The sequence below is a fragment of the Streptomyces acidicola genome, assembly GCF_009377235.1.
GTDB classification, from domain to species: domain Bacteria; phylum Actinomycetota; class Actinomycetes; order Streptomycetales; family Streptomycetaceae; genus Streptomyces; species Streptomyces acidicola.
Genome location: NZ_VMNX01000043.1, coordinates 1 through 48,335 on the forward strand (window position 1 = coordinate 1; position 48,335 = coordinate 48,335).

Annotated in this window: 41 protein-coding genes and 2 pseudogenes; 21 read left to right on the forward strand and 22 right to left on the reverse strand. The window is 68.7% G+C overall.

The window, feature by feature from the left end; genetic code table 11:
• Positions 1-56 precede the first annotated feature (56 nt).
• From FPZ41_RS14410 to FPZ41_RS14425, 4 genes are read right to left on the reverse strand one after another with little or no spacing between them, the layout of a single operon-like run.
• Positions 57-1,034, reverse strand: coding sequence for an aldo/keto reductase (locus FPZ41_RS14410; RefSeq protein ID WP_152862656.1), 978 nt, complete (start codon positions 1,032-1,034; stop codon positions 57-59).
• 1 nt (position 1,035) lies between these two features.
• Entirely contained in the window at positions 1,036-1,908 is an 873-nt protein-coding gene (locus tag FPZ41_RS49880; RefSeq protein ID WP_322620223.1) for an NAD(P)-dependent oxidoreductase, read from the reverse strand.
• Positions 1,905-2,723 carry a sugar phosphate isomerase/epimerase family protein gene (locus tag FPZ41_RS14420; RefSeq protein WP_194236087.1) on the reverse strand — a complete coding sequence of 273 codons (819 nt, stop codon included), beginning with the start codon at positions 2,721-2,723 and terminating at the stop codon, positions 1,905-1,907. The genes FPZ41_RS49880 and FPZ41_RS14420 overlap by 4 nt, the downstream gene beginning before the upstream one ends.
• Before the next feature lie 33 nt (positions 2,724-2,756).
• Entirely contained in the window at positions 2,757-3,458 is a 702-nt protein-coding gene (locus FPZ41_RS14425; protein ID WP_152862661.1) for a GntR family transcriptional regulator, read from the reverse strand.
• Between the two features lie 88 nt (positions 3,459-3,546).
• On the opposite strand from FPZ41_RS14425, the gene FPZ41_RS14430 reads away from it, so the two are divergent.
• Positions 3,547-5,283 carry a dihydroxyacetone kinase family protein gene (locus tag FPZ41_RS14430; RefSeq protein ID WP_322620224.1) on the forward strand — a complete coding sequence of 579 codons (1,737 nt, stop codon included), beginning with the start codon at positions 3,547-3,549 and terminating at the stop codon, positions 5,281-5,283.
• A 41-nt stretch (positions 5,284-5,324) separates the two neighbouring features.
• Complete coding sequence (locus tag FPZ41_RS14435; protein WP_152862665.1) at positions 5,325-5,783, forward strand: ribose-5-phosphate isomerase; 459 nt, start codon at positions 5,325-5,327, stop codon at positions 5,781-5,783.
• A gap of 117 nt (positions 5,784-5,900) precedes the next feature.
• Here the strand turns inward: FPZ41_RS14435 and FPZ41_RS14440 are convergent, their stop codons facing one another.
• Both FPZ41_RS14440 and FPZ41_RS14445 read right to left on the reverse strand, forming a co-directional pair.
• On the reverse strand, positions 5,901-7,277 hold the full coding sequence (locus FPZ41_RS14440) for a lysozyme family protein (RefSeq protein WP_407698783.1): 1,377 nt from the start codon (positions 7,275-7,277) through the stop codon (positions 5,901-5,903).
• Positions 7,274-7,609, reverse strand: a complete 336-nt coding sequence (locus FPZ41_RS14445; protein ID WP_152862667.1) for a hypothetical protein — start codon at positions 7,607-7,609, stop codon at positions 7,274-7,276. The genes FPZ41_RS14440 and FPZ41_RS14445 overlap by 4 nt, the downstream gene beginning before the upstream one ends.
• Positions 7,610-8,027: 418 nt before the next feature.
• On the opposite strand from FPZ41_RS14445, the pseudogene FPZ41_RS14450 reads away from it, so the two are divergent.
• Positions 8,028-9,114: pseudogene (locus FPZ41_RS14450) on the forward strand (STM4014 family protein).
• A gap of 60 nt (positions 9,115-9,174) precedes the next feature.
• Here FPZ41_RS14450 and FPZ41_RS14455 read toward each other — a convergent pair.
• The gene (locus FPZ41_RS14455) at positions 9,175-10,155 is read right to left on the reverse strand and encodes an alpha/beta fold hydrolase (RefSeq protein WP_152862669.1); all 981 of its coding nucleotides are present in this window, start codon (positions 10,153-10,155) and stop codon (positions 9,175-9,177) included.
• Positions 10,156-10,292: 137 nt separating this feature from the next.
• Positions 10,293-10,682 (reverse strand): RidA family protein, encoded by a 390-nt coding sequence (locus FPZ41_RS14460; RefSeq protein ID WP_152862721.1) that lies wholly within the window; start codon positions 10,680-10,682, stop codon positions 10,293-10,295.
• A gap of 245 nt (positions 10,683-10,927) precedes the next feature.
• On the opposite strand from FPZ41_RS14460, the gene FPZ41_RS14465 reads away from it, so the two are divergent.
• The 3 genes from FPZ41_RS14465 (at position 10,928) to FPZ41_RS14475 (ending at position 15,983) form a co-directional block, all read left to right on the forward strand.
• Positions 10,928-11,857, forward strand: coding sequence for an NmrA family NAD(P)-binding protein (locus tag FPZ41_RS14465; protein ID WP_152862671.1), 930 nt, complete (start codon positions 10,928-10,930; stop codon positions 11,855-11,857).
• Between the two features lie 137 nt (positions 11,858-11,994).
• Complete coding sequence (locus FPZ41_RS14470) at positions 11,995-12,999, forward strand: zinc-binding dehydrogenase (protein ID WP_152862673.1); 1,005 nt, start codon at positions 11,995-11,997, stop codon at positions 12,997-12,999.
• 554 nt (positions 13,000-13,553) lie between these two features.
• The gene (locus FPZ41_RS14475; RefSeq protein ID WP_322620225.1) at positions 13,554-15,983 is read left to right on the forward strand and encodes a lamin tail domain-containing protein; all 2,430 of its coding nucleotides are present in this window, start codon (positions 13,554-13,556) and stop codon (positions 15,981-15,983) included.
• A 216-nt stretch (positions 15,984-16,199) separates the two neighbouring features.
• Here the strand turns inward: FPZ41_RS14475 and FPZ41_RS14480 are convergent, their stop codons facing one another.
• Positions 16,200-17,333 carry a winged helix DNA-binding domain-containing protein gene (locus tag FPZ41_RS14480; protein ID WP_322620226.1) on the reverse strand — a complete coding sequence of 378 codons (1,134 nt, stop codon included), beginning with the start codon at positions 17,331-17,333 and terminating at the stop codon, positions 16,200-16,202.
• Positions 17,334-17,519: 186 nt separating this feature from the next.
• Here FPZ41_RS14480 and FPZ41_RS14485 point away from each other — a divergent pair, with 186 nt between their 5' ends.
• Positions 17,520-17,993: a carboxymuconolactone decarboxylase family protein gene (locus tag FPZ41_RS14485; protein WP_152862675.1), complete on the forward strand. Its 474-nt coding sequence runs from the start codon at positions 17,520-17,522 to the stop codon at positions 17,991-17,993.
• 122 nt (positions 17,994-18,115) lie between these two features.
• Positions 18,116-19,039: an RNA polymerase sigma-70 factor gene (locus FPZ41_RS14490; protein ID WP_322620227.1), complete on the forward strand. Its 924-nt coding sequence runs from the start codon at positions 18,116-18,118 to the stop codon at positions 19,037-19,039.
• Between the two features lie 40 nt (positions 19,040-19,079).
• Here the strand turns inward: FPZ41_RS14490 and FPZ41_RS14495 are convergent, their stop codons facing one another.
• Both FPZ41_RS14495 and FPZ41_RS14500 read right to left on the reverse strand, forming a co-directional pair.
• Positions 19,080-19,505: a VOC family protein gene (locus FPZ41_RS14495; protein ID WP_152862677.1), complete on the reverse strand. Its 426-nt coding sequence runs from the start codon at positions 19,503-19,505 to the stop codon at positions 19,080-19,082.
• Positions 19,502-19,867: an ArsR/SmtB family transcription factor gene (locus FPZ41_RS14500; RefSeq protein ID WP_194236088.1), complete on the reverse strand. Its 366-nt coding sequence runs from the start codon at positions 19,865-19,867 to the stop codon at positions 19,502-19,504. Before FPZ41_RS14500 ends, FPZ41_RS14495 begins: the two co-directional genes overlap by 4 nt.
• Before the next feature lie 181 nt (positions 19,868-20,048).
• On the opposite strand from FPZ41_RS14500, the gene FPZ41_RS14505 reads away from it, so the two are divergent.
• The 7 genes from FPZ41_RS14505 (at position 20,049) to FPZ41_RS14540 (ending at position 27,224) form a co-directional block, all read left to right on the forward strand.
• Positions 20,049-20,807 carry a PIG-L family deacetylase gene (locus tag FPZ41_RS14505; protein ID WP_152862681.1) on the forward strand — a complete coding sequence of 253 codons (759 nt, stop codon included), beginning with the start codon at positions 20,049-20,051 and terminating at the stop codon, positions 20,805-20,807.
• Positions 20,808-21,359: 552 nt separating this feature from the next.
• A complete protein-coding gene (locus FPZ41_RS14510) occupies positions 21,360-21,998 on the forward strand; it encodes a helix-turn-helix transcriptional regulator (RefSeq protein WP_322620228.1) in 639 nt (212 codons plus the stop codon).
• Between the two features lie 32 nt (positions 21,999-22,030).
• Positions 22,031-22,501: a DUF3291 domain-containing protein gene (locus tag FPZ41_RS14515; protein ID WP_152862683.1), complete on the forward strand. Its 471-nt coding sequence runs from the start codon at positions 22,031-22,033 to the stop codon at positions 22,499-22,501.
• Between the two features lie 387 nt (positions 22,502-22,888).
• On the forward strand, positions 22,889-23,854 hold the full coding sequence (locus FPZ41_RS14525) for an alpha/beta hydrolase (protein ID WP_152862685.1): 966 nt from the start codon (positions 22,889-22,891) through the stop codon (positions 23,852-23,854).
• A 110-nt stretch (positions 23,855-23,964) separates the two neighbouring features.
• Positions 23,965-24,936: a DUF5996 family protein gene (locus tag FPZ41_RS14530; protein ID WP_152862731.1), complete on the forward strand. Its 972-nt coding sequence runs from the start codon at positions 23,965-23,967 to the stop codon at positions 24,934-24,936.
• Positions 24,937-25,101: 165 nt separating this feature from the next.
• Positions 25,102-25,938 (forward strand): NmrA/HSCARG family protein, encoded by an 837-nt coding sequence (locus tag FPZ41_RS14535; protein ID WP_152862687.1) that lies wholly within the window; start codon positions 25,102-25,104, stop codon positions 25,936-25,938.
• A gap of 404 nt (positions 25,939-26,342) precedes the next feature.
• Entirely contained in the window at positions 26,343-27,224 is an 882-nt protein-coding gene (locus FPZ41_RS14540; protein ID WP_407698784.1) for an alpha/beta fold hydrolase, read from the forward strand.
• 54 nt (positions 27,225-27,278) lie between these two features.
• Here FPZ41_RS14540 and FPZ41_RS14545 read toward each other — a convergent pair whose 3' ends face one another.
• The gene (locus FPZ41_RS14545; protein WP_152862691.1) at positions 27,279-28,406 is read right to left on the reverse strand and encodes a lipid II:glycine glycyltransferase FemX; all 1,128 of its coding nucleotides are present in this window, start codon (positions 28,404-28,406) and stop codon (positions 27,279-27,281) included.
• An 859-nt stretch (positions 28,407-29,265) separates the two neighbouring features.
• Between FPZ41_RS14545 and FPZ41_RS14550 the strand changes: the two genes are divergently transcribed.
• Together FPZ41_RS14550 and fumC are read left to right on the forward strand one after the other, a co-directional pair.
• Entirely contained in the window at positions 29,266-30,939 is a 1,674-nt protein-coding gene (locus tag FPZ41_RS14550) for an NAD-dependent malic enzyme (RefSeq protein WP_152862693.1), read from the forward strand.
• Complete coding sequence (gene fumC, locus FPZ41_RS14555) at positions 30,936-32,417, forward strand: class II fumarate hydratase (protein ID WP_152862695.1); 1,482 nt, start codon at positions 30,936-30,938, stop codon at positions 32,415-32,417. The genes FPZ41_RS14550 and fumC overlap by 4 nt, the downstream gene beginning before the upstream one ends.
• 87 nt (positions 32,418-32,504) lie before the next feature.
• On the opposite strand, the gene FPZ41_RS14560 is transcribed toward fumC, so the two are convergent.
• From FPZ41_RS14560 to FPZ41_RS14585, 6 genes and pseudogenes are all read right to left on the reverse strand, one after another.
• The gene (locus FPZ41_RS14560) at positions 32,505-34,151 is read right to left on the reverse strand and encodes an APC family permease (protein WP_152862697.1); all 1,647 of its coding nucleotides are present in this window, start codon (positions 34,149-34,151) and stop codon (positions 32,505-32,507) included.
• A 28-nt stretch (positions 34,152-34,179) separates the two neighbouring features.
• Complete coding sequence (locus FPZ41_RS14565) at positions 34,180-34,458, reverse strand: FadR/GntR family transcriptional regulator (RefSeq protein ID WP_322620229.1); 279 nt, start codon at positions 34,456-34,458, stop codon at positions 34,180-34,182.
• A 95-nt stretch (positions 34,459-34,553) separates the two neighbouring features.
• Positions 34,554-35,048, reverse strand: a complete 495-nt coding sequence (locus FPZ41_RS14570; protein ID WP_152862699.1) for a GyrI-like domain-containing protein — start codon at positions 35,046-35,048, stop codon at positions 34,554-34,556.
• An 84-nt stretch (positions 35,049-35,132) separates the two neighbouring features.
• A pseudogene (locus FPZ41_RS14575) lies at positions 35,133-35,400 on the reverse strand (NAD-dependent malic enzyme); the annotation flags it as partial.
• A gap of 119 nt (positions 35,401-35,519) precedes the next feature.
• Positions 35,520-36,863: a cation:dicarboxylate symporter family transporter gene (locus FPZ41_RS14580; protein ID WP_152862701.1), complete on the reverse strand. Its 1,344-nt coding sequence runs from the start codon at positions 36,861-36,863 to the stop codon at positions 35,520-35,522.
• A gap of 179 nt (positions 36,864-37,042) precedes the next feature.
• Positions 37,043-38,209: a mandelate racemase/muconate lactonizing enzyme family protein gene (locus tag FPZ41_RS14585; protein WP_322620230.1), complete on the reverse strand. Its 1,167-nt coding sequence runs from the start codon at positions 38,207-38,209 to the stop codon at positions 37,043-37,045.
• A 110-nt stretch (positions 38,210-38,319) separates the two neighbouring features.
• On the opposite strand from FPZ41_RS14585, the gene FPZ41_RS14590 reads away from it, so the two are divergent.
• On the forward strand, positions 38,320-39,000 hold the full coding sequence (locus FPZ41_RS14590) for a GntR family transcriptional regulator (RefSeq protein WP_152862703.1): 681 nt from the start codon (positions 38,320-38,322) through the stop codon (positions 38,998-39,000).
• Positions 39,001-39,223: 223 nt separating this feature from the next.
• Here the strand turns inward: FPZ41_RS14590 and FPZ41_RS14595 are convergent, their stop codons facing one another.
• The 3 genes from FPZ41_RS14595 to FPZ41_RS14605 all read right to left on the reverse strand — a co-directional run bounded on the left by FPZ41_RS14595 (position 39,224) and on the right by FPZ41_RS14605 (position 44,612).
• Positions 39,224-42,232 (reverse strand): family 16 glycoside hydrolase, encoded by a 3,009-nt coding sequence (locus FPZ41_RS14595; protein ID WP_152862705.1) that lies wholly within the window; start codon positions 42,230-42,232, stop codon positions 39,224-39,226.
• A gap of 724 nt (positions 42,233-42,956) precedes the next feature.
• Positions 42,957-43,472, reverse strand: a complete 516-nt coding sequence (locus FPZ41_RS14600) for a DUF4232 domain-containing protein (protein ID WP_152862707.1) — start codon at positions 43,470-43,472, stop codon at positions 42,957-42,959.
• A 258-nt stretch (positions 43,473-43,730) separates the two neighbouring features.
• Positions 43,731-44,612 (reverse strand): diacylglycerol/lipid kinase family protein, encoded by an 882-nt coding sequence (locus FPZ41_RS14605; RefSeq protein WP_152862709.1) that lies wholly within the window; start codon positions 44,610-44,612, stop codon positions 43,731-43,733.
• A 609-nt stretch (positions 44,613-45,221) separates the two neighbouring features.
• Here FPZ41_RS14605 and FPZ41_RS14610 point away from each other — a divergent pair.
• The 3 genes from FPZ41_RS14610 to FPZ41_RS14620 all read left to right on the forward strand — a co-directional run bounded on the left by FPZ41_RS14610 (position 45,222) and on the right by FPZ41_RS14620 (position 47,076).
• Positions 45,222-45,707 carry a VOC family protein gene (locus FPZ41_RS14610; RefSeq protein ID WP_152862711.1) on the forward strand — a complete coding sequence of 162 codons (486 nt, stop codon included), beginning with the start codon at positions 45,222-45,224 and terminating at the stop codon, positions 45,705-45,707.
• A 219-nt stretch (positions 45,708-45,926) separates the two neighbouring features.
• Complete coding sequence (locus tag FPZ41_RS14615; RefSeq protein WP_152862713.1) at positions 45,927-46,508, forward strand: sugar O-acetyltransferase; 582 nt, start codon at positions 45,927-45,929, stop codon at positions 46,506-46,508.
• Between the two features lie 10 nt (positions 46,509-46,518).
• Positions 46,519-47,076, forward strand: coding sequence for a TetR/AcrR family transcriptional regulator (locus tag FPZ41_RS14620; RefSeq protein WP_152862715.1), 558 nt, complete (start codon positions 46,519-46,521; stop codon positions 47,074-47,076).
• 391 nt (positions 47,077-47,467) lie between these two features.
• Here FPZ41_RS14620 and FPZ41_RS47070 read toward each other — a convergent pair.
• On the reverse strand, positions 47,468-48,335 hold an 868-nt coding region (locus FPZ41_RS47070; RefSeq protein WP_194236090.1), incomplete at its 5' end, for a hypothetical protein.

A 48,335-nucleotide genomic window follows, 5' to 3' on the forward strand; every position in this document is an offset into this window, starting at 1 on the left:
GAAGGGCGAGGGGTGGTGGGAGATGAAGGGCGAGGGGTGGCGAGGTCAGGCGAGGCTCAGAAGCCTTCCATTCGGTGCGGGACGTAGTGCGCTTCGAGCGAGCTCATCTCTTCGGCGTCGAGGGTGAGGTCGACGGCCGCCACGGCGTCGTCGAGGTGGTGGGGCTTGGTGGCGCCGACGATCGGTGAGGTGACGACCGGGCGGTGCATCACCCAGGCCAGGGCGATCTGGGCCCGGGTGACGCCTCGGGCCTCGGCGAGTGCCGCGACCTGGTCGCTGATCTTCCGGTCCTCGGCCTCGGCCTGCTGGTACAACGTCTTGCCGAGGGGGTCGGTCTTGATCCTTTCGGCGGCCTCGTCCCAGGCCCGGGTGAGCTTTCCTCGGGCCAGCGGGCTCCACGGAAGCAGCCCGACGCCCTGGTCCAGGCAGAACGGGTGCAGTTCGCGCTCGTCCTCCCGGGTCAGCAGGTTGTACTGGGTCTGCATGGAGACGAAGGTCGTCCAGCCGCCGAGCCGGGCGGTGTACTGGGCCTTGGCGAACTGCCAGGCGTACATCGACGAAGCGCCGATGTAGCGGGCCTTGCCCGCCTTGACGACATCGTGCAGGGCCTCCATCGTCTCCTCGATCGGGACGGTGTCGTCCCACCGGTGGATCTGGTAGAGGTCGACATGGTCGGTCCGCAGACGGCGAAGGCTGGCGTCGATCTGTTCCATGATGTGCCGGCGGGAGAGCCCGCCACCGTTCGGGCCGGGACGCATCACACCGTGGACCTTGGTGGCGATGACGACCTCCTCACGGCGTGCGAAGTCGCGTATGCAGCGGCCGAGGATCTCCTCGCTGTGGCCGAGGGAGTAGATGTTGGCCGTGTCGAAGGTGTTGATCCCGAGGTCGAGGGCGCGCTTGATGAACTCGCGGCTCTGCTCCTCGGGCAGGGTCCACCCGTGTGCGCCCCGCTCGGGGTCGCCGTAGCTCATGCAGCCGAGGGTGACGGCGGAGACTTCGAGCCCGCTGGCACCCAGCTTCAGGTACTTCATGTCAGTGCGGCTCCTTCTGGAACATGCGGATGACGCTGGAATCGTCGTCGCGGCCCAGCCCCTGGTGGCTGGCGCGGGAGAACAGTTCGGCGGCCTGCTCGGTCAAGGGAGTCACAGCACCCGCTTCCCGGGCAGCGGCGAGGACGAGGGACGAGTCCTTGACGAAGATGTCGATCGCGCTGCGGACCGGCGTGGTGCCGTCCTTGAGCATCCGCGGCCCGCGGTCGCTCAGCATGAACGAGGAGGCGGCACCGGACTCGATCGTGGCGAGCACCTGCTCCGGGTCGAGGCCGAGCGCACGCGCGAACTGCAGGGCCTCGCCCGCCGCCGCCAGGTGCACGGAACACAGCAGCTGGTTGACGAGTTTCACCGCCTGCCCGTCGCCGACCCGGTCACCGCAGTGGGCGATCCGCGCGGCCATGAGCTCCAACAGCGGCCGGACCTCGTCGAGTACCTCTGGCGCTGCGCCCGCGAGCACGGTCAGTTCGCCGGTCACGGCCCGGACGGCTCCCCCGGTGACCGGCGCGTCCACCACCCGGGCACCGAGGGCTTCGAGACGCAGGCCCGCGTCGACCACGCAGTCGACACCGACCGAGCTCATCAGTACCACGGTGGTATGCGCCGCGAGGCCGCCATGGACGCCGTCCGCACCGAACAGGGCCTGCTCCAGCTGGGCCGGCGTGGCCACCATCACGACGGCCGTGTCGGCGCCGCGGACCGCTTCGGCGGCGCTGCCGGCTACGCCGGCGCCCTCGGCGGCGAGCTCGGCTGTGCGGGCGGAGTCCGGGTCGAACACCGTCACGGGATGCCGGCGCATCACCAGCCTGGCCATCGGCATCCCCATGGCCCCGACTCCGACGAACGCGACCCTCACGCGGCCTCCCCGTTCTTCGGGGCGAGTGCGGCTGCCAGGTGGTTCAGGGCGGATCCCACTTCTTCTTCCTTCGAGGAGAACGGGCTGTTGTGTGTCTCCAACTCCAGGACTAGCGGCCCCTGGTAGCCGACCGCTGCCGCCCCGGTCAGGACGCGGGCGAAGTCGATGTCGCCCAGGCCCATCGGCCGTCTGATGTCCCCGGGGACGGCATCGCGCAGATGGATCGTGGACACCCGGTCGGCGAACCGGGGGAGCAACTCGGCGGGGTCCTCGCCGGCGGCACGGACATGGGAGACGTCCCAGGCCTGGGTGATGCCGGGCGCCAGTGCGGCCAGCAGTTCGTCCGTGCGCGTCATCGTGTTGACCAGCCGCAGGTAGTGGGGCGCCTCGACGGTCAGCTCCACGGCCACCTCGCGGGCCCGGTCGAGCACGGGCTCCAGCCCGGCAGCCACCCGTTTCAGCTGCTCCTCGGCCGGTACTCCGGAGTCCTCCGGCTCGCCGCAGGTGAGCACCAGACGTTGACTTCGCGCGTCGGCACAGAAGTCGAGCAGCCGGTACATCGCCTCGCGTACCGCCGTGTGGTCGGCACCGCTGTTGAAGGACCCGGGATCGGCGTTGACGCCGGTGACGGTCAGGGACGCCGCCCGGACCCGGGCCGCGACGGCGGACAGCTCGACGGCGGTGCCGGTGGGCGGAACATGCTCGCACAGTCCGGCCAGGGCGCCCAGGTCGACCTGATGGAAGCCGAGGCCGGCGATGGTGTCGAGTGCCCGCGGCAGTTCACGGTCGCGGAAGGTGATGGTGGAACAGGACAAGGGGGGCAACGTCGGCATGACTCATCCGGTCTCTCAGGTGCGGGGGGAAGGAAGCTGTTCCGGTGCCGGCGGAGTGGGCTGGGCGTCGCCCTCGTAGCGGCGGGAGAAGTCAGCCATGTGCGCCGAGACGACCGTGGCCACGTGTACGGGATCTCCGGTCTCGATCGCGTCGACGATCGCGACGTGGTCCGCGTAGCGCATCCGGTCCGTCGCCCGGGCAGGGCCGGCCGCAATGATGATCATCTCGATCTGGCCGATCAGACGGCCCCACACGGCGCTGAGGGTGTCGTTACCCGTCAGCTCGCAGAGCCTTGAGTGAAAGGCCAGGTCCAGTTCGATCTGCGCGCCGAACGACAGTCCCGGGCCCTTCAGCGGCTCAAGCAGCCCGCGCAGTTCGGCGGCGCTCTCGGCACGGTCCGCACGCTGCGCCAGCTTGGTCGCGGCCAGCACCTCCAGCGCCTCGCGGACCTCGAAGACCTCGCAGATCTCCTGCCGGGAGAGCTCCCGGACGTGCATGTGTCCACGGCCGTCGCTGATGATCAGGCCTTCGACCTCCAGCGGGCGCAGAGACTCCCGCAGGGTTCCGCGGCTCACCCCCAACTCGCCGCTGAGCGTCACCTCCACGATGTGTTCGCCGGGGCGCAGAACGCCCGAAATGATCTGTTCTCGCACATAAGCGGTACAGCGCTCCCGCAGTGTGCCGCGGCCGAGTGTGGCCTGAACACCGTTGGTCATGGCGAGAACCGTAACTGTTGACATTTTTTTGTCAACAGTTACGGTGACGAAACATCAACGCCGAGGAACGGACGGAGATGAGGGGTACGTGACGCGTCTGTGGAATGCGCCGGACGACTTTCCCGACGAGATGCTCGCCGGTTTCACCGCAGCGAGTGGCCGGTGGGTACGGCAGGTGCCAGGTGGTGTGGTGCGCTCGACGCGGGACCCGCGGCCGACGGTGTCGGTGGTCGTCGGCGGGGGATCGGGCCACTACCCGGCCTTCGCGGGGCTCGTCGGTCCCGGTCTGGCACACGGTGCCGCCGTGGGGAATCCGTTCTCCTCGCCGTCCGCCCGCCAGGTCGAGTCGGTGGCGCGGGCCGCCGACCAGGGCCGGGGAGTCCTGATGTGCTACGGGAACTACGCCGGCGACGTCCTGCATTTTGGGGAGGCGGAGGCCGCGGTCCGAGCCGACGGCATCGACTGCCGTACGGTGCGGGTCACCGACGACATCTTCAGCGCCCCGGCCGGCCGAGCGGAACAACGGCGCGGCATCGCGGGCGACTTCACCGTCTTCAAGATCGCCGGGGCCGCCGCGGCGGCCGGACACGACATGGACACGGTGGAGGCCCTGGCCCGGCGGGCGAACGCACGCACCCGGTCGATGGGTGTGGCGTTCTCCGGTTGCAGGCTGCCGGGCGCCACCGAGCCGCTGTTCACCGTCCCCGAGGGACGGATGGCCATCGGTCTGGGAATTCACGGAGAACCGGGCATCGCCGAGGTGGACATGCCGACCGCGGACGGCCTCGCCGAGCTGTTCGTCGAGCGCCTGCTCTCCGCGGAAGAGGTGCCGCTGCCGGACGGACCGCGCGGTGCCCGGGTGGTCGCCCTGCTCAACGGCCTCGGTTCGGTGAAGTACGAGGAGCTGTACGTCGTCTACCGACGCGTCGCCGAACTTCTCGATGCCGCCGGGGTGACCGTGGCCGACCCCCATGTCGGTGAGTACTGCACCAGCTTCGACATGGCGGGGGTCTCCTTGACCCTGCTGTGGCTCGACGGCGAACTGGAGCGACTGTGGTCCGCGCCGGCCGACACACCGGCGTTCCGGACCGGGAGCGTGGACACTTCCCTGCTGCTACCCGCCCAGATCGCACCGGACGCCGAGAGCGGGAGTGAGCCACTGCCGGAGTCGAGCCGAGCCTCCCGTCGGCTCGCGGCCAGGATCGTCACGACCCTCGACGCCTCCCATGCCGCCATCGACGCCGCGGCCGAGGAACTCGGCCGCATCGACGCGGTGGCCGGTGACGGCGACCACGGCGTCGGCATGCGGCGCGGCACCCGCGCGGCGGCCCGCGCCGCGACGGAGGTGGCCGCGCGGGGCGCGGGCGCTCTGACGACGCTGCACGCCGCTGCCGACGCCTGGTCGGACAAGGCCGGTGGCACGTCGGGCGCGATCTGGGCGGTCATCCTGCGTGCCGTCGGACGCGAACTGGGCGACGACCGGGAGCCCACCCGGGAGGACCTCGTCCGCGGACTGAACCGCGCAGTCGAAGACGTCACCTCCTACGGCAAGGCCGCAGTGGGCGACAAGACGCTGGTCGACGCGCTCGTACCCCTCGCGGACACCTTCGCCGCGGCCGTGGGAGCCGGCACGGACCCGACCGCCGCGTGGTCACAGGCGGCCGCCGCCGCGGAGACCGCCGCCCAGGCGACCGCCGACCTGCTTCCTCACCGCGGCCGGGCCAGAACCCACGGCGAACGATCCCTGGGCACCCCCGATCCCGGAGCTGTCTCCCTCGCGGCCCTCGCCCGGGTCGTCGAGCAGTCGTTCTCCACCGTCGGCTGACCGCCGTACCGACCAGCCCTTCAACGAACGGACTTCGCACCATGACCGCCTGGCGTCTCGTCGTCGGCTCGGACGACGCAGGATACGAGTACAAGCAGCGCATCAAAGCCGATCTCCAGAACAACCCTGACGTGGCCGAGGTCGTGGACGTCGGTGTCGACGCCGATGGGCACACCCACTATCCGACCGTGGCCATCCGGGCCGCCGAGATGATCGCGAGCGGGGAGGCCGAACGGGCGATCCTGGTCTGCGGGACGGGGCTCGGAGTGGCCATCGCCGCGAACAAGGTGAAGGGCGTGCGCGCGGTCACCGCCCACGACAGCTATTCCGTCGAGCGGTCGGTGCTCTCCAACAACGCGCAGATCCTGTGCATGGGACAACGCGTGGTCGGTATCGAACTCGCCCGGAAACTGGCCCGGGAGTGGCTCGCTCTCCGGTTCGACGAGTCCAGCCCGTCGATGGCGAAAGTCGCCGAGATCCACAACTACGAAGCCCCATAGCCCGGTCGAGGCTTGCCCCAAGGCCGGGTGGCGAACCACCCCGGGGTTGTCGGAGCTCTCAGTCGCCGGCTGTGAGCCGGGACCTCCGGGGTGCCCTCCCTCATCCGGCGGGGCCGATCAGCTGAAGTCCTGCCGTACCCGTTCCCGATGCCCCTCCACCGCGTCGGCGTAGGCGCGGGCTTGAGGGATCTGCCAGTAGGGCCCGCCGTTGTAGCGCGACGCGAGCTCTGCTTTCTGGGCATCGGTCATCTGCTCAGGGGGAACGTCGGCGAACGAACTCTGAGCCTTGAGATCCGCCATGTACTTGGTGGCAATCAGCAGGTTCTGGGTGGGGTCCTCGAGCGCTCCGCGGATCTCGTCGCGCTGGTCGGTGGTGAGGTTGGCGGGCTCGTAGCCGAGCGTCTCGGCTGCGCGACGGATCTGGACCGCCATGGGCCCGTAGGAGGTGTTGTCCCGATCTCCGCCCAGGGGGCCGGGCAGGTTCTCCGGAACGAGAGGACTGAGGACGTTCTCCGCCACGACGCGGGACATTTCCACCTGCCGGTCGATGGCGTAGGGCGTGCCCCCTACCTCCTGCATCGCGATCGCCGCGACCACGTCCGGCGGCAGACCGTACACCTTGGCCGTCTCGTTGATCGCCGCCCGGTTCTCCAGGACCCACTCCCTTTTGTCGCCGATCGCGTCCGTGAGCCACGAACTCCTCACCTCCGGCATGCCCTTGGCATGGGTGCGCAGATCCTGGAGCAGGGCGGAGACCGTGGCATCCGGCCCCGTCAAGGTGCTGCCCTTGCCCCAAGGACTGCCCGGAAGACTGGTGAGCGGGTTGTCCGCGGCTTCCGCACGCTCCGCCGACAGTGCCTTCACCTTGGACAGCAGCGCCGCCGCGTCCTTGTGCGTGGTGCGGAAATCGGGGATGAGCGCCGTCGCCGCCTTCAGCGCCGCCACACAGGCCTCACGGGCAGACCGCTCGGTGTTCAAGGCTTGGGCGAAGGCGGCCTCGGCCTGGGCGTAATAGCGCTCGGCGTCCTCCCTGATCGCGTCACGATCGACGCCGAGTTCACTGATCCAGTCGAGAAAACCGGTGGTTTGCCGCATGTCCTCCCAGCGCCGCATCGGCTCCGCTGACTGCTGGGCGCGGGTGAGCGCGAAGCCCTCACCGCGCAGCACTCCGTTCAGCCGCTCCTGCGCCTCCTTGCCGTCGCGCAGGTGGGGCTTCGCGTCCGCCACCGCGTCCGCGTACTTCAACAGCGCCGACTGCGCCGCGTCGTAGCCGTCGTAGAGACCCCGGGCCAGGCCCCGCACATCGCGCAGACGGGCCTCGTACGATGTCCGGGCCACGCTCTCCCACTGCACCTGCTCCGCCTTGCGCACGGACGGCTCGATGGAGTCGAGCAGATCGCGCATCCGCCGGTACTCCTGGGCGTTGCGCTCGATGAGGACCGGATCGCAGTCCTCCAGGAACTTCACGTCCGCGTAGTACACCACCATGCTCAACCCCGCTTCCCGGGTGCGTAGGTGGACGAGTCCACGAAACTCCTGAGTTCCGCCGCCGTGGCCGCCTCCGTGGACGTGTACGCGTTGCCCGTGCTCCTGAGCAGGGTGGAAAGAGCGGTCAGCAGCGCCGCCAAGTCGGTCCCTTGATCCGCAGCGAACCCGGCGAAGTCGTGGACCGCTTCCGACACGTCCTGGTGCGAACGCGGTGCCCGGGCCATCGTGCCGGCATCCCCGTCGAGACGGCCCTGCTCCAGCAGACCAGCGATCTCCAGCAGGATGTGCGCGCTGCCGTCAATCGAATCGGGCGCAGCTCTGTAGCCGCCGAACGTCATGGTTCCAGCTCCCCCTGTACTGCCCCATGGCGGTACGGCTCGGTTGAATGTACGCCACCGAAACCTCAGTGCCATCGCAGGATAAGAGCAGTTGGGGAGCACAAGGACGGGTTCGCAGGGCGTGCGCCGCAGTCCCTCACGACTCCCACAAGCGGGATGAGGGGTTCCCCGCGCTCTGTCCTGGTAGGGCTCGTTTGGGTCGGTCTTGATCTTGGGGTCGACATCGTCATGCACCGGATCCGCGAGGCACTGGAGCCCAGCGGGGTCGAGGTCGACCTGTCCTCGAAGTCGGATCGCGACCGGGAGGAACGCTTTGTCGCCGTCTCCGAATAGGCGGTCTTCGAATAAGCCGTCTTCGCACAGGCCGGGCGAGCCGCGCTTCGCGGTGGTCGGCAATCCGCGGAACCGCCGGGTGGAGATGTTCGTCGCCGCCGTACGGGCGGCCGGACTGCCCGCGCCCCGGCTGCCGGCCTGGCGTGACATGCTGCGCCACGGCGCGCGGATCGAGGCCGGCGAGACCGTGGGGATCGATTCACCCGGTGAGGACGAGGAGGTGGAGCGGCTGCTCCGGGGGCCCGGCGACCCCAGGCGCGTGGAGGGCATGGCCCGCTGGCACGCCCGGTTCACCGGCGCCGTCCGGGAGGTCGCGACGACTGCGCGGGAGGCCCGCGCGGCCCTGCTGGACGATCCGGTCGAACTGGCCGAGGTGTTCGACAAGCGGCTGTGCCACGGCGTGCTGAGTGCGGCCGGGGTAGCGGTCCCGTCCTCGCCGACCTCGGGGCCCGACGCCCCGTCGGTCGACGGCTGGGACGACGTACGGGCGGCCCTGGTCGGCACCGCCGGGCTGCGGCGCGCGTTCGTGAAGCTCGCGCACGGCTCGTCGGCGCCCGGCGTGCCGGCCATCTCGGCCGTGGCCCCGGGCCGGTTCCGTGCGGCCACCTCCGTCGAACTCACACCGGACGGCGCGCTGTTCAACTCCCTGCGGGTGCGCCGGTACGACAAGGAGGCGGACATCGCCACGATCGTGGACGCCCTTGCCCCGGACGGGCTGCACATCGAGAGCCGGCTGCCCAAGGCGGCGCAGGCCGGCCGGGCGGGGGCGGCCGACCTGCGTGTCGTCGTGATCGGTGGCCGCGCCACGTATGTGTTGTCCGCACCAGCCGCTCCCCGATGACGAACCTCCACCTCGGGGGCCTCCGCGGCGACCTGGCCGCCGCCCGGGCCGCCACTGAGGCCGCGGGTGTGGACTGGGCCGACGTGCTCGGCCTCGCCGAGCGGGCGGCGGGCTGCTTCCCGGCGACCCTGTGCGTCGGCGTCGACCTGCTGCCCGTCACCCGATGGCGGCAGTTCGCGATCGGCGAGGTCAACGCCTTCGGCGATGTGCTGCCGCGCCCACCGGCCTGGAGGGCAGTGGCGCCGAGGGAATGGACACCTACGCCGCCCAGGTCGCGGCCGTGACGCGCGACGCCGCGCACGGGGAGGACCCGCACGAATCCGCTGCCTGAACCGGACAGGAACAAGGCAGTCGGCAGCCACGACCTGCTGCTCGTCACCCTCTACTGGCGTCAGACAGGCAGGGCGGCGAGCCACTCGGTCAGGAGTCGGTTGACCTCGGCGGGGCGTTCTTGCTGGATCCAGTGGCCGCCGCCGTCGAGGACGTGGGAGGAGACCAGGCCCGGGAGCGTGACCGGGTACGCCTTGATCGCGTCGGCCAGCCATGTCGTGGAAGCGTCCAGACTGCCCCCGATGAACAGGGACGGCTGGGTGATGGGGGCACCGTCGAAGTCGGCGAGATCCTCCCAGTCGCGGTCCATGTTCCGGTAGCGGTTGAGCGCTCCGGTCATGCCGGTGCGTTCGAACTCCCCGGCGTAGACGTCGAGGTCCTTCTCGCTGAGCCAGGCGGGCAGCCGGCCGAGGGGGAAGCGGTCACGCAGCGTTCCGGCCCTGCCGACGAAGTGCGGATCGGGAGCGCCAGGTGCGGACATGGTGTCGGCGGACAGGGCCGCGTAGAAGCCCGCGAGCCAGCCGCGTACATCGGGTTCGATCTCGGCCTCGGCGCGGCCCGGCTCCTGAAAGTACGAGACGTAGAACTCCTCGTCCCCTCCCATCTGAGCGAAGATGTCGCTGGGGCGGGGCCCGCCGCGCGGGCTGTAGGGAACGCTCAGCAGTCCCACTGCGCGGAAGACCTCCGGCCGGAGCAGGGCGGAGTTCGCGGCGATGTTCGCGCCCCAGTCGTGGCCGATGACGACCGCCGACTCCTCGCCCAGGGCATGCACCACCGAGACGTTGTCCTCCACCAGGTCGAGCATCCGGTACGCATCCGTCGCGGCCGGTTTGGAGGAGCGGCCGTAGCCCCGGACGTCGACGGCGACCGCGCGGTACCCAGCCGCCGCGAGTACCGGCAGCTGCCGGCGCCAGGAGTACCAGGACTCCGGGAAGCCGTGTACGAGCAGCACCAGCGGCCCGGTTCCCTGCTCCACGAGATGAATCCGGCCTCCTGGCGAGGAAACCAACCGGTGCGTGACCTCCGCGACGTGCTGCGACATACGACTCCTCCAGAACTGCTGGTCCGTTGTGCGCCAGGACGGCTCCCTGCCGCCGTTCCGCCTGCTCAATGCCGAGCATGCGGAAGACTCGGCCGAAAGGATGAGTTCGTTTGCCGATTCAGCAAGCCCGCGCCGAGTCACCAGGGAATGATGGCGAGGGCTTCCACTTCCAGCACGAGTTCCGGTCGGAAGAGCGCGGCCACCTGTACGGCCGTACTCGCCGGCGGACGCGCGGTGTCGATGTGGGCGTCGCGGACGGCCCGTACCTCCGGCAGTATGGCGACGTCGGTGACGTAGAAGGTGAGCTTGGCGACCTCGGCGAACGTCGCGCCGCCTGCCGCGAGGCAGCGCCGTAGGTTCTCGAAGACCTGACGGGCCTGGGCAGCGGCGTCGCCCTCCCCGACCACGTTTCCCTTTTCGTCCAGTGCCACCTGTCCGGAGACAACGACCAGCCGGCCTTCGCCCACCACCACATGGCTGTAGCCGTTACCCGGGGCGACCCCGTCAGGCGGAATGTGGGTGAGCATGGTCCCGTCCGACTCATCTGACACGGGCGTTCTCCTCAATGAGCTTGTAGGGGTCGGGATTCACGCCGGGATCGTTTCACGAGGGTGTCTCAGGCATCGAGTCATTTGCAGAGCTCACGAAACACAGATTCCGCAGGAGGGTCGCCGCCAGACGGGCCGTATCACGAGAGGCGACTGTTGTCGCGGCGCCGACGGCTCGTCGGGCTCCAGTTGCGGCCCGTCGGTGCGCATCGCAGGCTGCTTCCATGGACCGCACATCGGAAGACAGAGTGCTGCCCATCCTGGTGACGGGCGCGGCGGGCAGCGTTGGCGGCGTCGGACGATCCGTGGTCGAGGGCCTTCGGCGGCGGGGCCTGCCCGTCCGGGCCATGGTGCATCGCGATGACGAGCGGGCGGATGCGCTGCGTGCGACGGGCGCCGAGGTCGTCGTCGGGGACCTGACGCGCGCGGGCGACGTCGACGAGGCTCTGGCCGGTTGTGGACGTATGTACTTCGGTATGGGCGTGTCGGCGCAGTATTTGGAGGCTGCCTTGACGACGGCGGCCGTCGCACGCGCGTACGGACGCCTGGAAGTGTTCGTGAACATGTCGCAGCTGACTGTCGCCGAGATGGACCTCACCAGCACCTCCGAGTCGGTGCAGCAGCGGCAGCAGTGGCTGGTGGAGCAGGTGCTCAGCTGGTCAGGTCTGCCCACCGTCCAGATCAGGCCCACTGTGTTCATGGAGAACCCGCTGTTCCGTGTCGGTTTCTCCTCGATCGCGAAGTCCGGAAGCATCAGACTGCCCTTCGCCCGGGCGAAAACCTCCCCTGTGGCGGCCGGGGACGTCGCCGCGGTCGTGGAGGAGATCCTGGCCGATCCCGCATCGCACATCGGCAGGATCTACGAGCTGACCGGCCGGCGCTCGGAGGACGTCGCCGGTATGGCGTCGGAGGTATCCGAAGCTCTCGGCCGACCGGTCAGTTACACCGACGTCCCCCTGCAGGAATGGATCGACGACGACCTCAGGCCGCTGGGGCTGCCGGACCACGTCTTCCAGCACATCTCCACCATGGCTCGCCTTCATTCGGAGAATCGCTACGACCGCAAGGCGGAAGGGGTCGAGCAGGTCATCGGTCGACCTCCTACCGGGGTGGCCGACTACGTCCGTCAGAACGCCAGCGTGTTCAGCTCCTGAAGCGGGGTCGAAACTCAGTACGAAACCCTCGTTTCCGCAGTGCACTCGGCTGAGAGCAACCGGGGCTGCAGGACGTCGGCTGCCGCCTGGGGTCCCCCTGCCAGGACCCGCACAGACCAGCACGCACGAGGAGAATCATGAACCGTCGTGTCGTCTACACCCGGGGCGGGTTGCCCGCCGACGTCCTGACCGTCATCGAGGAGCCGGAGCCGGCGGGGCCCGAGCGAGGCCAGGTCCTCGTCCGCACCACGGCATTCACGGTGCATCCCGGTGATCTCCAGGCCGTCGAGGCCCACCCGGGGAAGGCCGCACAGCCGGTTCCGGCCGGCCTGGAGGCCACCGGCGTGGTCGAGGCGATCGGCCCGGGAGCGCGCGTCGCGCCGGGTGTCGAGGTCGGTGGCCGCGTAACGGTCTTCCCCCAGCCGGGAGCGTGGTCCCAGTGGATCGTGACGGACGCCGAAGCCGTCTTCGCCGTACCGGACGAGTTGTCGGACGAGGTCGCCGCGCAGATGCTGGCGAACCCGCTCACCGCGGTGATGCTGCGCCGTGAGGCGCAGGAGCACATGGCCGTCGGATATGACGGTCTTCTCGTGCAGACCGCCGCGGGCTCCTCGGTCGGGCGGCTGCTGACGGGCGTGTGCCAGTTTCACAACCTGGCGCTCGTCAACGTCGTCCGCAGCGACCGTGGTGCCGCCGAGCTGCGCAAGCGGTTCCCCGACGTGCCGGTCGTGTCGACAGCACACCCGGGCTGGGCCGACGAGGTCCTCAAGGCAGCCGGCGGCCGACCGGTGAGTGTGGCCTTCGACCCGATCGGCGGCAAGCTGGCGGAAAGCCTTCTCGACCTGTTGGCGCCGGGCGGGAAACTGGTCAGTTACGGGCTGATCGCCGAGGAGCCGATCTCGCTGCACGCGTCGACGCTGCTGAACAAGTCGCTGACGCTCCGGGGCAGGAGCATTGGCCGGTGGCTGTCCGAGGCCTCCGCCGAGAGGCGGGCATCCGACGTGGCCACCGCGAAGCAGATCGCGCTGGCGCTCAAGGACCAGTTCGAGGTGGCCGCCACCTACGGTCTCGGCGAGCTGGCCGACGCCGTGGAGCACGCGGTACGGCCCGGCAAGGTCGGCCTCGTTCTCGTCCGCCCCTGACAGCCGGCGGAAGGCCGGGGCTTGACGCGACCGTCGACTGCGTGGGCGGGGAGCCGGTCACCGGATGCGCGGAGCCCTGCCTGGGCGGGGCGTTGCGGCGGCCGCTGTTGAGGACCGTGCCGATGGCGCGGACCACGGCAGTTCGCGCACGCACTCCGAGCGGCGACGCTCTGACACTTCCCCCGGCGGTGGCCGCCTCGCCCCGATATGGCCCGGCGTGCCGTAAGTGAACGTTGGGTTCCCCTGTCGTCCCGACTTCTACGTTCGTATACCGGTCTGTCGACGCGATGGACGGGAGCCCGACGGCCGCCTGCAGTACGGCCATTGGCGTGCCCGGGTGTCGCCGGGCTTGTGCCTGTGTTCCCATCCGGCAGGGCGGACGGCGGGGTTACTTCTGGCGAACGGTTGGGAAACGGTTGCCGGATGGCACGCTCAACGTCTTGCTGTGGGTGTGTCTACGCGCGTATCTTTCCAGCCGACTTCCGGGTTGTCCCACTCCTCCCACATATCAGCCACACCCCCTTTACAACACCTTCTGCAAGAGAGAGCTCCACGTGTCCTCACGCATACCCCCGGCCCTACGTGGCAGGAGCGCCAAGGCCGTCCTCATCGCGCTTCCCGTCGGCCTCACCGGTTCGCTCATCGCCCTGCCCTTCGCCGCCGAGGCGGCCCCGTCCTCCGACGCCGTGATCTCCGAGGTCTACGGCGGTGGCGGCAACTCCGGTGCGTCCCTCACCCATGACTTCATCGAGCTGGGCAATGCCGGGAACGCGTCGTTCGACCTCAGCGGCTGGTCCGTGCAGTACCTCAGCGGCTCGCCCACCTCCACCTCCAAGTGGCAGGTCACCCCGCTCTCCGGCGCCGTCCCCGCGGGCGGCAAGTACCTGATCCAGGAGGCCAAGGGCGCCGGCGGCGACACCGCCCTGCCGACCCCCGACGCCACCGGCACCATCGCCATGTCGGCGGCCAGCGGCACCGTGGCGCTGGTCCACTCGACCACCGCGCTCACCTGCCTGACCGCCGCCGACTGCGCGGCCGACGGCACCGTCAAGGACGTGGTCGGCTTCGGCACCGCCGTGGTCCGCGAGGGCAGCCCCGCCACCGGCGCCGGCAACACCACCTCCGTCTCCCGTGACGCCAAGTTCACGGACACCGACGACAACTCGACGGACTTCACCGGCTCCGCTCCGAGCCCCAGCAACAGCACGGGTGAGAGCGGTGGCGGCGACCCGTCGCCCACGCCCACCCCGACGCCCACCGACACCACCCCGGGCCCGCTGCGCATCCACGACATCCAGGGCGCGACCCGGCTCTCCCCGGAGAACGGCAAGACCGTCACCAACGTCCCCGGCGTGGTGACCGCCGTCCGCAGCACCGGCTCGAAGGGCTACTGGATCCAGGACCCCGACGCCGACAACAACCCGGCCACCAGCGAGGCCATCTTCGTCTTCACCGGCTCCGCCACCCCCCTGGTCAAGGTCGGCGACTCGGTGGTCGTCTCCGGCAAGATCAGCGAGTACTACCCCGGCGGCAAGAGCAGCGGCACGCAGTCCGTCACCGAGCTGACCGCCCCGACGGCGAGCGTGCTGTCCTCCGGCAACAAGCTGCCGGCGGCCGAGGTCATCGACGCGGCCACGATCCCCGACGCCTACGCGCCGAAGGTCGAGGGCGGCAACATCGAGTCCCAGCAGCTGGAGCCCGGCACGTATGCGCTGGACTGGCTGGAGGCCCACGAGGGCATGCTGGTGGAGATCCGCGACACCCGTGTGGTCGGTGCGTCCAACCAGTACAACGAGACCTGGATCACCACCAAGCCCCAGCAGAACCCGACGCCGCGCGGCGGCACGGTCATGACGGGCTACGACAACCCCAACTCGGGCCGCCTGCTGATCGCCTCACTCACCGGTGACCAGCTCAAGGCCGATGTCGGCGACACCCTCACCGGCACCACCGCGGGCCCGCTGGACTACGCCAACTACGGCGGCTACAACGTCCAGGCGACCACGCTCGGCACGGTCAAGTCCGGTGGGCTGAAGCCGGAGGTGGCGCAGAAGGGCAAGTCGGACGAGCTCTCCGTCGCGACGTACAACGTCGAGAACCTCGACCCGACCGACCCGCAGAGCAAGTTCGACCGGCTCGCCGAGGGTGTCGTCAAGAACCTCGCGTCGCCGGACATCATCAGCCTGGAGGAGATCCAGGACAACAACGGCGCCAAGGACGACGGCACGGTCGCGGCCGACAAGACGATGGCCCAGTTCATCGACGCCATCAAGGCGGCCGGCGGCCCGGCGTACGACTGGCGTTCCGTCGACCCGGTCAACGACCAGGACGGTGGCGAGCCGGGCGGCAACATCCGGAACGTCCTCCTCTTCAACCCCCAGCGCGTCAGCTTCGTCGACCGGCCGGGCGGTGACTCCACTACCGCCGTGGAGGCCGTCAACGCCGGCAAGAAGGGCGTGCAGCTCTCGGTCTCGCCGGGCAGGATCAACCCCACCTCCGACGCCTGGAAGAGCAGCCGCAAGCCGCTCGTCGGTGAGTTCGTCTTCCGTGGCGAGCAGGTCTTCGTCGTCGGCAACCACTTCAACTCGAAGGGTGGCGACAAGCCGCTGCACGGCGCCGACCAGCCGCCGGTGCTCGGCTCCGAGACCCAGCGCCTGGCCCAGGCCAAGGAGGTCAACGCCTTCGTCTCCGGCATCCTGGCCAAGGACAAGAAGGCCAAGGTGGTCGTCCTCGGCGACATGAACGACTACCAGTTCTCCAAGCCGCTTCAGACGCTGACCGCGGGCGGTGTCCTCACCGACCTGATCAACACCCTGCCGGTGGGCGAGCGGTACAGCTACGTGTACGACGGCAACTCGCAGACGCTGGACCACATCCTCGTCTCGCCCGCCATCAAGAAGCCGGTGTACGACGTCGTCCACATCAACTCGGAGTTCTCCGACCAGACGAGCGACCACGACCCGCAGGTCGTCCGCATCAAGTGAGCACACCTGCCCACTGATCGACACGCTGGGCGTGCACGTGACCACGTGCACGCCCAACGTGCTTTCGTCACCCGGCGGTCAGCGCAGCGGGTCCGCCCTGACCAGGTCGGTGGCGCGCTCCGCGACCACAACGAGCGGATCGTCGTTGGCGCCGATCCGTGGCGTCGATCTGTGGCGCCGATCCGTCAAGCGCGACCTGCCCCTTCGACGTTGCGGTCAGCCCTTGACGGTAGTGCTCTCGACGCCGGGAAACCCCTTGTCCCACCAATGCCCGTAGCGCCGGTAGACGGCTGGATCGCGAAGCAGTGCGGACAGCCTCTCCGCCTCTTCGGTCAGACCCTGCCAGGCAGCCTTGCCGAGCCTGTGGAAGGCGGTCAGTTCCAGCCCGTCGTCGCCTGCACGCCATACTCCGGCGACCTGCCCGTCGACCAGCAGGCACGGCAGCGTGTCGCCGTTGCGCCGGACGACCAGAGGTCTGTATTCCTCGGGGACGAGCCGACCGGGGCCGCCGTGGGCCAGCAGCGTGCTGTCCCACATCGGCAGCAGCCGCGGCGGCGCCGGGGTGTCCTCGGCCGGCACGGTGGCGTCCGCCAGGTCGAACAGGGCGGCGCGGCCCGGGCCTGTCACCCGCGCCAACTGGTCGCCGAGTTCCTGCAGCGCCCGCGTGATCACGGGACGTGTGAGCAGGGTGAACCGGGCGAAGTCCTGGGCCGACGCGGGCCCGAACGCCCGTAGGTAGGCGAGCAGCAGCCGCCGCACACCGGCGGCCGCTTCCTGCGGCCCGGCCTCCGCGGCAGCCGAGGAGGCGAGATAGGCGTTCGGCTGCGTGAACGACCACGGGCCGCCGGTCGGCGCGTGATGCGTCGGCGCGTAGGTGCGCAGCGCCCACCACACGCGGTGCGCGTGCTCGCCGAACCGCCCGGTTATCTCGTCCTGCACCTCGGCGCCGGTGCGGGGGCGCGCCAGGAACCGCGCGAGTGCCGGGAGCAGCGCGTCGGCGTCTGCGTGCGTCAGCCCGGTCGCGGTGAAGCGGCGGTCGTACAGCCGCGCCGCCCGCAAAGTGCTCAACATGGCAGCCCGGTAGGGCTCGTAGTCCTCGGCGTGCACGGTGTGCAGCGTGATCCGCATGAGGCTCGCCTTCACGATCAGGCGGTTCGCGAACGCCGCGTCGAGATCTTCGGGCACGAAGTCCTGCACACGGTTCCACAGAGCCAGGTACGGCGATGCCGGTGTCTGCGCCTGCAGAGCGCACACCCGGCGGACCGCTTCGGCCACATCGAGGCGCCGGCGTTCGAGCAGGAACTGGCGGTCCAGGGTGGCCAGGGCGAGTTGTCGCGCGGTAAGGATCACGCCCGGATTATGGCGCCGTCGACGACCTCCTCACCTACCTGACCGCCGCAGCACACGCGATGCAGAAGAGCCGCGACTGGCGCAGGACTGATGTGCGGCACCGCCGGATACCCAGTCCATGTCACAGGGTGTCGGGCTGTCTCGTCTCAGGGGGTGTAACCACCGACAACCACGGAGGAGCACACCATGGACGCGCGACTGAACTACTTCGCCAGCCCGACCGCCGGCAAGGTCCTCAAGTACTTCATGTCGGCGGGCAAGGCCCTCAAGGACTCGCCGCTGCCGGCCGTGACACAGGAGCTGGTGGCGCTGCGCGTGAGCCAGATCAACGGCTGCGCCGCCTGCATCGACATGCACACCAAGGAGGCCGCCGCTGCCGGCGAGACCGCGGTACGGCTGAACCTGGTGGCGGCGTGGCGGGAGGCCACAGTCTTCACCGAGGCCGAGCGCGCCGCGCTGGAGCTGGCGGAGGAGGGGACCCGGGTCGCGGATGCGGCCAGGGGCGTCAGCGACGAGGTGTGGGCGTGCGCCGCCAAGTACTACGACGAGGAACAGCTCACTGCCCTGGTGATCCTGGTCTCCTTCATGAACTTGGCGAACCGGCTGAACATCATCACCCAGCAGCCGGCCGGCAACTACGAGGCCGGACAGTTCCACTGAACGGCATCAGTAACTGACTCGGGGCGCTGCTGCGAGTGCTGCGGGTGCTGCGGGTGCTGCGGGCGCTGCGCCCCGAGCCCGGTATAGCCAGGTGAGAGGGTGCCAAGTAGAGGAGATTCCACGTGAACAAGGTTGACGAGTTCTTGGAGTTGCGGCCGCTGCTGTTCTCGATCGCCTACCGGATTCTGGGCAGCGTGAGTGAGGCCGAGGACGCGGTGCAGGAGACATGGCTGCGCTTCGACGGCTCGACGACCCCACCCACGTCGCCCAAGGCCTTTCTGTCCGCCACGGTCACGCGGATCTCGATCGACGTGCTGCGCTCCGCGCGCGTGCGGCGAGAAGAGTACGTGGGCCCGTGGTTCCCCGAGCCGTTGCTGAGTGATCCGTATCAGGATCCGGCGCGGTCGGCGGAGCTGGCCGACTCGGTGTCGATGGCGGCGCTGTTGTTGCTGGAGCGGCTCAGTCCCCTGGAGCGGTCGGTGTTTGTGCTGCGGGAGGTGTTCGCCTTCGGATTTGACGAGGTCGCCGCGGCGGTAGGGCGTTCAGAGGGGGCGTGCAGGCAACTGCTGGTGCGCGCACGGCGGCACATGGAGACCGGGCGGCCACGGTTCGAAGCGAACCGTCAGGAGCGTCAGGAGCTGGCGGCACGGTTCTTCTCCGCATTGAAAGACGGCGACGTTGGCGCGCTGCAGAATCTGCTGGCGGCTGATGTCCAACTGGTCGGGGACGGCGGCGGCAAGGCCCCGCAGCTGGCCAAGGCCGTCATCGGGGCCGAGAAGGTGGCCCGGCTGCTTGGCTCCGTCTTCCCTCGGATGGCACGGATCGACGTGACGTTCGAGCCGCACGAGGTCAACGGCGAACCCGGCGCGATCTTCCGCGACCGGGACGGCAAAATCCTGCACACCCTGGCCCTCGAAATGCTCGACGGGCAGATCCAGACCATCCGCTCGGTGATCAATCCCGACAAGCTCGGCCACCTCGGACCGGTCGCCGACGCCTGGGCCGTCGACCGCGAGGTGAAGCAGACCCGCCGGCAGATGAACTGACCTGAGCCGTGGTGTGGGGACAGCCCTCAACGGTCAGCCCTTATCCGGGGTAGACGGTGCCGTCCTCCACGAAGCAGAGTGGGTTGCCCCAGGGGTCCTCGACGTAGAACGATCGCTCGCCCCAGGGGCGGACGACGATGGCGCCTGCCGGAGCATCGTGGACCAGTTCCGTGGACAGGCAGTCGAGTGCCTGGGCCCGTACGAAGACGGCGTCGAGGTCCGTGACGGTGAAGTACAGGGACTTCGCCGCCGGATGCGGCGCGGCCAGGGCGGACACGTCCTGGACGGAGAGGGTGACCGGTCCGCACTGGAAGTAGCAGCGTGCCCCGGCCTGTCTGCGCCCCTCCAGGCCCAGCAGCCTGCCGTAGAAGGCGATGGCCTCGTCGAGATCACCGACTTCCACGCTCAGTCTGAACATCTGCGGAACGTCCGCGCGGTCTGTTCGTCCGGTGGTCGAGCTGGTCATGTCAGGGGTTCTCCTTGGTTGCGATCGGGTGGCCCATGCTGCTGGGAAAAGTGGGCGAGCCACTGAGTGACCAGGTCCAGCCGGCTTCGCTGGAGCCGGTAGACGCGCGAGCGGCCTTGGCGCTCGCTGCTGAGCAGGCCGGCGGCTTCCAGGACCTGCAGGTGTCTGGTGGTCGTCTGCCAGGAGTGGGCGAACACAGCGGCGATCTCGCCGGCTGTCATGGATCCACCGTTGAAGTAGACAGTTAGCAGGACACGCCGCCGTGCCGGGTGTGCCAACGCGCTGAACACCGCCTCGTAGACGTCGACCCGGCCCGTGGGCTCGTCGGTCGTGGGTTTCTCTTTTGCCGGGAATACAGACACAACATTCAGCCTACGGGCTGAATGTTGTCGCTGCAAGTACAGTTGGCCGCTCGTGCTCTCGTGCGCTCGTGCCGCACTGGCACGCGCCGACACCCCGAACGTCGCGACGAAGACCGTCGGCGGCGCGCCGCGCTGGGGAACGTACGATCAGGCTCCCTCAGCGCTGGAAGGCGGTCGGTCCATGCCCGTGCCGAGCTTGCTCGCGGTTTTCGCTCACCCGGACGACGAGTCGTTGTCTGCAGGCGGAGTGCTCGCACGTCACGCGGCAGCGGGCGCGCGTACCGCAGTTGTCACGGCGACCTGGGCCTCGGACACCCTGCGGGCCGCGGAGTTGGCCGAGGCGCTGCACATTCTCGGGGCCGGCAAGCCGCGGATGCTCGGTTACGCCGATGCGCGTGTACCGGAGTCGGCCCGGGGTCGCGTACGGTTCTGCGATGCGCCGCTGGGCGAGGCGGTGCGGCGGTTGGTGGAGCACATCCGTGAATTCCGCCCGGACATCATGGTCACCCACGACGCCTACGGCGGGCTGCCCGGTCACCCGGATCACGTGCACACCCACCGGGTGACCATGCTCGCTGCCCAAGCGGCCGGACTTGGGCAGCTCTACCCGGACGCCGGTGCCCCCTGGCAGCCGCGTGCCCTCTACCTGGCCACGCACCCGCGCTCCGCAGTGCCGGCGCTGAGAGAGGTGATCGGTGCGCGCAAGGCGGTGTACAGCGTTCCGGACGAACAGGTCACCGCAACTGTCGATGTCGGGCCTTGGATGGAGCAGAAGATCGCCGCGGTGCTGGCGCATCGCTCCGAGGTGGAGCGCGGGGCCCTACCGGGAGTGATCGCCGGCCTTCCGGCGGATGCAAGGGAGCGGCTGTTCGCAACCGAGTGGTACATCCGTCACGCCCCCATGACTGCGGCCTCGGCCCAGACGGAACTGACCGTCTGACCACGGGGCCCGGTCCCCGGTGAAGGCGATGTGCTGTGCAGGAGGGGCGGAGAAAAGGGGGGGGCGGTTGAGCCGCCCGGTGCAAGCGAACCGTGAGGTCGCTATCGCCTGCCTGAAATCGCCACGATGCACGGCACCGGTGGGGATCGACCAGTGCATGAAGCCGTGTCGCCCCTCGATGAACCACACGCGGTCATCGGACAGTTGGAGCAGGTGGTGATAGCGGTTCGCGTCTTCGCCCTGCGGCAGCCGCGGCCGGCAGCCTTCCAGGAGCATCGGTCGACCGAAGGGCGATCACCCACCTCGGACAGGCAGGACAAGGCCATTTCCCCCGGGCCGCACCCAGCCGGTGGACGTCGAGCGCACTCACGCCGAGCAGAACGCCTATGCGACCGAAACGCCGACCATGAGCAGCCGCCTACTGGGCACGCCAAAGTCCCGTACCCCCAGGAGGGCCTGTTGCGAAAGTCCTGGTCGCGGCCGTCGTCGGGTGGCCGCGGGACGTGCGCTTGGCGCTGTTTTGAGTACGCCCATTGGTCATAGAATCGGCGCGTGACTGCTGAAGATTCCGCATTCGCGGTGCTGGGTGTGTTGGGTGATTCCGTGCGTCGTCGGGTCTATCGGCACGTCGCCGCCGCCCCGGGTGAGGTAGGGCGTGATGCGGTGGCGGAAGCGGTCGGGATTTCCCGATCGCTGGCCGCCTTCCACTTGGACAAGCTGGTCGAGGCAGGGCTGCTGGCCGTGTCGTTTCGGCGACTGTCCGGGCGCACCGGCCCCGGGGCCGGGCGGCCGGCGAAGGTCTACCGGCGTGCCGAGGGTGAGCACGCCGTGTCCGTCCCGCCTCGGTCGTATGACGCGGCCGGTCGGCTGCTCGCGGAGGCGGTGGAGAACGCCGGCTTGGACCGGGAGTTGCAGGCCGCGGCGCAGGCCGCGGGTGCGGCACACCCGGATGCGGCTGCCGGTGACCTGGTCGAGGTGCTGCGGGCCCGCGGCTACCAGCCCTTCTGGGATGGGGAGACGCTGCGGCTGCATAACTGTCCCTTCCGCGCGCTGGCCGAGGAGTTCCCCGCCCTGATCTGCGGGATGAATCTCGCGCTGCTCAAGGGCCTGGCACTTGAGCAGTGGTCGCCGACGATGGATCCGTGTCCTGGCGGGTGTTGCGTGGCACTTTCTAAAAACAAGGATCATTGACTATAGAGGCAGGGTCGGGCCATGCTGGGCCCATGACTGGCTTTCACCTTGCGCAGGTCAACATCGGCCGCATCCTCGCCCCGCTGGACAGCCCCGAGTTGGCCGACTTCGTCGCCCAACTGCCCGAGATCAACGCGCTTGCCGAGCGCAGCCCGGGGTTCGTGTGGCGCATGGTCGACGATGAGGGCGAGGACGCGACCGGCGCCCGTCCCGACGAGAGCGACGACCTCCTCCTGATCAACTGTTCGGTCTGGGAGTCTGTTGAAGCCCTGCGGAACTTCACCTACCGCACTGATCACCTGCGCGTACTGAGCCGCCGCCGCGAGTGGTTCCAGCGCCTGGCCGAGGCGTACCAGGCCCTGTGGTGGATCCCGGCTGGTCACCGCCCGAGCATCGCCGAGGCGATGGAGCGGGTCGCGTTGGTACGCGAACACGGTCCTGGACCAACCGCGTTCACCTTCCGCGACACCTACCCGGCACCAGCCAGGTCCGCGCAGGTCTAGGGTCTGGTGCGAAGGCTGATCAAGGTGCTGGATGATCTGGCACCGTAGGGCGTGCAGATCTGACGAACCGTCAGTGGTGGTGTGGCTGGAGCCGTTGCTGCCGCGAGGTAAGAAGCAGGGCAGACCGCGGACGTGGACCCGTCGGCGGCTGATCGACGGGATGCGGTGGCGACCAGGGCGCCGGTGCGTGTGGCGCCTCATCTCACTGTGCCCAGGCCGTTGACACGCCCCACCGCCTTGCCTGTTCTCGCGTGACCTGGCAACGCTCGGCGTGCGCCGGCCCGGCCCGGGGGTCAGGCTGGGAGAGAAGGCAGCCCCACGCGCCCGTGACGGCCCTGTCCTGACCGGGTACAGGCACGATCCGCACGTGAAGGCAGGGGAACCACCATGACTGCACCCGTTCTCGAAGCGGCAGCCCAGGAGATCGCCGACGCGACGTCGAAGCCACCCTTCCTTTACGAGCTCGGTGTGGAGCGTGCCCGAAAGGTGCTGGACGACATCCAGGCGGCTCCCGTCGACAAGCCGGACGTGGCGGAGACATGGGTCACGGTGCCTGCAGAGGTCGGCGACGTTCGAGTCCGCATCGTCAAACCGGTGGGTGCCGGCGGCGACCTGCCAGTGATCCTGTACATACATGGTGGTGGCTGGATCCTGGGTAGTGCCGCCACTCACGACCGGCTCGTACGGGAGTTGGCCACCGGAGTCGACGCCGCCGTCGCGTTCGTCGAGTACGACCGCTCGCCCGAGGCCCGTTACCCCGTGGCGATCGAGCAGGCCTATGCGACCGCACGCCGGCTCACCGCCGACGGCGCCGCACAAGGCTTGGACGTCTCCCGCATGGCCGTGGCCGGCGATTCCGTCGGCGGCGGCATGACCGCCGCACTGGCCCTCATGGCCAAGCAGCGCGGCGACGTCAGCTTCATCCACCAGTCGCTGTACTACCCAGTGACCGACGCCGCCCAGGACACCGACAGCTACCGGCAGTTCGCCGACGGTCCGTACCTGACAGCCAAGGCCATGGGCTGGTTCTGGGACGCCTACACCACCGACCCCGCGCAGCGCGCCGAGACCACCGCCTCACCTCTGCGCGCGAATCTGGAAGAACTCGCCGGGCTGCCGCCCGCACTGGTCATCGTCGACGAGAACGACGTGCTGCGCGATGAGGGCGAGGCCTACGCGCGCAACCTGACTCGGGCCGACGTACCCACCACCAGTGTCCGCTACAACGGCATCATCCACGACTTCATGATGCTCAACCCCGTGCGCGGCACCCACGCGGCCACCGCCGCCGTCGAGCAGGCCATCCGCACACTCCGCAAGGCCTTCGGCACCCACGCCGCACCAGTGGGTTGATGAACATGGACCGTGTGGTGATGGCACGGAGGTCAGTTCCGGGCCGTGCTCTCCCGGGGCTGACGTCAAGTCGGGGACCTGTTTCACCACAACCGCAGGCGGAGGAACCCATGCAGATGTTCCCTCCCATTCCTCTTGCCGAGTGGCGTGACACCAAGGAGACCGTTCACCGGTTCGCGCAGGTCATCGGCAAAATCCGCCTCGCTGCGAGTCCGCGGCGCAACCACTGGTGGAACGTCCCCTACCACCTCACGGGACGTGGCATCACGACGCGCCCGATGGGCCAGATGGACGGAACACCGATCTTCACCATCGACTTCGACTTCGTAAATCACCAACTGGTGGTCACCACGTTGGAGGGCCGCACAGTCGCCTTCTCCTTGCTGAACCAGTCGGTCGCCTCCTTCCACCGCCTGACCCTGGAAGCTCTCACCGCGCTCGGCGTCGATGTCGACATCGCACTTCCTCATCCGTACGATCTGCCGGATGCGGCACGGCCGTCCGCCGAGGACGTCGAGCACGCCGCATACGACCCCGTCTGGGCGAACCGCTACTGGCAGGTGCTGAGCCAAGTGGCTCTGGTGCTTGAAGAGTCCGCAGCCGGATTCTCGGGCAAGGTCAGCCCGGTGCACCATTTCTGGCACACGTTCGACATCGCCTACACCCGGTTCTCCGACAAGCATGTCAACCAGCCGCCGCAGGTCGATCAGGTCACCCGCGAGGCCTACTCACGCGAGGTCATCAGCTTCGGCTTCTGGTTCGGCGACGCCGGCTTCGCCGAGCCTGCCTTCTACTCCTACACCGCGCCCGAGCCACCGCACCTGACCGACGAGCCGCTCACACCGGCCGCAGCCGAGTGGGCCTCCCGCGCAGGCAGTCACCTGGCTGTGCTGGGCTACGACGACGCACGCGGTCAGGCCGATCCGAAGAGGGCCGTCCTCGCCTTCTTCGAAAGCGCCTATCTCGCCGGCGCCCGCCGAGCCGGATGGGGCATCGAAGCCGTGGCCTGCCCGCACGGCATCACAGACCCGCGCCTGACCGACGCATCGCCGTGGGTATTGCGCGGGAAGAGCCGGGCATGACCTTGTGCAGCCCCCGCGAGAGCGTTGGCGGCCTGGGGGCGTTCTGGATCGCCTTGCGAACCGACGTCAGCGTGTCATCTTGCTGCTAAGAGCCCAGGCCGATGCTGACAGACGGCACGGGGTCCGTCGTCGGCGTAAGGGAGCGAACTTAGGAGAGTGGGTGTCATGCGTGTAGTGGTGCTGGGAGCTACCGGTGGTCAGGGGAGTGCCGTGGTAGGCAGTCTGCTCGACGCCGGACAGGACGTTCGCGGCGTGGTTCGCAACCCGGGTGGAACCCGCGCTCATGCCCTTGAAAAGGTGGGTGTGGAGGTGGTCCGTGGCGATCTGCGGGATGTCTCCTCGCTGGTTGCCGCACTTGACGGCGTGGACGCCGCATTCGCAGTGACCACGCCGTTCGAGGAAGGCCCGCAGGCCGAGGTCGAGCAGGGGCTCACCATCATCGCGGCGGCCCGACAGGTGGAACTGCCGCACCTGGTGCTCTCCTCGGTGGCCTCCGCCGACAGGTCTACCGGAGTTCCCCACTTCGACAGCAAGTACCGGATCGAGCAGGCCCTGCGGCAGGAGAGCGACGACTGGACAATCGTCGCCCCGACGTACTTCTACGACAACATGCTGGGGGACGCGGAGAATCTACGGGCCGGGAGGCTCGTCCTGCCGTTTCCCATCGACCGTCCGCTTCAGCAGGTGGCCCGCCAGGACCTCGGGGCCGTCGTCGCAGCAGCAGTCAACAGCCGTGCCGCGCACCTGAGGCGGCGAATCGAGGTGGCCTCCGACGCACCCTCGCCCACCCGCATGGCCGCAGTCCTCACCCGCTCGCTGGGTTTGCCGGTCGAGGCAGTGCAAACTCCACTCGACCTACGGCAGCGGTCCAGCGACGACATGGTTGCCATGTGGGCCTTTCTCAATGAGGAGGGCTATGCCGTCGACATCGCGGCACTGCACGAGGCATACCCTGAGATCTCCTGGACCACGTTCGACGACTGGGCTCAGCAGCTCGGCTGAGCCATGCACCGGTCACTCAGACGGAGCAATGCGTGCATGGTTCGCACGGTTGCACCGTAACTCCGGCGGGTGTTCCATGACCGGAGAAACTCCAGCCCGGGTCCAGCAAATGAGGGCCCCGACCGTGAACATCAGGCAAATTCGCTTGCCGCACCATTTTCTTGCAGCATCATTCTCTCGATGTCACGGCATCGGTGCCTTGCCGGCGCTGTCTCGAACAAGGAGATTCACCGATGGAAATGCCCGGCCCCACGCACAGCCGTCGCCGCCTTCTTGGCGCCGCAGCCGCGGCTGCCGTGGCGGCCCAGTTCGGTATGAGGGGTAGTTCGCCGGCGCAGTCAGAACCGGGCGAACCGCTGGCTTATCCCACGGTTGGCCCTGCGATACGTGCATCCTTTGGTCCCGTGAAGCAGATCAATGCCGGGGATCTGAACGTGGGGTATGTTGAAGCCGGACCTGCGAACGGGCGGCCGGTCATTCTCCTGCACGGCTGGCCCTACGACATTCACAGCTATGTCGCGGTCACACCTTTGCTCGCAGCGAAGGGATACAGGGTGATCGTCCCTTATCTGCGCGGGCATGGGACCACGCGATTCCTTTCAAGTAAAACACCCAGGAACGCCCAGCAGTCGGCTTTCGCTGTCGACATCATCGCCCTGATGGATGCCCTCAAGATTGATAAGGCCATCCTCGGCGGCTATGACTGGGGATCGCGGACGGGCGACATCATAGCGGCTCTCTGGCCGAAGCGCTGCAAGGCGCTGATCTCTGTCACCGGCTATCTGATCGTGAATGTCGAAGCCAATAAGATGCCGACGCCACCGAAGACTGAATGGGCATGGTGGTATCAGTACTATTTCGCCACCGAAAGGGGCGTGCGTGGCCTTGAGAAGTATCGACACGATTTGGCCGAACTGGTGTGGCGGTTCAACTCGCCGACATGGAAGTTCACCTCGGCGACTTTCGATCGCACGGCAGCGGCTTTCAATAACCCGGATTACGTCAGTATTGTGATCGATAACTATCGCTGGCGGCTCGGCCTCGCAAAGGGCGAGCGCCGATACGACGCTCTGGAAAAGCGCCTCGCCGCGGCGCCGGTCATCACGGTGCCGACGATCACGATTGACGGAGCTCACGATCCATTCACGCCTCCGGGAAATGGCTCGACTTATCGTAAGAAGTTCACAGGCAAATACGCGCACCGGACCCTGGACGTAGGACACAATGTTCCGCAGGAGGCCCCGAAGGCCTTCGCGGCGGCTGTCGTAGAGGTCGATGGATTCTGACCGGGTTCGATACGGAGGGCGCATCAGCATGTACGACGACCGCTGCGGCCGGGGTCACCTGCGCCCGAGGTAGACCCCCAACGCCTGCTGCAGCACCTTGCCCTGGCTGCCCACCGGCAGTTCCCACTCCCCGAGGTACTCCACGGCCCGGCCGCCGGTCCCCGTCTTGAAGCTGAGTCGGCCGAGCAGGCGGTCCTCAGTGAGGGCAGGGGTGATGGAGCGCAGATCGTACGTCTCGGCGCCCGCAGCCCGTGCGTCACACAGCATGCGCCACAACAGCGCGCTGCTGGGCCGCAGTTGGCGCCCTCGGGGGCCGGAGGCGGCGTAAGAGTGCCAGACCCGGGAGCCGACGCTGAGCATGAGGGCCGCGGAGAGCACCTCGCCGTTGTACTCGGCGAGGTAGAGGCGGAGGCGGTCGTTGTCCTCGGCGTTGAGGGCCTTCCACATGCGCCGGAAGTAGTTCAACGGGCGGGCCTTGAAGCCGTCGTGGGCAGCGGTCGCGGTGTACAGGCGGTGGAACTCGGGCAGGTCGGAGGCCGAGCCCCACGCGACACGGACGCCTGCCGTCTCGGCCGTGCGCAAGGACTGTTCCCAATGCGGTGCGAGGGCGCCGCGAAGGTCGTCCTCCGAGCGCCCCGCCAACGGGATGTGGCAGCCGTAGCGCGGCTGACCGAGGCCGAAACCGCTTCCGTCGTCCTCCGCGCACGGCCGCCACCCGAGTCGCCGCAGCCGCTCTGCGGCGTCGAGCGCGTATCCGTCGATGCCGGCCGCAGGCAGATCGTGCAGATGACGTACGTCGGGTGCAGCGATACCCGCCGCCACGGTGGCCGCGTCCCAGTGGCGTACGACCAGGGGCGGCCCGATCCGCACCGAGAACGCCCCGATCCGCTTCAGATGGGCGACGAGCGGGTCCAGCCATCTCTCCAGGCGAGGGGTCCGCCAGTCGATCGCGGGCCCGTCGGGAAGGTACGCGAGGTAGCGTCGTATACCGGGCAGCGGGCGGTACAGGACGAGCGCCGCCGCGACCATCGCCTCGCCCTCGAACCAGCCGACGCTCTCCGGCAGCCAGTCGGGCTTCACCTCGCCCCACTCGGGGATCTGGAGATGGCTCGCGTCGGGAGACAGCCGCAGGTGGGCCAGATGTTCCTTGCGCGTGAGCTCCCGCACGTACAGGCTGGTCATGGGTTGGGTACTCCTGTTCGGGGCGGCCGCCCTGGGCCCGGGATCACCGGACGGGTCAAGAGTTCACGGCAGTGAACTGCGCCCACACCCGCTTGCCGCCATTCCTGGGCGTGACGCCAGGTCCGCCACAGACGCGATGGAAGATGCCCCGCTCGCTCTGCGTATCCCAGTCGGGCTCGGTGTACCGGGCCGGCAGTACAGGCGAACTGTCGCTGACGGACATCTGAACTCCGCCTTACGGCAGCTTTCGCAGTCTGGGCTCGACGTGGTTGTCGTCGAGGCCGGCGAGGAAGGCGGGCGAAGCGGATTCCCGGACGCCATGTCGGCGCCGGTGGGCAGACGGCGGGGCCGCCGGGGACGGCTGCGGCGGTTACGGTGGTGTCCAGGTCCTCCACTGCGGGCACAGCTTTTTGATGACGATGTGGCGGTGCTGGTCATCCGACGCGTCGACGAGTGAAGTCGCGCGGCCCATCGGCTGGTAGTTAGCCTGAATTCATGCCGGGCACCGATTAGGCGCCTGTCGCGTTGGGCGTGACGGGCCCGTCGAGCGGCTGAGTGGTTCCTTTGCGAGCGACCGCCCACACTGGGACGCCAGCCTCACACCTCCATAGTTCAGCCGGGCCTCGTGGCCGCCCCCACCTTCACGGGTTCCGATCAAGGCCGCACTCTCGCTGACCTTTCCGACTTTTCCGTCCTTTGCGGCGATGTTCACAGCTGCTGTGTGCATGGTCGGCATCGCACGACCGCGTCCCCGGCACCCTTCGACACTTTCCGACTTGCCGGCGGTCGTGGCTTGGAGCGAGTCCCCGCAGTCACCCCGGCCAGAGCCCGCACGGCACTCGCACAGAGGGAGATCCTCATGACCGAGAGCCACGCGCGAACCCCGGCAACCCCCAGCGCCCTCGTCGATCCGCTGCGTAACCGCGGCGTGGCCTTCACACCGGAGGAACGGGAAGCCTTCGGCCTTACCGGGCGTCTGCCTTCCGGAGTGCTCACGCTTGAGCGGCAGGCCCAGCGTGCCTATCAGCAGATGGAGGTTCAGGGCAGCGACCTGGCCAAGAACGTGTATCTGGAACAGCTGCATGACCGCAACGAAACCCTGTACTTCAAGGTTGTCGCCGAGCACCTCGCCGAGCTGCTGCCGATCATCTACGACCCCACCGTGGGCGAGGCGATCGAGAAGTACTCCCATGAGTACCGGCGCCCGCGCGGCATCTTCCTGTCCATCGACCGGCCCGACGACATGGAGAAGGCCTTTGCCACGCTTCGACTCGGACCCGAGGACGTCGACTTGATCGTGTGCACCGACGCGGAGCAGATCCTGGGCATCGGCGACTGGGGCGTGGGAGGGATCCAGATCTCGGTGGGGAAGCTCGCGGTGTACACGGCGGCCGCAGGCATCGACCCGCGCCGCGTCGTTCCCGTGTCGCTGGACGTGGGCACGGACCGCGCAACGCTGCAGGACGACCCGCTGTACCTGGGCAACCGGCACCCTCGCGTCCGCGGCGCCGACTACGACGCTTTCATCGAGAAATACCTGGAGACGGCGTCGTCCGCGTTCCCCAACGCGCTCCTGCACTTCGAGGACTTCGGCCCCAGCAACGCACGGCGGATCCTGGAGCAGTACGGCGGCCGCTACCGGATCTTCAACGACGACATGCAGGGCACCGGAGCCATCACGCTGGCCGCCGCCCTGTCCGCCGTCAAAGTCAGCGGTGTACGGATGCGGGACCAGAAGCTGGTCGTCTTCGGCGCCGGGACCGCCGGGGTGGGCATCGCCGACCAGCTGCGCGACGCGATGATCCGTGACGGCGCGGCTCCGGAACGGGCCGCCGCCCAGGTATGGCTCGTCGACAAGCAGGGGCTGCTCACCAGGGACATGACCGACCTGCGCGACTTCCAGCAGCCCTATGCGCGCGATCCGGCCGAGGTCGCGGACTGGGCGAGGCACGATGACGCGATCGCACTGCTGGAAACGGTGCGTCGGGTCAAGCCGACGATCCTGCTGGGCACTTCCACCGTGCAGGGCGCGTTCACACGCGAGGTCGTCGAAGCCATGTCCGAGGGCACCGAGCAGCCGGTCATCTTCCCGATCTCCAACCCCACCTCCCGGATCGAGGCCATGCCCGCCGACGTCATCGCCTGGTCCAGGGGGAAGGCGCTCGTCGCGACCGGCATACCGGTCCCGCCCGTGGAGTACGGCGGTGTGACCTACCAGATCGGGCAGGCCAACAACGCGCTCCTGTACCCGGGACTGGGCCTGGGCACGATCGTCTCCGGTGCGTCCCAGGTGACAGCGGGCATGCTGCTCGCCGCCGCACAGGCTGTCGCGGACCAGGCCGACCCGTCGGGGCCGGGCGCCTCTCTGCTGCCGCCCGTGGACAACCTTCGGGAGTCCTCGGCGATCACTGCGACCGCGGTGGTCAAGGCGGCGCTCGACGACGGCGTGGCCACCTCCAAGCCGATCGACACCGCAGAGGCTGTCCGGGAGGCCATGTGGCAGCCGGACTACGCCGACGGAGCCGCAGCATGAACACGCAACACTCCGCCGCCAACCGGTCCGGTTCGGCCGGTCAGGACGAAGCCCCGAAGATCCTCGACCTCCCCATCGGACTGCATGCGACCGGCACCCGGCGGGAGACCGACTCCATGGGAGCCATCGACGTGCCCGCGGACCGCTACTGGGGCGCTCAGACACAACGGTCCCTGATCCACTTCTCCATCGGGGACGACCGGATGCCCAAAGCGGTCTACCACTCCTACGGCCACGTAAAGAAGGCTGCCGCCTCCGTCAACGGCCGCGCCGGGCGGCTCCCGGCCTGGAAGGCCGATCTGATCCAGCGGGTGGCCGACGAAGTCATCGCGGGCGAACTGGACGATCACTTCCCGCTGTACGTGTGGCAGACAGGCTCTGGTACGCAGTCCAACATGAACACCAACGAGGTGATCAGCAACCGCGCCATCCAACTGGTCGGCGGTGAACTGGGCAGCAAATCCCCGATCCACCCCAACGACCACGTCAACCTCGGGCAGTCCTCCAACGACACCTTCCCCACCGCCATGCACATCGCCGCGGTCAAGGAGATCCAGGAGCATCTGCTGCCCAGCGTGCGGGCGCTGCAGCGCGCCATCGAGACCAAAGCACGGCTGTGGCACGGCGTGGTGAAGATCGGCCGCACCCACCTGGAGGACGCCGTCCCGCTCACGGTGGGGCAGGAATGGTCCGGCTACACCCACCAGTTGCAGCAAGCCGTCGACCGGGTCTCCGGGTCCGCCGAGGGCCTGTACGAGCTCGCGATGGGTGGCACCGCGGTCGGGACCGGGCTCAATGCCCCACCCGGATTCGGAGAGCAGGTCGCAGCCGAAATCGAAAACGCGACCGGCTACCCGTTCACCACCGCGCAGAACAAATTCGCCGCGCAGGGCGGCCTGGACGCCATGGTCGGCGCCTCTGCCGGACTGCGGGCCCTGGCCGTGCCACTGATGAAGATCGCCAATGACATCCGCTGGCTGGCCTCCGGACCTCGCTGCGGACTCGACGAACTCATCCTCCCGGCGAACGAGCCCGGTTCCTCGATCATGCCGGGCAAGGTCAACCCGACCCAGTGCGAGGCGATGGTCATGGTCTGCATACAAGTACTGTCCGAGGACGAGGCCATCGCCTTCGCGGGCACACAGGGCAACTTCGAGCTCAACGCCATGCGCCCGGTCATCATCAACAATTTCCTGCACGCGGCGACCATCCTCGGCGACGCCTGCACCAAGTTGCGCGAGTACTGCGTCGAAGGCATCCAGCTCAACCAGGACCAGATCGACAGCTACGTCGACCGGTCCCTCATGCTGGTCACCGCACTCTCGCCCGTGATCGGCTACGACAAGGCCTCCGCGATCGCCCACAAGGCCGACGACGAGGACACCACCTTGCGCGCGGCAGCGCTGGCCTCCGGTTACATCAGCGCCGAAGACTTCGACCGCATCGTCCGACCCGCCGCCATGGTCGGTCAAACGTAAAACAAGCCCAGGCCCCGACCCCGACGACCTGAGCCGAGGTTCTCGGCACTCTCGGCGCGGACGACAGCGCGGGCGTGCGCTGTGCGGTCACACGATGTCTTGTTCCTCCGGGACGACAACTTGGTCGATCATGCGTTGAATCTGTTCGGCTGGGAGGGCGACTGCCATGGCCCAGTAGTAGATGGCGAGGCTGAAGGCGGCCGTGACGCCCATGTCCCACCACAGAGGGAACCACGGGTGCTTGAGGGGCCCGAAGTCGCTGAGGTAGACGATCAGGCCCATTCCGACCAGATACACGGGCAGCCACTGGGCGGCGCGCAGGTCGAGCTGGGGTGCGATGGGGTTCATTTTGAACACCCGGTTGGCGACCAGGATGCCGTAGCCGATGAGGATGGCGACGCCGAGCTTCCAGTCGGTGGTCCACCCGGACCACAGGATCAGCAGGTTGGCGACGATGAAGGCCAGTGGCGACATCCAGCTGCCTCCGGGCAGCCGGAAGGGACGGTGGGCGTCGGGCAGTCGATTGCGGAACACGCCGAAGGAGAGCGGGGCGCCCGCGTACATGAGCACGCTGGCGCTGGTGATCAGCCCGACGAGGGAGCGCCAGCTGGGGAAGGGCAGGAAGCAGACGCAGCCGATCACGAAGGCGGTGAGGAGGCCGACCCACGGAACGCCGCGACGGTTGGTGGTCTCGAACGCGGAGGGCACGTAGCCGTTGCGGCTCAGGCCGTAGGAGACCCGGGAGGAGGCGGTGATGTAGATCAGGCCGGTGCCTGCGGGGGAGACCACGGCGTCGAGGTAGAGGATCGCGGCCAGCCAGCCCAGGCTGATGAGCGTGGCGACCTGGGCGAACGGTCCGGTCAGAACGTTGAACGCGGAGGTGGCCCAGTGGCTGCCGATCTGGGAGGCGGGCAGCGCGGCCAGGAAGGCGATCTGGAGGAGGATGTAGATGGCGATGCCGATGACGATCGATCCGATCACCGCTCGCGGGATGTCACGCTTGGGGTTGGAGCTCTCGCCTGCGAGCTGGTCGGCCTGCTCGAAGCCGAGCAGCGCGAAGATGATGCCGCTGGTGGAGACCGCGGACAGGATGCCTTTGGCCCCGTAGGGATTGAATCCGTCGGCCGCGGTGAAGTTGCTGCTGTGGAACTGGGCGATGGCGAACACGAAGATCGTCAGCAGGGGGACGCCGACCTTCCACCAGGTCGCCGTGCTGTTGGTGCGGGCCAGCAGGCGGATGCTGAGGAAGTTGACGGCCGTGATGACCGCCATCAGTCCGACCGCGACGGCGATGCCGGGGCCGGTCAGGATGTGCTCGCCCCCCTCGGTCTTCTCCCAGCCGCTCGCCCAGGAGTAGTGCTGGGCGTACGTGATCATTGCCAGCACCTCGATGGGTGCCACCGTGGCCGCCTGCAGCCAGGAGAACCAGCCGAAGGACGCGCCGGCGGCCCCGCCGTATGCGTAGTGGGGGAAGCGGGCGGTGCCGCCGGAGACCGGATACATTCCGCCGAGCTCGGCGTGCACCAGCGCAAGGATCAGGATCGCGAGGCCGCCGATGGCCCAGGAGATGATCGCCGCGGGCCCGGCCGCGGCCAAGGCCCCCTGGGCACCGAACAGCCACCCGGAACCGATGATCGACCCCTCTGACGCCCAGATGAGCCCGATGAAGCCGATCTCGCGTCTCAGTCCCGGCCGGTGGGTTCCTGAGGCAGGTGCCTTGTCCGATGTGGCCATGCCCCACACCCCCTCAGCAGGGTGATGCTCATGAACCATCGTGCCACGGCGACGCGGACCCGGCCTTTGAAGCGGCTCCGTCCCGGGGCTCATCACTGGCGCGCCGGGCGGCGAGACCGGCCGTGTCCCGTTCCAGCGACGCACGAACCTCGTACACCTTCAGCAGCTCACGGTGGCGGAGCGTGCGTGCGAGAGCGGCACCGACACCGCTGCGGGAACGGACATAGGTGCCGTCTCCCTGCCGGGCTTCCAGCTTCCCCATCCGCACCAGGGACCGCACCGCTTCACGGACCGTGTTGCGCCCCACCCCGAGTTGCTGGACATGTGGTCATCCCATGTTTGATTGGTGGCCGCAGGGGTCCAAGCACCGGAGCCCGTTCTCGAATCCCTGCGGCAGGCCGGTCAGTCCGTCACCGGCCAGTTGAGCTCGGTACGCAGGTCACGCGGGTCCATGTTCGGGGAGGGCTGCGTGACGTAGGTCTCCCACCTTTCCTCTCCGACGGAAAGTCCCCGTGCCCCCATCCAGGAGCGCAGTCGTTCCCAGGAGGACCCGAGACCGTCGAACGACCCGCGGTGCGTCAGCCGCGCCACCCGGCCTCCGGGCAGCGAACCGACCACGACCCCTGCCTCCGGCCGCACCGCCCGGTCCGTGACGAACCCGACCTCCAGGTCCACGGTCTCGCCCGGCGACCCGCGGTACAGACCGAAGGCGGGGCTCAGCACGGTGATCCGCTGCACCTCGATCGTCCGGGCCAGCGCGCCGAAGGAAGCGTCGAAGAAGTCCCGCAGGTCGGCCATCGGGACGACAGCACGGACGACCGCTGTCGTCGCCGGTTCCAGATGCACAAGCTCCGGCTCCGAGGCACTGGCCTCGTTGTCAGATCCACGATTGCCCATGTCGCTCCCATCCACTTTCACGGCTGCTGAGGAGGTGTAGACCTGGCGCGCGTCGAGAACTCATCGTTCGGTCACCGGCGGTTGCATCAGGAAGGCACGGTCCCCGAGACCTGCCGAGGGTGACGCCCTCGATGCGGTGCAGCGGCTGGACGATCTGGTTGGCGTGCGCGGTGGAGGTGGCCGCGATGGTCACGTCGAGGCTGAGGTGTTCGGTGTCGGAGGAGATGACGTCGAGGGCGGTCACTGAGCCGCCCAGGGCCTCCATGGTGGCTGTCAGTTCTGAGAGGGCGGTGCCGCTCGCGGGGACTTCGAGCCGAATGGTGATCGAGTAGGAGACGCTGGGCGCGCACATGCGGACTGTCCTCATCCATCTGTCTGTTGTCTGGAGCGATCTGTCTGTTCGGAGCGGCGGCAGAACGTGGGGCACGCAGCTACCGCCGCTGGGATGTGGAAACGCGGGAGGCAGGCAGGTCAGGTGTCGGCGCCTACCTTGGCGGTGCCGACGTCGGCTGACGGCGGCGGTGTGCTGCCGGGATGAAGCACGGAGCGGGCCTGGTCGGCGTCGAAGTCGTTCTCCCACTTGCCGATCACGATGGTGGCGACGGCGTTGCCCAGGACGTTGATGAAGACCCGGCCCTCGTTGAGGATGCGGTCGATGCCGACGATCAGGGAGAGGGCGGCCAGGGGGATGTCGCCGACCGCGGTGACGGTGCTGGCGAGCACGATGAACGCGCCGCCGGCGATGCCCGCGGTGCCCTTGCTGGTGAGCATCATGACGCCGACCATCACGAGTTGCTGTTGCCAGGACAGGTCGATGCCGAGGGCCTGGGCCAGGAACAGGGAGGCCATCGTGAGGTAGACCGCGGAGCCGTCCAGGTTGAAGGAGAACCCCGAGGGGATGACGATGCCGACCACGGGCCGGCCGATGCCGAGGATCTCCAGCTTGCGCACGAGCTGAGGCAGGACAGCCTCACTGGAGCAGGTGCTCACGGCGACGAGCAGCTCGGCCTTGAGGAACCGCATCAGAGCGAACAGGCTCAAGCGGCAGGCGCGCATGATGGCGCCGAGCACGACCAGGACGTAGACGACGCAGGTCGCGGTGAACAGGATGATCAGGTAGGCGAGTTGTTTGAGGCTGTCGGCGCCGTAGGTGGCGACCACCGTGGCCAGAGCCCCGAAGGTGCCCAGTGGTGCCAGACGCATGACCCAGCCCACGATCCTGAACACGACGTCCGACAGCGCCCGGATGCCGCGCTGCAGCGGTGCACCGTCCTCGCCGGCCATGTTCAGCGCCACGCCGAAGACGATGGAGACCATGAGCGCGGCCAGGATCGCGTCACCGGTGATCGCCCCCAGCAGGGAGGAGGGGATCAGCGACGAGATGAAGCCGGTGAAGGTGACGTGCTCCTGGGCGGTTGAGGGCACGTCGTCCGAGTTCAGGGTCGAGGGATCGACGTTCAGGCCGGTTCCGGGGTGGAAGATGTTGGCGACCACCAGCCCGATCAGCATGGACGCCAGGGACAGCACCAGGAAGTAGCCGATCGCCTTCACGCCGATCCGGCCCGCCCTGCGCAGGTTGTCCATGGAGGCGATTCCGGTCGTCACCACGCAGAAGACGACCGGAACCACGATCATCTTGACCAGAGCGATGAACCAGTCATTGAGCGGCTTGAGTTCCTCGCCGAACCCCGGCGCGGCGATTCCGACGGCTATGCCGAGGAGGGCGGCCAGGACGACCTGGAACCACAGTTCGCGTATCAGACGGTTCAGCCGTGACCGCTGCGGGCGGCCAGCGGCGGCGGTAGTGGATGTCATCGTTGGTGCTCCCTTGCACGACGATCGTGTGTAGCCCTGTCCCGTGGGGGGTGTGTCCGGGGACGCGGCGCGACGCGGCCCGCGTCCCCGGTGACGTACGTGGCGCATGGACGCAGCTGTGTCGGTCGGCGGCAGGAGCCCGCTGCTGTGCGGAGCCGTCCTGCCGGCCGTGCTGCCGGTCAGCTGTGCAGGTCGCGCAGCACCTTGTAGAAGGCGGCTTTGCCCTCGAACCCGATGCCGGGGATGTCGGTCAGGCCGACGTGGCTGTTCTCGACGACGGCGTCGTCGGCGAAGCCGCCGGTGGGCTGGAACTCGCCCGGATAGGACTCGTTGCCGCCGAGCTTGAGGGCGGCCGCGATGTGCAGGGAGAACTGGTGTCCGCCGTGCGGGACGCAGCGCCTCGAGGACCAGCCGTGCCGGCGCAGCATGTCCTGGATGCGCAGGTACTCGACCAGGCCGTAGGAGAGTGCCGGGTCGACCTGGATGGTGTCGCGGTCCGGGCGCAGGCCGCCGTAGCGGATCAGGTTGCGGGCGTCCTGGAGCGAGAAGAGGTTCTCGCCAGTGGCGATGGGGCCGGTGTAGTGCTCGGCGACCGTGGCGTTGAGGTGGTAGTCGAGGGGGTCGCCGATCTCCTCGTACCAGAACAGTCCGTACGGCTCGATGGCCCGCCCGTATTCCAGGGCGGTGGCCAGGTCGAAGCGGCCGTTGACATCGACGGCCAGCCGGGAGCCGTCGCCTCCCAGAACGTCGATGACGGCCTCGATGCGGCGCAGGTCCTCGGCCAGGTCGGCGCCGCCGATCTTCATCTTGACGACGTCGTAGCCCAGGTCGAGGAAGCCGCGCATCTCGTCCTGGAGGTCGGCGATGGTCTTGCCGGGGGCGTAGTAGCCGCCGGCAGCGTAGACGAACACCGAGTCGTCGGGCTCGCCGTCGCCGTAGCGCTCGGACAGGTACCGGTACAGCGGCCTGCCCGCGATCTTCGACGCGAGATCGAACAGCGCCATGTCGACGACCCCGACCGCGACCGAGCGCTCGCCGTGCCCGCCGGGCTTCTCGTTGCGCATCATGACGTCCCACGCCCTGGCCGGGTCCAGTTCGCCCTGCTCGTTCAGCAGACCTGCCGGTTCCGCGTCCAGCAGGCGGGGGAGGACGCGGCGGCGCAGGATCTCGCCGGCGCTGTAGCGGCCGTTGGAGTTGAAGCCGTACCCCACGACCGGCTTGCCGTCACGGATGACGTCGCTCTCGATCGCGACGATCGAGCAGTCCATCGAGCTGAAGTCGATCCACGCGTTCCGGATCGAGGAGCTGATCGGGACGGTCCCCTCGTAGACGTTAGTGATCTTCACACCGATGGCCTCTTTCTTATATCTTATAAGATGTATCGGGTGTTAGGCTGAACCGACGAGACGGGAGCTGTCAAGGGGCGTGAGCACCCGGAAAGGGATCACAGGGGGCGATGAGCAGTCCGAGTCAGTTCCTGAGCAAGAGCGATCTCGCCTACGCGGAGCTGCGCGGTCAGATCCTCTCCGGCAGCCTGCCCGCCGGCTCACGGCTCGCGCAGTACGACCTCGCCGAGTCCCTCAACATGAGCATCACACCGCTGCGCGAGGCGATCCGGCGCCTCAGCAGTGAGGGGCTGGTCACCGTCGAGACCCACCGGGACGTCCGCGTCTCCGCCATGAACTCCGACGAGGCGCGGCAGCTCTTCGAAGTCCGCCTCTCCCTGGACCCCACCGCGGCCGAACTCGCCGCCACCCGCCGCACGGATGCGGACATTGCCGCCATGCGGGCAGCCGTCCGCAACCTGCTGCCCGTCACGCGTCAGTGGGGCGAGGAAGCGCTCACCGCGCACCGGGCCTTCCACCAGACGGTCTACCGCGCGTCAGGTAACGACGTCCTCATCCGTCTGCTGGACGACCTCTGGGACAAATCCGACCGTTACCGCCGCCTCGGCCTCGAACTGCCGCCCGGGGACGAGCCCCGTACCCGCGACCTGGAAGAACATCACCAGCTGGTCGAACTCATCGTCAATCGCCAAGCGGCCGAGGCCGCACAGCTCATGCGTGACCACATCACGCACAGCCTCACCGCAACCGCCATCAGCGCCCTCGAAGACCGTGAAGGCACGTCGGCGTAGGGGCGGTTGGAAGGCGGCGTGCTGGATGCCGAGGCGCCGCTCGATGGCGGTGACGGTCGGCCGCCGTCCGCCGGCGCTCGCTTCCTCAAGGACGGTGTGCCGGGCCCCGCGCGGCGGGTCAGCCTCGTCATGGCGGACGGCCGCGCCGTCACCCCTCTCGGCGGATCGGGGATGCGGCAGTGGGTTGGCCGGCCTCGAAGACCGGCCAACCCCGCCCTGAAACTCAGGCCAGTGGCTCTATCCGAATGTTGCGGAATCTGACCTTGTTGCCGTGGTCCTGGAGGCGGATCGCTCCCGCGGCGGGGGTCTCGGCTCTGCCTGATGCGGTGGGTCCGTCGAGGGTCACGTCGTCGTGGACCTTCTTTCCGTTCCACACCACGGTGGCCCGGGCGTCCGCGACCTTGCGGCCGTCCTCGTAGCGAGCCGCGCGGAAGACGATGTCGTAGGTCTGCCAGGTCTCGGGCGCCGTCGCCTCGTTCGTGTCGGGTGCCCGTTTCAGATAGAACGCCCCTGCCTCGTTGGTGGCCGGCGAGGTGTCACCGTAGGAGTCGAGGATCTGTAGTTCGTAGCGGTCCTGGAGGAAGATTCCGCTGTTCCCGCGGTCCTGCCCGGTGACGTCGTCCGGGAGGAGCGGCACCCGGAACTCCACGTGCAGCCGGAAGTCCTGGTAGGCGTCCTTGGTGCGGATGTCGCCGCAGCACACCTCCATCGACTTCTCGTCCGTGAGGGGCCACTTCAGGCGTCTGCCGTCCGTGTGCTGCCACTGGGCCTGCGAGGCCGCCGTGCCGTCGAAGAGGTCGACTTCGGTTCCGCGCGGATGGACGGTGATCAGGTCGAGGTTGACATGGCCGGTGTCGCCGGAGCCGAACCGGTAGGAGATGGCGTTGTGTCCGGCGCGCAAGTCCAGGCTCTCGGTCTGTGTCGACCAGGTGTCCCAGTCGCCGGTGGAGGCGAGCTTGGTCTGCCGGTCCTTGGCCCCATTGACGTACAGGGAAAGGGACTTGGTCCCCTGGAACGGGTTCGGCCCGTTGGAGTAGCGCAGGTTGACGTCGTAGGTGCCGGCCTTCGGGACCGTCACGTCGAAGGTCGTGGCCGCCTTGCCCTCGGTGGAGTAGCGGTCGACGAAGCCGCTGCCGGAGTAGGCCGCGTGGTCGGTGTCGATGCCCGCCGTGCCGGTGAGGCGTGCCTCCTCGGCCTCGTACCGGGTGGCGGGAGGCGGCTGCTTTCCGGGTATCCGGTTGAGTGTGTACCAGGCCTCGGTGCTCCACAGCTGGTCACCGGAGGCTGAGGTGAAGGGACGCGGGGAGCGGACATGCACCACGCGTCCCGGTTTCAGATCGTCCAGCCGGAGCCTGACGGTCCGGCCGTCCTCCGAGAGCGTGGCCGAGCGCACGGGAAGGCTTTCCTCGGCGATCTTTGGGCCGCCGTAGTCCTCGGTCGGTGTGTAGCGCCACTGCTCGGCGCGGTAGTGCTTGGCCAGTTCTTCGGCGGTGGTGGCGGACACCGGCTGGGTGTACGTCAGGTCGAAGCCGCCGGGCACGGCGCGCATGCTCTGTATGTCGAAGGTGTTCTTGCCGTTCGGGGTCAGCTTCTGGAGGCCGAACTTGAGCTTGCCCTCCTGGCCCCAGTTGCCGTCGGCGCCCAGTCCGCCGGCGTAGATCGCTCCGTCGGGACCCATGGTGATGCGGTTGACGCCGGCTTCGAGGCCTTGGGTGTAACGGAAGACGGCTCCCTGGTACTGGCCGTTGACCTTCTCCAGGTAGGCGCGTTGGAGGCCGCCGTAGGTGACATCGCCGAACAGCATCTGGCCGGCGAACCTGCCCTTGTTCAGGAGCAGCGGAGTGGAGGGCGAGTTGGCGATCTCGTTCTGCGGCAGCCACAGCACCGGCTCGGTGACGGGGGAGTCGTCGAAGGGACCCGAGGGCTCGGTGTAGTGGTTGAAGAAGCGGTCCTGCTTGATCTGGACGAGCTTCGACGAGGGAAGCCAGCCGCCCTGATTGTCGGTGGCGAAGATGCTGCCGTCGGGTCCCCAGCCGATGCCGTTGGGAGTGCGCAGACCGCCCGCGACGGGACTGATCCGCCCGGTCTTCTTGCTGACCCTGTACGTCACTCCGCGACCGGGCGCGGGCTGCGGAACCGTGGTGGCGCCGCCCAGGTTGATGGCGACGGAAAGGTTCACGTAGAAGTGGCCGTCCCGGTAGAGCAGACCGAAGGCGAACTCGTGGAAGTTCTTGCCGTACGGCCAGGTGGCGACCGTGCGGTATTCGTCGGTCACATCGTCGTCGTCCTTGTCGACGAGCCGGGTCAGCTCATGCTTCTGCGACACATAGAGCGAACCGTCGACGTACTTGATCCCCATGGGTTCGCGGAGGCCGCTCGCCACCTTCTTGACGGTGACCTCGTCCCGGCTGGTCCGGCCGGTGACGTTGTCCAGCAGGTACACCTCTCCGGCAACGTTGTCGCTGCCGCCCCACGTGGTGATCGCGAGGCGTCCGTCGGGCAGCCAGTCCATGCCGCTGACCTGTGGTTCGAAGCCGTCCGGGCGCAGGTCGGTGAGTGTCAGGTCGGGTCGTACGGAGGTGAGGGGCAGACCGTCGCCGGGGGAGTCGCCGCTGGCCTCGCACTCCTTGCGGCCGGGAGCGGTGACCCGGACGACACCGGCGTCGGTGCTCAGTGCCTCACGAGGTACGACCGAGAAGTCGTCCTCGCCGGGCGGCTTCCAGGCCAGCCGCAGTTGCTGCTCGCCGTCGCGCTCGAAGTGGTCGATGCGCAGGGGGTGCAGGCCGGCGGAGAGATGGACCGTGCCGTCCTTGGGCTCCGCACCGTGGAGCCCGTCGTGGTCGATCACCGTCTCGTCGTCGATGGCCAGCCGTGAGCCGTCGTCGCTGGTGAGGCGGAACGTGTAGCTGCCGTCGCGGGGCACGTCCAGGTATCCCGACGCCTCGCTGACGAAGTTGTCGCTGAACCCGCCGAAGTCGGCGGCCGAGGACCAGTCGACCGTCGGCATGAGCTTGTCGTGGTTGGGGGTCTGACCGGGCTTCAGGGTGCACAGCTTGCTCAGGGGCGTCTGAACGTCGAACACGCGCAGGGTTATGCCGGGTTCCTGCGGCGGGATGTCGGAGGGAGCGGCGGAAGCCGTCGGCGCGGCCCCGAGGCCGCCGCCGACCAGGATGCCTCCGGCCACGATGGGGATGAGGTGTCTTCGGGCACGCTGGAACAGACGTGGGCGCAATGGTCCTCCATCAGGCGGGGACCGGACCGTGCCGGATATCGCTCCGGTCTGCTGCGGGTGCGCGGAACTTGTGCCGTCAAGGTAAGGACTTTCGTTTGACATGTCCACACTTTGTCATCGGAGAGTTCAAAGTGGCGGGGATGCCTCCATGCCGCCGGCGAATACCGCATGTGGGTGGTCCTCGGCGCCCGGCATCGTGGCAGCGCTCCGTGAGCACATCACCGATCTTGAGGCTCGCTGTTCAGCGCACTCGCTCTTTCGGGTCAACCAGCCTGGGGCTGGCCCACCTCCTGACCCGGGGCGGCGGGAAGCTGGAAGCCGACGGGTACGCGGCAAGAGACGTGGAGCGACTTCTGGTGGCAGCGGAGGAGCTGCACCAGCGGCTCAACGCTGAGTTCAACCCGGGCGCCACGGCTGATCCCGAACCGACGGTGTGACCCAGACCCGGGTCCCTGCCGACCGCAGTTCAGCGGCCCGCCAGTTCAGCGGCCCGCCAGATCAGCGGCCCGCCAGTTCGGGCGGGCCTGCTGAGCTGGCGAGAAAGCCACGACCATGAGGCTGCGCGGTCGTGCCATTGGCCTGAAACGGCGAAAGAGTCGCTGGTCGGCGAGCACGCCTGTGCCACGAGCCGCGAGATCCTCCAGCGCCTTCCGTTGATCTGTGCTTCGCATGGACCGGTGGCCGGTCGGGTGATCGCCCCCGGCCATCGGCGACTTGTCGTGCGCTACGGGGTGACCGGGGTGACCTGGAATGTGTTGGAGCACACCTTCCAGGCGGCCGGCACCAGAACCGCGGTGCGGGAGGCCGGTGGATAGACCCGCAGATAGGTTCCGGTGGCCTGGCAGGGCCCGCCGATGGGGCCGTTGGTGGTGCGAATGACCGCGGACACCGAGTGTGCGGGGGTGAGCGTCACGGTCGACACGGCCCCTCCGTTGCGGGTGGCGGCCGCGCCGATCTGGTGATGGGCGGTGTCGAGGACGCTGACGCCCGGGTAGCCGCGCAGGGCGCAGCTGGTGGTGCTGGTGTTGGTGAACCGGATCGGCCAGTACAGCGAGCCCGCGGCGCCCTCCTTGCGTCCCATGGACACATACAGGTCGCTCACCGTGCAGGTACGCGGACCGGCCGAGGTCGATGCCGGGGTTGTGGCCCAGGCGGCGCCGGCCGCCGCGCCGCCCGTGAGAAGTGCCGTCGCCGAAGCGATTGCGACGCGCCGGGAGAGGTATCGAGAGTGGAGAAACATGCCATACCACCCCTGTCGGGTGAATGGGTGGATGTGTGTCACTTTGTTGGATGCACGTAGTCGGCGGAAGGTTGCACTGCTTGGCGGTTCAACAGTCAGAACTTGCTGCCCGCGCCGAAGCCGGTGCTCGCGCCACGGCTGTGCGGTCGCTCGGCGAACCAGCCGTTCCGGCGAGGTGTTCCACCAGCACGTTCCGTTCAGGCCGCGTCGCCCAGGCGGTGTTTTAGAACGTGTCAGGGGCGGCTCGGGGCTGCGGGCTCAGCACAGCACCGCGAGGTCGCCGGGCCGCACCCTGGCCGTGACGGGAAGGGTGGCCTCGACCTCTCCGTCGGCGCCGTAGGGCATGGGCCGGTCGGCCTCGATACGGATCTCCCGGCCGCGCAGCACCCGCACCTCGGGCCGGTCGACGTGGGCGCCGGTCGACAGTTCGTTCATGAGGGCGAAGAAGAGCCGGCGCGGGGCCTCGCGGATCATCACGATGTCGAGCAGCCCGTCGTCCACCCGGGCGGCGGGGGCGATGGCCCGACCGGAGCCGTAGTAGGCGGAGTTGGCGGCCACCACGGTGTAGCCGCGATGGGTGTGGTGCTGCCCGTCCACGGTGACCCGGTAGGCCGCGGGGCGCCACGTGGTCACCGCGCGCAGTCCGCCGGCGTAGTAGGAGGCGGCGCCGCGCAGCAGCCGCGCGTTGTTGGCGTGGCGGTTGGCGAGCGCGTCGACGCCCGCGTACACGCTGCCCAGCACCACGGTGCCGCGGTGGACGGCCGACTCCACCTCGATGGTGTCGACAAGCCGCGGGGCGTTGTGAAGCAGCACCCCGGCCAGCGTGGCAGGGTCGGTGGGCAGGCCCAGGGTGCGGGCGAAGTCGTTGCCGCGGCCCGCGGGGACCAGCCCGAGCACGGCGCCGGTCCCGCCGAGTGCGCCACCGACGCACCCGGCGATGCCGTCGCCACCCACCGCGAGCACCACCCGGCCGCGCTCGCCGGCCCGACGGGCGAGGTCCTGGGCGTGGGCCAGACCGCGGCTGTGCTCGATCTCCAACTCCGCCCCGGCCTCGCGCAGCAGCCGGCCCACGTGCAGCAGCGCCGCCGCTGCGGTGGAGCCGCCCGCGGTGGGGTTGACGACGGCCGTGAACTGTCGCATCGGTGAACCTCCGGGCGGTGGCAGGTGGTGCGGGGCGACGGGGCCGGGCTGGTCGGTCGCCGGGGCGGTCGCGGTGCCGTCTCGGCCGCTGAGGTCAATGTTGATCGGGCACATCCAAGCAGACGGCACCGACGCCATGAGGTTCCGGATGCGCCACGGCTACTACGGTGCCGAACGATCCGTGTGACAGCACCCTGCCGCGACGGTCGGCCGGGCCCCCACCAACACCTTCGTCGGCATCGCCCGCCTCCGTGCTACCAGTCATCGCAGCCCGCCTTTGACTGACCGGCACACCTACCACTCGCTCTCGTCCTAGCCAACCGACGGTTCGGGGCTTGAGGAACATCCGCGCCAGATCGTGCGCTGAGCCCTGGTCGTTCTGAAGAGCGCGGTGACCTGGGCGGATCGTATGGCGGAGCTGTCGCGGGTCGAGTTGTCGATCTTCGGCGGGCTGTGGTGGCGGTTGAGGACCCTGTGATGTCTGGGCTGGACAGCCTGCTGACGGAGGTGAAGAAGCCGCAGCGAGTGCGGAAGCTGGACTAGAAGGACAAGCTGGTCACGATCGACCTCGACTCCTGAGTAGCGAGCCAACCCGCCCCGAGGTGAGCCATGAACGTGGAAGCTGACACCCCGAGCCTCGCCGGCGTCCACCACCTGAAGCTGCCGGTACGCGATCTCGCCCGCTCCGAGGCATGGTACGGGCGCACGCTTGGCTACCGGCGGGCAGCCGAGTTCGTCGAGCACGGGGTGCTGATGGGCATCGTGCTGAGCCATCCGGCTGGCGGACCCGACCTGGCGCTGCGGCTCGACCCGGGCCGGGCCGAGGCAGCCGCCGGCTTCGACTACTTCGCGATCGCGGTGCCCGACAGCGCCGCGATCGAGGCGCTCGCCGCTCGCATGGAGGCCCTTGGTGAGCCGCACGGCGGCGTCTGGCGCGGCCTGCGTGGATGGGTGCTGCCGATGCTCCATGACCCCGACGGCCACGAGGTGCGTTTCTACACCACCGAGGAACACACCTCGCGCGAGCCCGGCGAGATCATGCGCATGGTGGACGCGCAGGAGACTGCCGAACAGGTGCGGCCCGCCGCGCCGTAGGCAGCCCGACCGGAGGTTCTGCCGACCCGACGGAGTGTCAGGTCAATCGTGCCTACTCAGGGGGTCCTCACCTTCTCCTTCGAGCCCGTCCGCCTCACCGAGACCGGCGCGAGGCTCTTCGCCGTGGCCAACATCGCTCGGATGGACCGGGCCCACTGCCGAGGTAGCCGGCACGACCCAGAGTGTACGTTCGTACATTCTGTGGGTAGGGTGCCGTGCATGCCGACGAACTACTTCGCCCAGGACCCGCGCACCAACCTGGAACGTATGCAGGCGGGCGACCTCTACATCGCCGACGACCCCGAGATCGCCCGACGCCTGCAGCGGGCCGTGAGCCTGGCTGCCCGCTACCAGGCCGCCTTCGCCGGGGACGCCGAGGAGGCGCGGCCGCTGCTGGAGGAGCTGCTGGGCTCCCTGGGGGAACAGGCGCACGTGCGTCCCCCGCTGTACGTCGACTACGGCAGCAACATCACGATCGGTGCGCGGACCTTCGTCAACTACAACCTCACGGCCCTGGACGTCGCGCCCATCACGATCGGCGAGGACTGCCAGATCGGCCCCAGTGTCCAGTTGCTGACCCCGACTCATCCGCTGGAGCCGCAGCCGCGGCGCGACAAGCTGGAGGCGGCACAGCCGATCGTCATCGGTGACAACGTGTGGATCGGCGGCGGGGCCATCATCCTGCCGGGCGTCACCATCGGCGACAGCTCCGTCATCGGCGCCGGCGCGGTCGTCACCAAGGACGTACCCGCGAACGTCGTCGCCGTCGGCAACCCCGCCCGCGTGGTGCGGAGTCTGTGAAGCCGCGCTCATGGCCACCGGACACACCGACCCCCAGCGCCGGGCACGCATCCTCGACGCCGCCCTCGACCTCATCGCCGAGGAAGGAATCGGCCACCTCTCCCACCGGAAGATCGCCGCGCGGGCCGGTGTCCCGCTCGGCTCGATGACCTACCACTTCAGCGGTATGGACGACGTGCTGCGCGCGGCCTTCGGCCGGTTCACCGACCACATCGTCGCCGTCTTCGACGCCCACCTGTCAGCCCCGGCCGAGCCCGGCCAGGCCCGGCAAGCGGTCGCCGATCTCGTCCATGCGCTTTCCGAGGGTGACGCTCGTGACCTGGTGCTCGCGCAGGAGCTGTACACCCTCGCTGCCCGCAGGCCCGACTACCGGGAACTCACGGACGAGTGGATGCGCCACAGCCGTATCCACCTGGAGAAGCACTTCGACCGCGACACCGCCCGCCAGCTCGACGCGCTCATCGAGGGACTGACGCTGCACCGCGCCCTCTCACGTCAGCCCCACGACCGTTCCCTGACGCTCGAAGCGATCACCCGCATCACCGCCCCCGGTGAACCGTCCCGATGACCGCCCGCGCGGCATGGCGTCGCTGCGCGGCTCGACCGCCACGGGCTTCCCCCACTGGATGACGATCACCGGCCCCGACACCGGGCTCGGGAACTCCTCGATGATCCTGATCATCGAGGCCCCAGCTGAACTACATGGCCGACCACCCGCCACCCCGGCCTCAAGTCAGCAAACCACCGCTCATCAACGTCGCTCCGGCATGCAGGTCGATGTCGCGCCGCGGCCGGAACGTCGTCCAGTCGCTGGTGAAGAGCACGGTAAGCAACTGCGGGACATAGCGACCGTGAGGCGTAACTCTGTCCACTGCAGCGACAGTTACTTCCCCATGCGACCACTCGAACGCACAGACCCGGCACCCGGACAGGTGGTTGGCGCCTTACCGCACGCTTGGTCAGTCGCCCCCTCCGCCCCCGCCGTCGCCTCCACCGGAGTCCCCGCTGTCGCCGCCGTCCGAGCCCCAGCCGTCGCCGCCACCGGGCTCGTTGTCGTCGCTGCCGGTGCCGAGGTTGCTGAACCACGGGCGGTCCCAGTCCGCGTCAGTGGCGACCGGCTCACCCCCGTCCGCCCTCGGGCGCCGTTCCGGTCGGAACCTCGCCAGGCCTGTGGCGTCCCCGAGCCCGAAGGCGACGGCGAAGACGTGTGCCATGACGGCATCGAGCGGGTCGGGGCTCTCGTACCGCACATCGGCCAGTGGCAGCAGTACCGTGCCCGGCGCGAGATGCGGCCGACGCGGGGGACGCGTCAGCAGGGCGACACGCCGCTCACCGCACAGCAGCCACGAACGGATCGCACTCTCCCGCCGCAGCACCCAGTGCCGTTCGGACAGCCGCACCTCCACGGAACTCTTGGACTTGCGCAGCTTCTTCCTCAGGCTGAGCCCCGCCGGAACGTCGCCGACGGTCAGATGCAGGCCCTTGGACGGTTCGGCGGCATCGCGGTGGAAGCCGTGCGGGGCCCGGATGCGTACGACGGGAGCGTGCGGCCCCCACACATCCACGCGCACCAGACGCCGGTCGACGGTGACGGCGACCGGCCCGGCGGGCCCCGGCACGAACCGCCGCGCGATCCACAGCGGCACGCCCTCGGCCTGTGCCTGGGCTGCCAGGGCGGCCACCCGCTGGGGCCCGCCACACTGCCGTACCGCCAACTCCCCCAGCGCGCGGGCGAACTGGGCTGCCTGCCGCACCGTCACCGGCTTGGCGGTCCCGGTGACGCGGGTCACCGGGACGATCCCGGCCCCGTCCGCCAGCCGCCCCAGC

Coding starts and splice junctions, on each gene's coding strand:
- FPZ41_RS14460 (WP_152862721.1), bottom strand. CDS start 10,682: ATGCTCACCCACATTCCGCCTGACGGGGTCGCCCCGGGTAACGGCTAC.
- FPZ41_RS14525 (WP_152862685.1), top strand. CDS start 22,889: ATGACTGCACCCGTTCTCGAAGCGGCAGCCCAGGAGATCGCCGACGCG.
- FPZ41_RS14455 (WP_152862669.1), bottom strand. CDS start 10,155: ATGTCGCAGCACGTCGCGGAGGTCACGCACCGGTTGGTTTCCTCGCCA.
- FPZ41_RS14615 (WP_152862713.1), top strand. CDS start 45,927: ATGCCGACGAACTACTTCGCCCAGGACCCGCGCACCAACCTGGAACGT.
- FPZ41_RS14410 (WP_152862656.1), bottom strand. CDS start 1,034: ATGAAGTACCTGAAGCTGGGTGCCAGCGGGCTCGAAGTCTCCGCCGTC.
- FPZ41_RS14515 (WP_152862683.1), top strand. CDS start 22,031: ATGACTGGCTTTCACCTTGCGCAGGTCAACATCGGCCGCATCCTCGCC.
- FPZ41_RS14560 (WP_152862697.1), bottom strand. CDS start 34,151: ATGGCCACATCGGACAAGGCACCTGCCTCAGGAACCCACCGGCCGGGA.
- FPZ41_RS14530 (WP_152862731.1), top strand. CDS start 23,965: ATGCAGATGTTCCCTCCCATTCCTCTTGCCGAGTGGCGTGACACCAAG.
- fumC (WP_152862695.1), top strand. CDS start 30,936: ATGAACACGCAACACTCCGCCGCCAACCGGTCCGGTTCGGCCGGTCAG.
- FPZ41_RS14620 (WP_152862715.1), top strand. CDS start 46,519: ATGGCCACCGGACACACCGACCCCCAGCGCCGGGCACGCATCCTCGAC.
- FPZ41_RS14550 (WP_152862693.1), top strand. CDS start 29,266: ATGACCGAGAGCCACGCGCGAACCCCGGCAACCCCCAGCGCCCTCGTC.
- FPZ41_RS14465 (WP_152862671.1), top strand. CDS start 10,928: ATGGACCGCACATCGGAAGACAGAGTGCTGCCCATCCTGGTGACGGGC.
- FPZ41_RS14580 (WP_152862701.1), bottom strand. CDS start 36,863: ATGACATCCACTACCGCCGCCGCTGGCCGCCCGCAGCGGTCACGGCTG.
- FPZ41_RS14570 (WP_152862699.1), bottom strand. CDS start 35,048: ATGGGCAATCGTGGATCTGACAACGAGGCCAGTGCCTCGGAGCCGGAG.
- FPZ41_RS14505 (WP_152862681.1), top strand. CDS start 20,049: ATGCCCGTGCCGAGCTTGCTCGCGGTTTTCGCTCACCCGGACGACGAG.
- FPZ41_RS14535 (WP_152862687.1), top strand. CDS start 25,102: ATGCGTGTAGTGGTGCTGGGAGCTACCGGTGGTCAGGGGAGTGCCGTG.
- FPZ41_RS14425 (WP_152862661.1), bottom strand. CDS start 3,458: ATGACCAACGGTGTTCAGGCCACACTCGGCCGCGGCACACTGCGGGAG.
- FPZ41_RS14605 (WP_152862709.1), bottom strand. CDS start 44,612: ATGCGACAGTTCACGGCCGTCGTCAACCCCACCGCGGGCGGCTCCACC.
- FPZ41_RS14600 (WP_152862707.1), bottom strand. CDS start 43,472: ATGTTTCTCCACTCTCGATACCTCTCCCGGCGCGTCGCAATCGCTTCG.
- FPZ41_RS14495 (WP_152862677.1), bottom strand. CDS start 19,505: ATGACCAGCTCGACCACCGGACGAACAGACCGCGCGGACGTTCCGCAG.
- FPZ41_RS14590 (WP_152862703.1), top strand. CDS start 38,320: ATGAGCAGTCCGAGTCAGTTCCTGAGCAAGAGCGATCTCGCCTACGCG.
- FPZ41_RS14435 (WP_152862665.1), top strand. CDS start 5,325: ATGACCGCCTGGCGTCTCGTCGTCGGCTCGGACGACGCAGGATACGAG.
- FPZ41_RS14470 (WP_152862673.1), top strand. CDS start 11,995: ATGAACCGTCGTGTCGTCTACACCCGGGGCGGGTTGCCCGCCGACGTC.
- FPZ41_RS14545 (WP_152862691.1), bottom strand. CDS start 28,406: ATGACCAGCCTGTACGTGCGGGAGCTCACGCGCAAGGAACATCTGGCC.
- FPZ41_RS14610 (WP_152862711.1), top strand. CDS start 45,222: ATGAACGTGGAAGCTGACACCCCGAGCCTCGCCGGCGTCCACCACCTG.
- FPZ41_RS14445 (WP_152862667.1), bottom strand. CDS start 7,609: ATGACGTTCGGCGGCTACAGAGCTGCGCCCGATTCGATTGACGGCAGC.
- FPZ41_RS14485 (WP_152862675.1), top strand. CDS start 17,520: ATGGACGCGCGACTGAACTACTTCGCCAGCCCGACCGCCGGCAAGGTC.